Below are 57,671 nucleotides of genomic sequence, written 5' to 3' on the forward strand. Positions count from 1 at the left end.
AGATTACGTGTACAATTACAACTACCGACGCTTTCAAGCCAAACTCAAACAGCGCGCACCGATTGAATATCGATGCGCGCTGGCAGCATAGCTTTTTTCATCTGTCTACTTGACAGGGGTATGACCAGTGGGCAGGAGGTTTTTGTTGTGTGCTCCGTTATGTAAAATATATCAGGGATTTGGGCAAGTGTATAAATGCTTAATAACATTCATGTCGTGATTTTATACATTTATTGTCGCGAGTTTCTATTAAAAATAGATTAAGTCTGTGATAACTTATAGATAAATGTCAGAATATTATATAGCATGGAGGTAAGACAACAGTGACCATTCGAATTGGAAAAATTAGCTTGTGGCATGTTCACGCATGGGATTACATCAAGCAGGCACAGGAACATGAGGATACAGTCATCGCCGCTGTGTGGGATGACGATGCCAAGCGGGGGCAGGAAGTGGCTGAACGCTTAAACGTACCATTCTATGCTTCACTCGAAGATATGCTGGCCAAGGATGACATCGATGCCGTTATTGTAGATGCGCCAACTCGCATCCATGAAGATGTGATCACCGCTGCTGCAAAAGCAGGTAAACACATTTTCACGGAGAAAGTTATTGCCTCGACACAGGCGGAATCCAATAGAATCCTTAATGAGGTAAAGGCAAACAACGTCAAGATGACAGTATCCTTACCTCGACTGAATGCAGGGTATACGTTAACGATTCAGGATGTCCTTAACCAGGGATTACTTGGTAAAGTGACTTATGTTAGAGCGCGTTTATCACATGATGGAGCAATTTCAAACTGGTTACCTGAACACTTCTATGATCTGAAGGATTGTCAGGGCGGTGCACTCATTGATCTGGGTTGTCATCCAATGTATCTCGCCAAATTGTTTCTGGGTCAGGAAGTAACAGGGGTTAATGCGAACTTTGGATATATTACAGGCAAAGAAGTGGAAGATAATGCAGTCGCAACCTTGTTTACAGATTCTGGAGCAGTCGGCGTTGTTGAAGCCGGTTTTGTGAACAGCCATTCTCCATTTACGATTGAGGTTCATGGTACGGAAGGTACACTTCTGTATGGAACACCTGATGAAAAGTTATTGATTCGCACGAAAGCAGTACAGGGACAGTATCAAGAGTGGACTGAACTTCCTTTGGCAGACCAAAGAGAAAGCGCATTCAATCAATGGGTTGCACATATACAGAATGATACGGATGCAACTGAAAACGTGCAGATCGCTATGGAACTGACCCGTTTGATGGAAGCAGCGAATCTCTCTGCCAAAGAAGGGCGCAGAATTACTCTGAAAGAGTTGAAGGGTTAGTTTTTATTAAGGAGGTGTGCAATCTTGAGCCTGTATCCTTATGAGAAAATGCTTGAACGGCAGGATCTCTTGGAGAGACTGGATATTCTAATGGTTTGGGGACATTATGAGATTCGCGTGATGCGATTTCATCTGACTTCTTTTCCAGCGGGCCGAGTTGTGGATTTCCATAATCATGCGGAGTTTGAGTTTCATTTTATCCCGAGAGGTAAAGGTAAAGTTATTCTGGATGATCAGACACATGCACTCTCGGAAGGTATGCTGTATTTGACTGGACCGGGTGTCGTTCATTATCAGGAGGCTGATGCCAAAGAGGACATGGATGAACTATGTCTTCATGTAGATATCGTTCACAAGCCAAGGGAACATGTCGATCCCTGGGAAGCAGCAGAATCCGAGGAAACGATTGAAAAGCTGAGAACGCTTCCGCTTACTCCGGTGAATGATTATCATCGTGCAATGCATTGTTTTTTGGAAGCCTACGAGGCATGTGATCTAAAATTGTTAGGTTATTATACGTCGATCAAGCAACTGGTTATCAGCATATTACTCAAAACCGTGCGAGCATACGACACCGGGGGGAATCGACCGGAAGCCCCTGTACGGGATATGTCGGTATATCGCTATGAGTATGCACTACAGTATATGGAGGCGAATCACCCTTCGGTGGTCACGCTGGAGCATGTAGCTGAGAAACTTCATATTAGCAGCAGACAATTGCAGCGAATCTTCTACCAAGTACAGCCGGAGATGCCGTTCAGCCGTGTACTGGAGGATATTCGTCTGCGCGCCGTGTGCCGCAATCTGGAGGAAAGTAACGTATCCATTGAACAGATCGCACTTGCTTCAGGATTCAATAATGCCAACTATTTGCATGCTGTATTTCGCAAACGTCTGGGGATGACCCCGTCGGCTTTTCGTAAAATGAAACAACCAATACTTAAGTGAGGGTGAATATATATATGAGTAAAGTATATCGTATCGGAATTATTGGCTGTGGTGGAATCGCGAATGGTAAACATCTGCCGAGTCTGAGTAAACTGGATAATGTTGAACTGGTGGCTTTCTGTGATATCGTTCAGGAACGTGCGGATGAAGCCAAACAGAAATATGGCGCTACTGAAGCCAAAGTCTACACGGATTATCAGGAATTGCTCAAGGATGAGTCTTTGGATATTGTGCATGTGCTTACACCGAATATTTCTCATGCCGAGATTTCAATTGCTGCTCTGGAGGCAGGCAAACACGTGATGTGTGAAAAGCCAATGGCGAAGACATCTGCTGAAGCACAGCTCATGCTGGAAGCGGCAGAACGTACCGGCAAGAAACTGACCATCGGATACAACAACCGTTTCAGAGAAGACAGTCAGTATTTGAAGAAGGTGTGCGAAGCGGGTGACCTGGGTAATATTTATTTTGCCAAAGCACATGCAATTAGACGTAGAGCAGTACCAACATGGGGTGTTTTCCTGGATGAGGAGAAGCAAGGTGGCGGTCCATTGATTGACATTGGTACGCACGCACTTGATCTGACGCTCTGGATGATGGATAACTATCAACCAAAAGTTGTGCTGGGTACGACTTATCATGAGCTTTCGCAACGTGAAGATGCAGCCAATGCCTGGGGCCCGTGGGACCCAAAACAATTCTCCGTAGAAGACTCGGCCTTTGGCATGATTGTGATGGAGAATGGGGCAACGATCATGCTGGAATCCAGTTGGGCACTGAACTCACTGGATGTGGATGAGGCGAAATGTAGCTTAAGCGGTAGCGAAGCGGGTGCGGATATGAAGAACGGACTGCGCATCAATGGTGAGAAATTTAGCCGTTTATACACTAATGAGATTGAACTGAGTGCAGGCGGGGTAGCTTTCTACGATGGTAAGAGCGAGAGCGCACCGGATGTTGAGATGAGAAAGTGGATTGAAGCGATTGAGAACGATCAGGAGCCAGTAGTTACACCGAAACAAGCACTCGTTGTATCTCAAATCCTGGAAGCACTCTATGAATCAGCTCGCACAGGCAAGGCAGTGTACTTGAATAATGGTAGCGAAGCATAGAAAAGGCTTAAAACAATAGATTACAAAACCCTTTGTCCTGTTATTTGGGGCAGAGGGTTTTTGGTGTTTTGGATGCTAGGGCGTATCTGAAAACTCCGAAGGAAGCAGATTTTGCCGAATTTTCGTTCCAAGCCAGGAAGTTTTCCGCAGGCGTGCCGGGGCACGTCAAGGGAAAGTGACGCAGCAGGGGGCGAAAAGGCGGTAAAAGATGCACTTCAGCGAGTTTTGAGACACGCCCTAGCTATTGGTCCATACCAGACTCTATTTCGGCACATATGATGAGAGAAAAATGAGCTGAAAAGAGGGTATGTCTTGACTAAACACAAAACGGGTCATGGTGTTTCCATTGTTGTATGTACCAATCGGCCGCAATTTTTTGATAACATCCTGCAAAATTACAATCGGCAGCGTTATAAAAGCAAAGAGCTGATCATTGTCCTGAATCATGACAGTATGAATCTGGCATTATACCAAAGCCGGGTTCGGAATCTTGCCAATGTTCATGTATATCAAGTTCCGGAGAGTATTTCCCTAGGACAAAGCCTGAACGCTGGCATGACAAGGGCACGCTTTTCGTTAATTGCCAAATTTGATGATGATGACTACTATTCGCCGTATTATTTAACAGAGCAGGTGAGAGAACTTAGACGGACCAAAAGTGATATTGTGGGTAAACATTCGTGCCTGGTCTATTTGGGCGCATCCAAGACATTGTTGGTCAGATCTCCTGCTGAAAAAAATAAACCGGTTGAATTTGTTCAAGGGGGCACTATTTTATTCAAAAGAGAGATCTTGAAAAAAGTCCGCTTCACGGACCGTTCAATAGGGGAAGATGTGACCTTCCTGAGACAATGCAGGAAAAGAGGATTCAAAGCGTACGCGACCTCTCCTTACAATTATGTCTATCACCGCAGACAGAACAAAAAGAGTCATACCTGGAGAGCGGATGACAGCTTTTACCTGAGGGGAAGCAAAAAACTTGCGGTTACGGAGGATTTCAGACCCTATGCTAATAAAAAGTTATAGTCTGTAATCGTAGTGCCCATGGATGTCGTCAAATAACGAAAGCGAAGATGCATCTGCTGCGTGTAGATGCGTCTTTTTTGTGCCAAAATGCTTCAATTTGGAGGTGGTTACAAAAAAAATATGAATTTACTTGAAAAAAAGTATTGCATATAAGTTTAGTCGGAATTATATTAATGGTATAAGGTCTAGACCATATACAGATCGGAGTGTTTAGATGTCCAGTACGTTTTCATTTCGTTTTGAGAAAGTATCTACCAAAAAGGTTAGTGAATTCATTAGGGAACAACTGGAAGAAGCCATTATTTTGAAAGAATTAATGAGTGAAGAACAGCTTCCAGCCGAGCGAGATCTGGCAGAGATTTTTAACGTAAGCCGGATTACCGTTCGCGAGGCACTCTCTTCACTGGAAGAGAAAGGCTTGATTGAGAAAAGGGTGGGTGCCAAAGGCGGAACATTTGTACTGCCTCTGACAGCCAATTCGCATAAACGGACCAGAGAAGAAATTAAACGGGATTGGTCACAGATGCTGAAGGTGTTCGAATATCGAACCATCATCGAGCCGGAGGGAGCTTTTCTCGCTGCTGAGCGGATCACCGCAGGCGAACTGGAGCTGCTTGAGGGTTACATGGAGCAAAGTATAGAGCCAGACTGCACAAGGGAATGGTTCAGGGCGCTGGATGTGAAATTTCATCTGACCATCGCCAAGGCTTCGGGGAATCCATACTGTGAGAGAGCCGTCAGACAGATTCGGACGAAAATTAATCCGGCTCTCGACCTGATGCCTTATGATGACCGGATACGTACCGTCAACCACGGTGTACATATGGAGATTCTTGAAGCATTGAAAGCCCATGATAGCATCAAGTCTAAGGAGACGATGAAAAGGCATATCGAATTCTCAGCGGATGCAATCTATGCCCGTTTGGTTTCTGAATCGGACAAAAATGAAGGGAATGACAGCAAATGAATCGTTCAGAACTAATACAGCTGGCTCAGCCACTACAAGCCCAGTTAAGTGCTTGGCGCAGAGATTTACATCAGCATCCGGAAATCGGCTATGAGGAGCATCGCACATCCGCTATCGTAGCTGAGCATCTGGAAAGCCTGGGGTTGGAAGTTAAACGCAATGTCGGACAGACCGGGGTTACAGGCCTGCTTCGCGGAGAGACAGATGGACCAACCTTTGCCTTGCGCGCGGACATGGATGCCCTGCCAATCCAGGATCAAAAAGCGGTGGAATACCGCTCGCAAGTTGAAGGCAAAGCGCATCTGTGTGGACACGACGCTCATACCTCCATCCTGATGGGTGCAGCCCAGCTACTTACTGGCCTTGGAAGACCGAAATCAGGCAACATCAAATTCATTTTCCAGCCAGCGGAAGAAGGACTTGCTGGGGCAAGAGCCATGATCCAGGACGGTGTTCTGGAGAATCCAAAGGTTGATGCCATTGCTGGATTACACATGACCCCTGGACAGAACACGGGAACCTTGGGCGTAAGTCAGGGCGTTGCATTTGCATCTGCTGATCCCTTGATTATCAAGGTCTTCGGCAAGGGTGGGCACGCAGCTCGTCCGCATGAGGGCATTGATGCAATTGCGGTATCTGCTCAGGTTATCACCGCATTGCAAAATATCGTCAGTCGGATGGTCGATCCGCTTGAACCCGCTGTAGTCACCATTGGCAAAATCACCGGAGGTTATATGGGAACAGCCATCGCCCCGGAAGTGGAGATGATCGGTACGGTTCGTACACTCTCACCTGCCATTCGTGAGCGGATGCCAGCTTTGATCGAACAGGTTGTTAAAGGGGTCTGTGATTCTTTCGGAGCAGGATGCGAAGTTGTTTACGGCGATGGATACCCTGTTGTCGTGAATGATCTCGGTATGGTTGACCTGCTAACAGAGACCTGTAATCAGGTTAATGCGGAGAAGGGATGGAATTATATCAAACCCTCCACAGGGGGCGAGGATTTCGCTTTTTATTGTGAGCAGGTTCCGGGTGTGTTTTTCAGACTAGGATCTGGGAATGATGAGGAACGTACTCGTTATCCACTCCACCATCCCATGTTTGATCTTGATGAGACAGCAATGCCTTATGGTGTGGGCATGTTGTCTGCAGTAGCACTTGAATTTTTGGCAAGGAATACAACTTCTGAGGGGGAGCAATCACAATGAAAAAAAGACAATGGACAGGCTTGTGGATCACGTTACTGGCAGTCGTAATGGTACTCAGCGCTTGCGGAGGAAAATCGACAAGCACAAATGATGGTTCCGCAACAGAAGGAACGGGCAGTGGAAGCGCAAGTACAACACTGACCGTTGCTGCAGCAACAGATATTGAGAGTTTCGATCCGCACAACAACAACAACACTTCCAGTGAGGCGGTTCTGGTCAACGTTTTTGATTATCTGATCAAAAATGACAGTGAACAGAAAAAAGTTGCGGGACTTGCGACATCATGGGATCAAGTCGATGATACAACGTGGAGATTTAAGCTGCGTGAAGGTGTTACCTTCCACAATGGCGATCCATTCACTTCAGCAGATGTAAAATACACGCTGGAGCGCGTAGCCAAGGACGAGACACTGAAACAAAACAGTTATTTCAAAAATATCGTAGAAGTTAAAGTGGTGGATGACTATACCGTAGACATCATCACGGATGGTCCAGATCCGTTGCTCCTGAATCGTCTGTCCAAAATGGGAGCAGGCATTCTGCCAGCAAAATATATTGCAGATAAAGGATTCGATGCTTTCCTGAAACAACCGGTAGGCACAGGCCCTTATAAGTTCAGTAAATGGACCAAAGATGATCGTGTGGAACTGGTGAAAAACGAGAACTACTTTGACGGTGAACCAAAATGGAATGAAGTGGTATTCCGCGTTATTCCTGAAGCCTCCACACGTGTATCCGAATTGCTTGCTGGTGGTGTAGATGTGGCGTCTTCCATTCCGTCCACTGACATTGCCCGGATCGAAGGCGAAGCAGACAAAAAGATTGTCAAAGCGCCAATCCAGCGTGTACTTCAACTGATCTTCCGTCAGACAGAAGGCAGCATCACGGCTGATCCGAAAGTACGTGAAGCCATTGACCTGGCTATCGACAAACAAGGAATCGTGGACAGCATTGCCGGCGGAGCAGGTATCGTAACCCGCACATCCGTAACACCAGGCAACTTCGGTGCTGATCCTTCATTGTACAAAACGTCACTTTATGATCAAGAAAAAGCCAAACAGTTGCTGCAAGAAGCTGGCTATGCGGAAGGTGAAGCCGAGATGACCATCTCCGTTTCCGCACAGTACAAAGAACAGGCTGAAGTTGTTGCAGCGATGCTGGAACAAGCCGGATTCAAAATCAACCTGGATGTCCTGGAAGCAAGTGCGTTCAGTGAACGTTACAGCTCCAAATCATTCAAAGAAATCTTCATGATTGGTATTGGTAACTCCTTGTTCGATGCTTCGAATAACTACAATCGTTATATGTTGGAAGAAGCAAAAGGCGAGTCGGATTACAACAATCCTGAAGTAGAGAAACTGCTTCAATCGGCATTGGTGAACATGGACCCTGCGTCTCGTGAGAAAGAGTATCAGCAAGTACAACAGATCTTCTCTGAAGAACGCCCAGCCGTATATCTGTACCAAATGGAAGGTGTCTACGGAACAAATGCTAAAGTGAACTTCGCGCCACGCAGTGACGAGATGTTCTATGCTGACGAGATTACACCTGTTGCACAGTAACATCGGGTATAACAACCGGTCATTGAAAAGATAGGCCGTGAACGGCAGGGACTGGATAACCATGTTCCTGCCGTTCTTTTTTAAAAGGGAGGTGAACAAGGAATGGGCAAATACGTACTTAAGTCATTACTGCAGATCATTCCGGTGCTGTTCATTGTTTCATTAATTGTATTCATTTTGGTTCGAGTCACTGGTGATCCGGTTGCGCTAATGTTGCCTGAAACGGCTACCGCTGAAGATCGTGCTGTCTTGACGCAGGCACTTGGTTTGGATCAGCCTTTATATACGCAATACGTGAAGTTTCTGGGCAGTGCGATACAGGGAGACTTTGGTCAGTCTTTTCGCTACAATCAGCCTGCGTTAGAGCTTGTGCTGGAGAGATTGCCAGCCAGCTTTGAACTGGCTGTAGCCGCCATGATTTTTGCTGTACTTATGGCTGTGCCACTTGGCGTCATTTCAGCTGTCAAACGCAATACGTTTACCGATCTCATTATTTCAGGAATATCCGTCATTGGTAAGGCGATGCCAAACTTCTGGATGGGGATTATGCTTATCCTCTTGTTCTCCGTCATGCTGGGCGTATTGCCGGTATCTGGTCGCGGAGGATTGTCACATCTGATCTTGCCGGCATTTACACTTGGCGTTGGACTGGCTGCGCAGATGACCCGACTGATTCGCTCCAGCATGCTGGAGATTCTCAACCAGGACTATATTCGAACAGCTCGCAGCAAGGGGCTTGGCCGGATGGTTGTCATTGTAAAACATGCATTTCGGAACGGATTGATTCCGGTCGTGACAATTATGAGTTTGCAGTTTACAAGTCTGATCGGGGGCACTTTGATTACGGAAACGGTATTCTCCTGGCCTGGACTGGGTCAGTTGCTGGTCGTTGCAGTCAACACACATGATATGGCGATTGTACAGGCAGCGGTGTTTGTCATTGCCTTTATCGTTGTAGTAATCAACATCTTGACGGATGTAGCTTACAGGCTACTCGATCCGCGCATCAAATACGACTAGAAGGAGGTGCAATCATATGACAGGCAGCAATGAAATGCCAATTCCGGGTACAGAACAGGAACAAGACAATGGGCGTGCACCAACGGGATTTCGTTATATCTGGCAACAACTGATCATCAGCAAGACCGGAATGTTTGGTGCTGTGCTTGTATTGTTGGTTGTGTTAATTGCCATAGGTGCACCTCTATTGACGAGTCATGATCCGGCGGCGGTTAATCCGCTCAACCGACTTAAACCACCAGCGTGGCTTGAGGGCGGAACGGCCGAATACTGGCTGGGTACCGATAATCTCGGCAGAGACATGTGGAGTCGAATTGTATATGGTGCCCGAGTTTCCTTAATCGTGGGGATGGGTGCCGTGATTGTGTCAGGAATTATTGGCGCGATTCTGGGGCTGGTATCCGGATTCTACGGGAAATGGCTGGATGCTGTCATCATGCGTGTAGGTGATGCATTCATGGCGATTCCAACCATTCTGTTCATGCTTGTTGTGATGGCAATTGTTGGCCCGGGTATTACAACGTTGATCTTTGTCATCGGGGTGACGAACTGGGTTCCATTCACCCGTGTGGTAAGAAGTGAGGTTCTTAGTATCAAAGAGCGTGATTTTGTTCATGCGGCCAGATCGATTGGCGCGAAGAATGGAAGATTGATTCTGAAACACATTCTGCCGAATATCCTTTCATCCTTTATCGTCATCTGCGGTATGAATGTCGGCACAACGATTATTATGGAAGCTTCACTCAGTTTCCTGGGTCTAGGTATCAAACCACCTGATGTATCCTGGGGAGGGATGCTCAGTGATGGCAGACAATACGTTGCTACAAGCTGGTGGGTCGCTACATTCCCGGGACTAGCGATCACATTTACCGTACTCGGTGTTATTTTCCTTGGAGATTGGCTGCGTGATGTGCTTGATCCACGTACGGAGACAACCCATAAATAAACGGAGAAGGGAGCCATCATTATGAATCAAAGACCAATTATGCCGGAGGATCTGCGTCATTATCGTTGGATAAGTCAGCCGGTGATCAGTCCTAACGGACAAGTGGCTTATGTGGAACAGACCATAGATCAGGATAAAAACGAATATAACACGCAAATTCGAGGGATTTCGCTCGATGGTGATGAAGATATTGCACTTTCGGATGGAACAAAGGATTCCTCACCTGCTTGGTCGCCGGATGGCACACAGCTCACATTCATTCGCTCAGTGGATGGTGGCAAAGGACTATGGACGCTCCATTCAGATCAAAAAGAGCCTGTCATGCTGATATCTCCCGCACGTAAAATTTCAAGTTATATCTGGTCACCGAACGGGCAGTACATTGCGTTTACCAGCAAAGTACAACCGGAGGACCAACAGAAGAAAGCAGACGTCCAACAGGAGTCTGTACCTGAGCTGCGAGGTAAAGTCTTCGAGCGTACAACGCCGAAGGCGGAAGGGGCTGGCTGGTGGGATGGTCAATACAGCCAGTTGTTTGTATATGAGATCAAAAGCGGGGAGATCACGCAGGTGACTTCCGGGCTATGGAATATCAGTGCTCCAGCATGGTCGCCAGATAGCAAGCAGCTTTCTTTCATTTCGAAACAAGTAGAGGACGAGGAACTTGATGCGGATCTGCTTTACTTTACCGATGTATACAGCATTCGATTGGGAGAAAGTGATCTGTTCAAAGTGACGGATTCCAGTCTGGCGATAAGCCAATTCTCCTATTCGTCCGACGGGCAGCGGCTGATCCTGATCGCCAGTGATCGTGAGTATGGAAGCGGGAGCCACAACAGCTTATACGCTGTTCCCGTTCATCGAGGTATACCCAGGCCAATCGCACCTCAATTAGATATGCAGATTGGTAACGCGGCGCTTGGAGATATGAAGTCGGCAGGTGCGTCACCTTCTCCTATCTCGGATGCCCATCATCCAGAACGTGGTGTATATGTACTCGGAACACATAACGGGAATGTGGACGTGTATCGCATTCAAGAAGATGGGAATTATCAAGCTGTGACGGGCGCTGGTGAAAAGGATGTGTATCAGTATACCTTAACGCCAGATGGTACCTCGCTGATTATCGCTGCGTTAACGGATGAACGCCCTGGAGAGTTATATCGCGTGGATATCGACAGTGGTGAAATGTTCAGACTCACCCGGCGTAATGATGAATTCATGGCTGAATTGGCTGTAAATGTGCCAGCCCGTGTAGAGTTTAAGTCCTCCGATGGATGGCCGCTTCAAGGTTGGTTAGCCACACCGGCAATACGTGACACCAATGGGAAACTGCCACTGATTTTGCAGATTCATGGTGGACCTCACGCAATGTATACGGGAACATATAGTCATGAGATGCAGACACTCGTTGCGCAAGGTTATGCTGTGCTGTGGATCAATCCACGCGGAAGTATGGGATACGGTCAGGAGTTTGCCAGAGCTTGCCGTGGTGACTTTGCCGGAGGGGATTACCGGGATCTGATGGAAGCTGTTGATTATGCCCTGGCTACATATGATTTCCTTGATGCATCACGTCTGGGTGTAGCGGGTGGCAGTTATGGCGGAGTGATGACCAACTGGATTGTAGCGCATACCCACCGTTTCAAGGCGGCTGTAACCCAGCGATGCATCTCCAACTGGTTGTCCATGTATGGAACGAGTGATATCGGAATTTCCTATGTTGAGGGAGTCATCGGTGGTAATCCGGCGGAAAACGCTGAATTCCTGTGGTCCCGTTCACCTCTTGCCCATGCACATCACATTGAGACGCCACTTCTAATCATGCACGGAGAGCAGGACTATCGGACACCGATTGCGCAAGCGGAGGAATTATATACTACGCTAAAACGATACGGCAAAAAGACCAAACTGATTCGTTATCCGGGCTCCAACCACAGTTTGCTGAAAAGCGGTAAACCTTCATTACGTATCGATAGCTTCGAACAGGTGAATGCCTGGTTCAATCAGTACCTCGGGAATGAGGAGGGCGAGCAATGAGTCGAACTCAGCTGTCCATTCCTGTAGGGCTTCTTGTAGAGAATGTTCTGACAAGTGGGGAATCAAAAGAAGTGATTATTGAATGTTTACAACGTCGAGACTATTCCCGTTTGTTGCCTCTGGTTAAGGAATCCGCGATGGATTTTGATGAAAGACTACAGACAGCAGCTGATATCGGAGACGATTGGGAAAAGGCGATACGTCAAGGTTATGAGTTCAAGTTTTTGCATATTAACGGGTTGAAACGATTGCTCGATTTCCGGTTTGACCGTAAGGTGGATCGGGATTACGTTCAAGATGAGTTGTCTCTGAAGCATATTCAACTGACCGTAGAAGAGATTGAACTGCTACAATCGTTAATTGGCAGGCAGTGGATCGTGCAAGCAGAAGAAACAGAGGCAGCAGAAGAAGGCAGAACAGAGGACGAGTCATCTTCCCATTTTCCTGTCTGTATTCAATTGAAATTCCCATAGTATGACTAGAAGAAACCGCGATGATCGCGGTTTTTTTTGCTATGTACAGGTAGAAATGAAGACGGCTGAATTCAAAAGTTGAAATCGGACTCTGAATAATTTATATTTATATTAAATGATATTATTACCTATCAAAAATGCGGATATAAAGAGGGGGACCTAGGATGTCCATTCAAACTGTTTTGGGAAAAATTCAAATATCGGATGATGTTATCTCCAAAATTGTCGGCAAGATTACGAATACCACCAGTGAAATTTCCTCCATGTCGACAGGACTTATAGAAGGGGTCACCAAAAAGTGGAGCGGGAAAAGTCTGCAAAATGGCATACATATCCGCAAGGTAGAATCAAGACTGGAGATAAACTTAAAGGTTGTCGTTAGTTATGGAACGAAAGTGCATGAAGTCTGCAGGGATTTGCAAAACAATGTGAGATTGCATGTGGAACAGCTGACCGGATTAACCATTGATACGGTGAATGTGATCGTTGAGGGGTTATCATTCAACCAACCTGCTGCCAAGCTTTAATCCAATTTCAGCTACCTAGAGGAGTGACAGCGATGAATAAGATTTCCATAACAAAAGCCAGTCCACAATCATTAGTCGGCGGGCAACTAAATCAGATGGCACTTGAATATATGGCCTATTCGCTTGCAGGTACCAAGGATAAAGGCATTATAGAGAAAACATTTAACAAGTTATGGCGTTCGAATCAGAACCGATTCAGTCACCAATATGCTTATGAAGCTAAAATGGGTAACCAAACGCTGGGCATGATCATGTGTTATCCGACCACTATAATGAACAAACTTGCTTTACCAACGTTCTCCAAACTGTTTGAACTTCGTAAATGGAGCCTGATTAAGTATAATCTCCAACACTGGAAAGAGTTCTACTCCATGGTGACATTGAAAGAAGCGGAGAACGACGAGTACCATATCGGAACATTGGCTACCTTGCCTGAAAGCAGGTGTCTTGGTGTAGGGACACAGCTCATTCATTTTGCTGAGGAGCAAGCTATAACACAAGGTCTGTCCAAATCTTCACTTACGGTTAAAAAGGAAAATCTACTAGCAATTAAACTCTACGAGCGTTTGGGATACCAGAGAGTAGGGGAAATCAATAAACCTTCGCTATCCTTGTACCGAATGTCCAAAATACTGGTGTAGTGCTTTCTAAGAAGATTAGAATAAGCAACTGGAAGGTTCACATATATAAGCCCACATTGGAACAGTTAAAAGTGTGAGCTGGAGGGGCGCTTTATGCGTCCCTTTTTTAGTTCTTCAGATTTTTCTCATAAAAAAAGTAACTTGACTTTTGTGGGTGTTTAAGCAGGTACTTGACAGGGGTGTGGTATAGTATAAAAAGTTCTTTTAATGAAAAAAGACGGAGAAATATACAGTGTGGGGTGTAACCAGTGTATCAATATAAGGATCAGGAATATGAAGCAGTACATTTTGAGGGACGTGACCTGCGCTATGGAGAACTCATAAGTTGTGTTTTCAAGCAGTGTACATTTATGAACGCTACTATGGAAGAAATCGAAACGAGTAACTGTCGTTTTATCGAGTGTGACTTCAAAGGGGCTTCCATGAATGGTTCGATTCATACGGAATCGGCTTTTGAAAATTGCACCTTCGGTGGTGCAAATCTCTTTGCTTCCAAATTCAGCTCCTGCAAGATGACAGGCTCAGACTTTTCAGGTGCGCAAATGGATGGCATCACACTAAGTCACGGCGATTGGTCCTACACAAATCTGAGACATACACGTTTGGGGAAACAGGATCTGCGAGGAATTCGTTTCTTCGAGGCTGACTTTACGGACACGGATTTCACTAAAGCGGATTTGAGAGACAGTGATCTTACCCGAGTTGTATTAAGCAGAGCCAAGTTGCAAGGAGCCGATCTTAGAGGGGCTAACCTGGAAGGCATCGATCTGAAATCACTGGATATCAAAGGTGTACGTTTGGATCGCGAACAAGCCGTTCTGTTTGTACGCTCGTATGGTGCGAAAGTAGACTAAGTTGAGTTGAACATACACAGCATGAAGCCGCCCTTAAGGCGGCTTTTTTGACTTTGAGGTTTTCCGATTCAAAGAGAATAGGCAGGAAAAAGAGATCTAAACAAGAAGTAGTTAACATAAGTTTCAACTAAAAGGAGGTTATCATGACCGTCACATTAATTATTATTGTTGCTATTATTGTCTTTGGGCTTATAACAGGCACGATCACTACGATTATGGCATTTAAACTGTTACGTAACAATAAAGAGAAATATCACCTTCGCAAGAGCATTCTGATGGACGGAATTCCAACAGAAGCAATAATTCATGATATTGTACAGACATCATCCAGTATGGATGGAAGGCCTGGCGTGCGATTGGATCTGACTGTAACCCAAGTTGACGGCCGCACCTTCCCAACAATTGTAGAGACTTATATTCCAATCACACATATTCCCCATTTTCAGAAAGGAAATGTCATTAACGTAAGATACATTGCGATGGGGAATGAACGAAAAGTTGAGGTAGAGGATGCCTACCTTCCGTGAGGTGCCGCATGGTGGTAAGCTTCGGTTATCAGGCATATCAAAAACCATTACCTGAAACAACTCAGGTAATGGCTTTTGACGTTAATTTAATTGAGTTAATCCTCTTCTTTTGACATATTTCGTATATACCTCGCTTTGTTTCATGAAGTGAATTTCATTACGTTTTAACGCTGTGCTTTTGGGCTCGTTTCAAGCGCACAGCAACCCAACTCATAATCAGAGCAGCAATGAACAGAAATACGGTCACACCTGCAATGACAACAAAGAAGGATTGGTCAAATGCAGCAAAGGCGGCATTTTTGAGCGATTCAGCAGACGCAGCGGGCAAGCTTTCGGCAGCGATAAGCGCTTCATCCAGACTGTCTTTCGCATTGGCTGGCACACTAATCCCCGCAGGAATCTTCATAGCGAGTGTGTAGAAAAGGGTCGACATGCTGCCGATGATCGCAATACCGGATGCTCCGCCCAGCTCATAACCCACTTCCTCAATGGAAGCGGCCATGCCCGCTTTGTGTGGTGGGGCATAACTCATAATGGAATGTGATGCAGCGGTCATCCCTGATCCAAGACCTGCACCAAGCAGTGCCAAGCCGATAATCTGCCCAGTGAACCCAGCATTGAAACACATCAGATACGTCCCCATGCCAAGGGCAGCGATGAAGAGAGTGAAGCTTTTGATATATACAACATCCACACGGTGCATAATGGCCCCCGTAACAGGTCCGGCAATGAGTGCTGCAACAGGTATGGATACGGTGAATAGTCCAGCCTGAAGCGGTGACATGCCTTCCACCAGCTGAAGCCGCTGAGTGACCATATATTGCACACCCATTTGTGCAAACAAGCCAACCAGTGCGGTAATAAAGCCGGTGCTGAATCTTGGGATTTTGAATAAGGACAGATCCAGCAGCGGATTGGGACTGTTATTCTGACGGCGAATAAAGATGATCAGGGACAGAACACCGATCACAGCAGCAATGATAGCGAGTGTGAGAGATCCTTCGCGTCTTGTGAATTCCTTAATAGAATAGATAATTCCGACCATGGCAATCATGATCTGAATGGAACTGGTGAAGTCCCACTTTTTCGAGGTATCCCCTTGATGTTTAGGGATCATTTTCAAGGCGAATACAAACGCGATAATGGCTATGGGCAGGTTAATCAGAAACACAGAACCCCACCAGAAATGTTGAAGAAGCAGTCCACCAACAATCGGTCCCAATCCAGCACCACCTGATGCAATGGAACCCCAGATGCCGATTGCCAGTGCGAGTTCTCGCTCATTCGTAAACGTAACTCTGATAATCGACAATGTTGCTGGCATCATCATGGAGGCACCTACGGCGAGAAGAATTCTGCTCATGACCAGCATAGCCGGTACTGGAGAAAAGGCAGCAGCAAGAGAAGCAGCAGAAAAGACGACCAAGCCCAGGGTAAATATTTTTTTATGACCAAGACGGTCCCCGAGTGTTCCCATTGCAGGAAGAAGACCCGCCATGACAAGGGAGTAACCGTTCAGAATCCATAATTTCTCCGAAGCAGATGCACCGAGATCATGGGTCAAGCTGGGTAGGGCTGTGTACAGGATGGTCATATCCATCACAATGAGTAATAGTGCACTTGAGACAATAACAAGAATCATCCAACGTTTGAATTTTGACATGTTTCCCTCCGACGATATGAATAACTTACAATTTTAGACTAAACTATCGGGTAACCCTATAGTCAAACTTTTCTTTACACACTATAATGCATGTATATTGATAAAACTTAGACTACATATGTACATGGAGGGCCCATAGATGGCTGGACATCACGCACAACACTTTACCACCAGTGAATTTGCCAAGATCTGCGGAGTGACCAAACATACCTTGTTTCATTATGACGAGATTGGGCTGTTAAAGCCTGAATATACCAATGCCAAGGGCTACCGCTATTATGGTATGCAACAAACGTATGTGCTGGATGTCATACATGTGCTGAAGAAGGCAGGAAGCTCACTCCAAGAGATTAAGTCGTTTATTCAAAATCAGAATACACCATTGTTAATTGAGCTGTTTGAACAGAAATTAAAGGCACTTGAGTTGGAGCAGCAACGAATCAAACGTATGCAAAAGCTGCTAAGTGGTGCAATAGAAATGACGAAACAAGCCACGGATGCTTCTCCTGAAGGGCTGCATATCGAACAATGTGAGCTGGAGTATTTTATTACTGTTCAACTGGAGCAAGGGGATGGGGATAAGGAATTCTTCCGTAAATTCATTGAATACAGGACCCATTGTGATGAACAGATGATCGACTATGAGTTTCCGGTATGGACGATCTTAACTCAGGAGCACTATGAGGCAGGAGAATACTATCCGGATTACTTTGGCAACAAAATAAAAGCTCCCATTCCAGGGGAAACGATATGGATTAAGCCAAAAGGGATGTATGCCGTCATGAATCATCGAGGTTCATACGAAAGCATGCCGGAGACGTATTCCCTCATGAAAGAGGAGATAGAAAAAGAGGGACTGCAAGTCTGTGGACATGTGTATGCACTGGACCTGCTCACTTATTTTGCAGAAAGTAATCCCGATGAGTACATCATCAAAATTTACATAGAGGTGTGTAAGCCAGAAAACACAATGGTTTAACGGTACGGGGATGGAAGATGAGATCGAGGCTACACTGTCTTGACCCATATCGTATTCCATGTTAAGTTTTCTGTATTAAATTTTGAACTTTCAAAGGGGGGATAGAGTCATGACTGAATTAGAGGTTGTGGATGTTTATGTGGACCTGTCAACAAACATGAACAGTGGCATGGTTCACAATATGACTAATCAGAATCCGACACTTTGTCCTCCTATGCATAGATCTACTTGGCGCTGAGTGGTTTATCGCCAGGTTTCTTTATTGTATAAGCGAATCTAAATTCTGATTATGTTCAAATATTAAAGTGAGGGAATCCATGCCATGTTCTATGGTGAAATCCCGTCAGTTTACTTTTATATTTCACATAAAAAGGATGATATGCATGTCTTTAATCAACGTTACCAACCTGACCTTTGCTTATGAAGGCAGTTACGATAATATATTTGAAAATGTTAGTTTTCAGTTGGACTCCGATTGGAAATTGGGTTTTACCGGAAGGAACGGCAGAGGCAAAACGACATTCCTCAATCTTTTGCTTGGCAAATATGAATACAGCGGACATATCTCTGCGAATGTTAGCTTTGAATACTTTCCTTTCCAGGTAGAAAATAAGGGAGCCATGACCGTTGATGTCATCGGCGAGATTCATCCTGAATATCTACACTGGCAAGTTGTGCGCGAGCTTAACCTGTTAAAAGTGTCAGAAGATGTGTTGTATCGGCCTTTTGATACGTTATCCAACGGAGAACAAACAAAGGTGATGCTGGCTGCTTTGTTCCTGAAGGATAATCGGTTTCTGCTCATAGATGAACCTACCAATCATCTTGATCTCCATGCAAGACAAATCGTCAGTAATTATCTTGGTAGCAAGAGTGGATTTATTTTGGTATCTCACGATCGATCCTTTCTGGATCACAGCGTGGACCATATCCTTTCCATCAATAAAAGTAACATCGAGATTCAGAAAGGCAATTTCTCCGCTTGGTGGGAAAATAAAAGAAGGCAAGATCAGTTTGAACTTGCGAGTAATGAGAAATTAATAAAGGATATCAAGCGTTTATCCGATTCAGCCAAACGGACCGGTGGATGGTCGCATGAAGTTGAAAAGACCAAAAATGGTACGAGAAATTCCGGCTCCAAGGTGGATAAAGGATATATTGGGCACAAGGCTGCCAAAATGATGAAACGTTCCAAAAATATCGAACAAAGGCAGCAATCTGCGATTCAAGAGAAATCCAAACTTCTCAAAAATATCGAGAGTGCAGAACGTTTACAGATTCATCAGCTGGATTTTCACAAGCAGGAACTTGTTGAATTGGAACATGTGTCGATATCATATGGCTCCAATACGGTGTGTAAGGATGTCAGTATCACGGTTGAACAAGGGGATCGTATTAACCTGTACGGTAAAAATGGATCTGGCAAATCAAGCATTCTTAAACTGATCTGTGGTGAAGATATCCCTTATACAGGTCTTTTCAGAAAGGATCATCAGCTTAAAATCTCGTATGTGTCGCAGGACACGTCCGATCTCGGAGGACATTTATCTGAGTATGCGGCCACACAGGGGATTGATGAAAGCCTGTTTAAATCGATACTTCGAAAGTTGGATTTTTCCAGACTGCAATTGGAGAAAAATATCTCAACGTTTAGCGCAGGTCAAAAAAAGAAAGTGCTCATTGCCAAAAGTCTTAGTGAGAAAGCTCATCTGCATATTTGGGATGAACCACTCAACTTTGTAGATGTCATTTCACGTATGCAGATCGAAGACTTACTCTTGGAATACTCGCCAACCCTGCTTTTTGTAGAGCATGATCGTGAATTTTGTACAAATATTGCAACGAGAATCATCGAACTGTAAGTAACGTGAAAGATAACCATGCTAAGAGCCGCCAAATGGCGGCTTTTAGTATTACTCGTGAGGAAGTATGCTATAATTTTATAATCTCATCCAATCATTTGATGGATGACTAGATCAATTGTAGACTAATTCGCCAAGAGGTGTAATACCAATGAAAAAGGAAATGACAACAATCAAACAAACCAGGCTTCATTCCATTTTGGACGAGGCCACCAAATTGCTGATTGAAAAACCGAATGCTTCTATGAATGAGATTGCAGAATCTGCAAAAATCGGGATCGCTACGTTACATCGATATGTGGAAAGCCGTGAACAGCTCATGGTATATCTCGGATTACGCGCAATCGAGGTGGTCAGTGAGACCATGAAAGAAATCCAACTGGATGAGGAGCACTGTGAAAAGTACATACCTGAGCTGATCGAGGCGCTGATTCCATTAGGCGACAAAATTTATTTTCTGGCTCATGACACCACCATTAACTATAATCCCGAGATTGAGGGAGCAGATCTGAAACTGAGAGAACCTGTATTACACGCGGTCGGTCTGTTACAACAGAAAGGTTATTTCCGCTCCGATCTCGATAAAACCTGGATTGTCGATGTGTTGTATTCCATCATGTTCCTGACGTGGCAGCAGGTTGTAAGTGGTCATATCGCGAGAAAAGCAGCCCCTGCGCTTGTGGTAGATACGTTTTATCATGGATTTAAGCAACGATAGCTAAAGGTTAATTCAGCGAGAATCAATAGATTTCCATCAAGCGAACACCCCAAAAAAAGTCGAATGTATCGTTAGATACACAGACTCTTTGAGGGTGTTTTTTTGCGTTCACAACAGCGTTTCTCAGTGCGCAAGCTGCAAAAACTTGATTTTCTCACATATTCAAATATTAACAGAGTTCAGAATTTAAGATTTTCAGTTTACAAAAAATGATATAAATTTCTAGTAGATTCAAATCATTACCAAATAAAGACAAAATATTCAAACGAGGGGGCCGGGCAGAAATACCTTCAATTGTGCAGTTCAAAATCAGCTTATGTACTCATTCCATCAACCCAAATCAGGAGGGATTCCATGCTTTACACCATTATTGTGCCAGTCAACCAGGACTATAACATTTTGAACCTGTTCACAGATTCGCTACTCCGGACGGTTAGCCCATCCACTCAGATTATTTTCATCAACGATGGTTCCGGCTCAGCAGTCTTTCAACATCTGGATAAACTGAAGCAAGAAGTAAGAGAAGGTGTGACCATCGAGATTCTTCAGCATGATTTTCCACTCGGTTGCGCCGTGTCGATTAATAGCGCACTGAGTCTTGCCAAGGGAGAGTACATTTTCTTCCTGGATTCTGACACCATTCTTCAACCGAACTGGCAACCGATGATGAAAGAGACACTGGATAGCGATATTACGATTGGCATGATTGGAGGGGTTCTGTTGTATCCACAAACAGGAGGCGTGCAGCATTGCGGCATTGCTTTTGCGGACACCATCGGCCGACACCTGTTCCTGAACGCATCTCCTGATGATATCCCAAAAGAAACCTTCTCTGTTCAACTGGTGGTCTTTGCCATGTTTGGCATGAAGCGGGAGGTGTATGAGACCATCGGCAACCTCGATGAGAAGTTCTTTAACGGATACGAGGACTTTGATTATCAGATGCGGGCACGAGCTGCCGGATACGATACGGTCATTAACCCGAATATTCAAGCGTATCACTGGGAACGCAGCAGCGGGATTCACCGCAACTTCAACCGCAAGAACAATCTGGCACGCTTCTGGAAAAAGTGGGGCGGTCAAATCGAGGCTGATGTATGGCCATTCGTTTTCAGTCATCTGAAAGCACAGCTGGAAAGCCAAGAGGAATACCAGCATCTGCCGATTGTCGGGATTGACCTTGCCGAGGTTCGAAGTGATGCCGATACATTCTGGACCAAGCTGGAGGAAGCCGAATTTGCAAATGTAGCCGAAGTACGGGACTATTCAAACCGCTTTAATTCCAATGGGGCCATCTGGCTGCCACAGGTACTGGGCAAGGAACTGATTCATAGTGAGAACCGGTTACTGTTTTTGGTGGACAATTTCGCCCGTTTGCTGGAGAACCGCTACTGGATTGAGATGAGACATGCTCATCGAGCCAAGGATCTGATCATTGATCTGTATGGCAATGTGATCACGATGGATCGCATATACGATGGATGCTGGCCTGGAACCAAAGTTCGGTAATACACTCACAACGAAAATAAACAGGGAGGTACTTAAGGTGAAAGAAAAAGAGAGCACGCTCGATCGTGCCGTACGGTTTACCCGTAATCTGGAGTGGTTGGAACAAGTCGAGAAGGTAATTCCGAGCGGATGCAGCACTTTAGCCAAAGCACCTGAACGTTTATTTCCGGGCCATACACCCGTATGTTGTGCAGAGGCTTATAACTCCCGATTTACAGATATCGACGGGAATGAATGGCTGGATTGCGAAATGGCCATGGGTACGGCGCCATGGGGCCATGCCAGACATGAAGTCCAATTAACCGTCATTCACCAGTTGAAAAAAGGGACAAGCTTTTCTTTACCTGCCGACATCGAGCTTGAATGTGCCGAGTTGATTCTGGAGCGGTTCGAGGGGCGTTATCCATCGCTGCGCTTCACCAAGAGTGGTGCCGATGCAGTGAGTGGGGCCGTGCGTCTGGCCCGTGCCGCTAGTGGCAAAAGCAAGGTTATTGCGACAGCTTATCATGGGTGGCACGACTGGTCTGCCTACGGTTATTATGGTGGCCAGACAAAAGAACGTGGCATACCCGTGGATATCGAGCGTTCAACGATCTGGGTTAACAAGCCTACTACGGAGCGAATTGAGGCTCAGATTACCGCGTCTCCCGAGGATATCGCATGTATTGTTCTATGCCCCAACGAGTGGAAAAAGGACGCGCTGGAGCAAGCCGTAAACCTATGTCGGTCTCTGGACATCATTATCATATTCGATGAGGTAACTTCCGGTATTCGAATGGGCAAGCAGGCTACAGCAGGAGAATATGACATCTGGCCTGATCTGCTCTGTATCTCTAAAGGTATGGCCAACGGTTTACCGCTCGCAGCGGTTATGGGGCCTGAGCACTTGATGTCTTTGTCAGGACAGGTCAGATTCAGTAATGCCCATTCCAGTGAAACGACAGCGCTCGCAGCAGCCATTGCCTGTGAACGATTAATGAAAAATGCGAAAGTATGGCCGACTTGGCGTGATCCGGCAACCCGGATCATGGATCGTCTGGAATCTGAACTTGTATTACTCGGATTGACGGATCAATTGGAAGTGAGAGGGACGTATGCAAGCTTCTGCATTCAATCCCTGGCTGAAGATAACTTCCAGACAGACCCTTTCCGCGAGTTCATGGTGAAGAGAATGGCTCACTTCGGCATTTTCACCAAGGGTTACTTTATTTTCTCTGATGCCCATACACGGGAAGAATTGCTGTGGGTCGAGGAAGCGCTGTTACAGATCCTGTCAGACTGGAAAGAGATTCAGAAGCAGGAACATCTTCATGCGATGCAACTTTCGAAAACGTTTGAAGCTTAATCCATAGATCATAATCGACAATCGACTAGGAGGAATTATTCAATGAAAGCACTCGTATATCAGGATCTCAAACAGGTGACATACCAGGAGATTGAGGAGCCAACCATTCAAAAGCCAAACCAGGTAAAAATTAAAATCTATGGTTCCGGCATCTGCGGGACAGATCTGAATATTGTCAAAGGCAAAGTGCCAGCAAATAAAGGAACGATCATTGGTCATGAAGGTGTAGGCACAGTGGTTGAGGTGGGCGACGACGTTCGTGGTTTCAAGATCGGTGATCGGGTATTGGTTGATCCCACGCAATCTTGCGGTACCTGCTCATACTGCCGTGAGGGTCTGTTCATCTACTGCGAGAATTTTGATGACTATCAAGTAGGGATGACGACGCACGGAACCTTTGCTGAATATTTTGTTGGGGACGAAAAGTATATCTATGCCATTCCGGATTCCATGAGTTGGGAAACGGCCATGATGATCGAACCACTGGGATGTGTACTTCAGACGTTCATGAAAGCAGGAACTAAGCCAAGTGACTCTGTACTGGTCCTTGGTTCTGGAGCAATCGGTTCCCTGTGTCAGCTTGTTAGCAAACGATTGGCAAGGCTTACCGTAGGCACGGAAGTTGATCCATACCGCAAAGAGTTTGCTTCAGGGATCGCGGATCATGTGTTCTATCCTCAGGATCTGACACTGGATAAAGTATACGAGATCAATAATAACAAAAAGTTTGATATTGTAGTGGACGCGGTTGGTAACCAGCTTCATGTAGGATTTGAGCTGATTGCCAAAGGCGGAAAAATTATTCCTATGGGATATGACGACAGTTATGAGGTGACGTTCAAATCAACAGCCGTCATTAATGATGGCATTAGTATCATCGGTGCAGTTGCTAATCACTCGATGATCAGTACGGCACTGAAATTTGCCCAAAGCATCCCGGAACTGGAACAGATGGTGACAGCCAAGGAATTGCTGAGTGATTATGAACAGGCCTTTAATGGAACGATTGGTTATGACATGCATACTGGAGAGAAGTTGCCGATGAATTCGGTCAAAACAGCTCTTATCCTATAAGAGGTACGATAAGCATGTAGACATTGGCGGGTTTGCCGCTGCGAGAAGTTGGAATTCGCAGCGGTGAAAACCGCAGAAGGAAGGGATATCGATTGAAATTGCTTCAAGATTTGCCGAAGAATCCACGCTACTCCATTTTACTCGAACCGGTATGGGCCATTCCAGGCACGATCGTTCTCTTTTACGCTCCTTTATATATGAAGGAAGCCGGACTTTCGGACATAGAAATCGGTTTAATCAATTCGGTGAATCTTTATTTTGCCTTTATCTTTCAATTGTTTGCGGGTTCCATTACGAATAAGCTGGGACGAAAACGAACAACACTGATCTTTGATCTGCTTGCCTGGAGTGTTCCCATGTTCATCTGGGCCTTCTCCCAGAACTTCTGGCTGTTCCTGATCGCTTATTTACTGAATGCAACATCCAAGTTTGTAACGGTCGCCTTTAACTGTCTGATCATAGAGGATGTGGAGGAACACAAACGATCCAAGGTATTTGCCATTCTCAACATGATTATTACAGGGGCTGGGGTACTCACGCCAATTGCTGGGGTGGTCATTGCTGATTATGGTATTGTGCCTACACTCGCCAGCATTTACTTTGTCGGAGGCATCCTCATGACCGCCATGTTTTTCATTCGTAACCGATACACGGATGAGACCGAGGTCGGCAAGGAACTTATGGGATTGCATAGTAAAACCCGCGTGCTTCAGAGCTTGGGTTCCAGTCTGCGCCTGTTTGGAAAATCGTTCTACAAACGGAGACTTTTTCCGATTATTCTGATCACGGTGTTATCCAATCTGATTTTACAGCTGAATTTCTTCCAGGTCATATTCTTCAAGGAACAGTTGAAGTTTGATGACCGTGTCATTTCTTTTATTCCGGTCGTGACCGCGGTGACCGTCATGCTGCTCTATCTGGTCATCATTCCGCGACTGAAACGGCGTTCGGAAGAAAAGTATGTTGGTTTTTCCATCGTGCTTAGCACGGCCGGAGCCATTCTGTTTCTGTTGATCCCTGTGGGGAATATAGGCATGTTGTTTCTCACGCTAATCGTGCTCGCTGCGGGGAACTTCATTTTGCAGACGTACCGGGATTCCCTGTTGATGAACCGATTGGGTACGCATGAGAAAGCCGATATGTTCTCGGCCGTGCAGACCGTCATGACGCTTACAGCCATTCCATCCGGTTACCTGACGGGCCTGCTCTACCATCACAATCCAACACTGTTATTCAGCGTCATTCTTGGTCTATATGTTGTACTAATGGTCATCATGTTCTTCCTGCCAGATCCGCAAAAGCACTCCCAAGTGCTGGAACCTTACAAAAATATGTAGAAAAAGGGGTTTACTGTATCTGGAGCGAATATGTAGTACAGAAAAAAACTAGTAAATGCATGTTCAAAAAGAGCGGTTTTCAGTACCGAGAAGATGGGATGAAGCTAGAAATGGAGTAGCGGAGCGTAGATAGAGCTACGTGAGCAACGGACATTTCGGCTGAATGCCATATTCGATGCTGATGATGCCACTAGGCATCCTTCGTAATCAAAAGCGGACTTTTTGAACTACCTCTAGAACATATTTTAACTTGGGAGGCTGCTAAAAATGACTAACGTAATGACAACAGAAGCACGGAAGCAATGGAGTTGGATGAACGAGCCCGAAAGCTGGTCCTACACGGATCAGGGAGGTGTGCTGGTGGAAGCGAAGGCGGACACCGACTTTTTCCAGGACCCTGCGGGCAAGCATATTCGTGCAACTGCTCCTTTCTTGTCCATGCCTGTGCCTGGCGATTTCGAAATCACAACCCAATTAACCGTTGATATGAAAAATCAATATGATTCCGGATGCCTGATGGTGATGGCGGATGATCTTAACTGGTGCAAAATTTGTTTTGAGTATGATGGCAAAGTGCCTACCATCGTGTCGGTGGTGACACGTGATGGTTCATCGGATGATTGTAATTCGGTGGAAGTCTCCGTACCTAATCCCTATCTGCGTATACGCAAAGTAGAGGGCTGCATATCATTCTTTTATTCACCCGATGGGGATGAGTGGAAACTAATTCGTTATTTCGGCATGCCGATACAAGGGGAACTTCGAGCTGGATTAGTTGTTCAGTCGCCGACTGGAACGGGCTGTACGTGTCACTTTTTATCGGTGAACGTTACTCATCCGGACTTGACCGCACGTTTCTAATCCGCTCCCCTGGCCGATCACTGGAGGGAGAACAGGTTCATGGTAAAAGCATTTATATTTGATTTTGATGGACTCATTGTTGATACAGAGACACCTTGGTATTATGCGTTTCGCGATATTTATGAAGAGCACGGAGTGGAACTTGGTCTGGAGCTTTGGTCGAAAAATGTGGGGACATCCTTTGAGGAATTTCATCCATTTCTGTATCTGGAGCAAGCGCTCCAAAAAAAGATAGATCATGATCATATCAAACTGCTCTCTGAACAGAAATACGAAGTCTATTTAGGACAGGCCGCCATTCTTCCAGGGGTGTATGAATTGCTTCAGTCTGCGAGGGAAAAGGGGATTCAGCTTGCGGTTGCTTCCAGCTCCACACGGGACTGGGTGCATGGTTACTTGCAGAAATTAGGCATTTTTGATTATTTCACAGTCGTTCATACATCCGAGGATGTGAAGCGAGTGAAACCGGACCCTGAACTGTACCTTCTTGCTCTCCAGAGTCTTGGGATCGAGGCTTCCGAAGCGATTGTGTTCGAAGACTCACCTAATGGCTTGAAGGCAGCCAATGCAGCAGGTATTCGGTGTATCATCGTACCTAACGAGGTAACGCGTGGTCTGGAATTCGCCATGCATGAACTGCGGTTATCCTCGCTGGCCGAGATTGATGTGGAGGCGCTCTAATCCAGATACTGCTTGCGTAGCTCGATAGGGGAGATCCCTTCGTATTTTTTGAACACTGATCCAAAGTAACTGGCACTGTTGAAACCAACGGCTTTGGCTATTTCATGAGCGGTCGTAGCGTTATTTTCGATGAGCATTTCCTTGGCTTTCAACAACCGATATCGCATCAGATATTCCAATGGAGTCATTTGAAATTCTTTTTTGAATATCCGATTGAGGTGCTGCTCGGTAACGTCCATCTGCTCAGCCAACAAGGGGAGAGAAATATCCTGATGATAATTTTGTTTGATAAAAGTAATGAGTTCATCCAATCTTAATCGGGCATCAGAACGTTCGTAAGCACTATAGCGTTCACCTTCAATGGTTAATCTGACCAAAAGCATGTACAGTAATGCGGATACGTGCCAGATCTGATCCTTGTGCCGGGACTGCAGCGCCAACGTAATTTCACGCAACAGGATATGAAGCATTCCATCCGGCTTGAAGGCGCGCAGCTCCCCGATCTGCAAGGTATGCAAGAACCGTGGCAACAAATAGCCATTGAAAGACAGACAATCAAATCGTAATGAATCACTCAGATTGTGGTAACGGTAGGTTACCTCCGGGAACAAAATGAGAGCGGTCCCTTTTTTGATCGAAAATTCATGATTTTTTGCTGCGATTCGCCCTGTTCCTCCGATGCACTGTACAATGCTGTAATCCCGTGAATGGTCGCTCCAATTCATCAATTCATCAACGGTCAACTGGTTTTGCCCTGTAATCATGAGCGGCATATCGGTATCCAGCGGATTCCCCATACTAGGTTTCGGCATCGTCGTGTTATTCCTCTTTTCGTTAAAGGATCATGTGCGTAAGTGGCGTGGTTACAGCGTTAAAAGAAACCTAGAAAGAATTATATTACATAAATGGAATAATTTTAATTGAATGACGGGCAATATATAAAACGTTTTCATATAAATGCTTCAACGATTATTAATTGGATGAATGAGTATGAACTGTAGTCTGATCAGCCTCTATTTATGGATCTAAAAGTACGCCCGCCTTGCCAACAGAATGCGAAACGGTATACGCTATAACGAATGAGTGATTAAGGGAAGGGATGCAAACATGAAGAAAGTCATCGTAGTCGGATCGGGTATTCTGGGGGCATCAACAGCCTATCAATTAGCCAAACATGGCGCAGAGGTCATCATCGTAGATCGAAAAGATATAGGACAGGCAACGGATGCAGCTGCCGGTATCATCTGTCCATGGCTGTCACAGCGTCGCAATCAGGACTGGTATCAGCTCGCCAAGGCTGGTGCGCGGTTCTATCCGGGCATCATAGCGGAGCTTAAAGCCGAAGGAGAAACGGAAACCGGTTATGCTCAAGTGGGCGCGCTTAGTATTCATACGGATGTGGACAAAATCAATAAGATGGAAGAGCGGGCCCATCTTCGCAAAGCAGCTGCGCCGGAGATTGGCGACATTACACCTCTTGATGACAAAGAAACCCGTGAACGTTTTCCATTGCTGGATGAACGTTATCAATCGGTACATATCAGCGGTGCTGCACGTATAGATGGAAGAGCGCTGCGCGATGCCTTGATCCGGTCTGCACAGCGAAATGGAGCGGAAGTGATCCATGGAGACGCCACGCTTCAATTCGAAGCGGATCGGGTCACTGGTGTGAGTGTTAATGATCAGAGTTTCCTGGCAGATGAAGTTATTGTCTGTGCAGGTGCTTGGGCCAACGAACTGCTGAAGCCACTCGGCATACACTTTAAAGTGCATTATCAAAAGGCACAAATTATGCATCTACATGTCACGGATGGGGAGGATACAGGCCGCTGGCCTGTGATCATGCCTCCTTCTGATCAATATCTGCTGGCCTTTGATCAACAGAAGATTGTGATTGGTGCCACTCATGAAAATGATGTGGAGGGTTATGATACAAGAGTAACTGCAGGGGGCATGCAGGAAGTTTTGAATAAAGGTCTGGAACTGGCGCCGGGGCTAGCCAATAGCACATTCCAGGAGGTAAGAGTTGGGTTCCGTCCGTTCACACCTGGCTTTCTGCCAGTAATGGGGGCTGTTCCAGGCTGGCAAGGTCTGATTACCGCGAATGGACTTGGAGCCTCTGGACTGACCATGGGTCCTTTTATCGGGAGTCAACTGGCGAAACTAGCTCTAGGCATGGAACTGGATATCGATATTGAGCCCTACACTGTTGGCAAAGCAATGGATGAAATTGAAAGAGGTGAGTCATGACTTATTCACAACGTGTATCCGATGGAGCGAACTCGTCCGACATCGTATATCTGGAGCATCAGATTGGTACGACGAAAGAAAAACTGCGCATAGCTTTGGAGAAACAAGAAACATACAAAAGCGAATTGTCGGAATTGAAGTCATCACCAATCAGGAATGTATCCGAAGACAGTTCTGAAGAGCAAATCTTAATGGAGAAGGCAAGCCAAACGAAGAACTTGATTGAAACCCTGTCTGAACAACTGGAGCAACTACAGGAAGCATTAGCGAAACTAGGCGATTGATCGGCTCTATGGCTTATCTCTTTGAGACATCAACAGAAATAATATACGATACGTATAAAACGAAAACCCCTTATATTAAGGGGTTTTTCTGATTTAGTTCAAATTGTTTATATCAATAAATGAACGTATGGTATAAAATGGAATCAGGTGCTGAACTGTCAATTCAGGTACCCATGTAACCAATCACGAAACTATGCTGAGAGGTGGATTCCAAATGTATAAAGAAGTGATACGTGTTGAGGACATCACGGGGTTTCAGTCGAGATCTGAAGAGTTTTTCCCACTTCACTGGTTTCGAAAAATGCTGTCCGAGCATCCTGTGTACTATCACGAAGATACAGACACCTGGAATGTGTTCAGATACGATGATGTGAAGCAGGTCCTCAGTAATCATGAGTATTTTTCAGCCGAAGGAACCCGGACAACGATTGCCGTTGGAGCAAAGAACAATGAAGGCACACCTCCAGACAAATTAAACATATCAAGTATCGATCCTCCCCGTCATCAAAAAAGTCGTTCGTTGTTATCGGCTGCTTTTACACCTCGTAGTCTGAAAAACTGGGAGCCACGAATTCGCAACATTGCAGAGCAGCTGGTAGCCGATATTGAGCCAAATACGACGATTGATATTGTTCAAGCGTTGGCCGCTCCACTACCTTCGATGGTTATGGCCGATCTGCTCGGCATCCCTCTTACAGACAGCCATCGCTTCAAGAACTGGGTAGATATTTTGTTTCAACCCATCAATCCAAAGACGGCTGAAGAGAGTGAACTGAAAAAACAAACTGCCGCGCAAGAGTATTATCAATTCCTGTATCCTATTGTGGTTCATAAACGGACTCATCCTGGTGAGGATATCATTACGGATCTGTTAAATGTTGATGTTGAAGGTGAGAAGTTCACGGAGGATGAGGTTGTTCGCACGACCATGCTTCTGCTTGGAGCCGGTATAGAGACAACGAGTCATATGGTTTCAAATACGTTCTATTCCTTCCTCTACGATGACCCGAGCTTGTATGGCCAACTCAGGCAGAACCCCGAATGGGTTCCGCTCGCAGTGGAAGAAATGCTTCGTTATAGGTTCCATAATGCCAAGCGGCATCGGACGGTAAAGCAGGATAATCAACTGCTCGGAGTGGATTTGAAAAAAGGAGATGTTGTCATCTCCTGGATGAGTGCAGCCAATATGGATGAGCAGATGTTTGAAGACCCCTTTGAGCTGAATATTCATCGTCGGAATAACAAAAGACATCTTACCTTTGGTAATGGCCCACACTTTTGTCTAGGGGCCCCGCTGGCAAGAATGGAACTAAGCATTGCCTTGACAGCATTTGTGGAGAAGATTGCTCGGATTGAACCGGTGGAGTCCTTTGATCTGGAGAATAATCTGGCCACTTCAGCTCCGGGACAGTCATTGACCCATCTGCCAGTGAAGATCGTTGCGGAGTGAGAAGGAATCATACGGGACACAACCTAAAAAGCGGCAGATCAGACGTAAACGTCTTGATCTGCCGCTTTGTTATGCAAGCAAGTATGAGGCTGGACACCTTAATTTGAATTCATAGAAACTTTTTGTCTTACCACCTGTTTGATTTCTTCCTCTTTGGCTTGTTTGGTGCGTTTGATAAAGAAGGAAAGGACCAATCCCACAACAGCGATACCGATGATAACAACATAAGCATCATTGATACCCTGGATCATGGATTCTGTAGCAAGCTGTTGTTGACTGAGACCATTGGCTGCACCAGTCGCCATCATATCCTGTACGTGTGCCGTTGTACGGGAGGTCATGACACTTACGAGCAATGAAGTACCTACAGCACCAGCCACTTGTCTGACGGTGTTGGAGATAGCTGTACCGTGTGCACCAAGTCTTGGTGGCAGTTGGTTAAGTCCCGCAGTCTGAATCGGCATCATGAGCAGAGCCATACCAATTCGGCGGCCGGTAGACATTAATACCAGGTAACCATAACTGGTTGAATCCGTTAAGTCGATGAAACCAATTGTCGTCACGATGGTGATCACCATCCCGATAACAGCGAGCCATTTCGCTCCAAATCGGTCAAACAATTTTCCGGCTACTGGCATTAGGAAGCCCATGACAAGCGCACCCGGAAGGAGTAATAATCCGGACTCCAGTGCAGTGTAACCACGTGCGTTCTGGAGATACAAGGGAAGCAACATCATGTCAGCATACATGATCATTGTAATCGCGATACTAATGACCGTGGTCAAGGAGAACATGTTGTATTTGAATGCCCGCAGATCAAGCAGCGGAGTTTCAGACACGAGCTGACGCCATGTAAACAGGGCAAGCGAAACGATTCCAGCCGCAATGCAGATAAGAACTTCTGCACTTGACCATCCCAGACTTCCTGCTCTGCTGAAACCATAGAGCAATGCGCCAAATCCGATCGTGGAGAGCACCACACTGATTGTGTCGAACTTTGTGTTGACCCGTTCGGATACATTCTTCAGGTATACAAACGCAAAAGCAATGACAATAAGAGTTAATGGAATCATGCCATAGAACATCGTTTGCCAAGAGTAGTTCTCGAGGATATAACCGGCAAGGGTAGGCCCGATTGCAGGGGCAAAAATGATGGCAAAACCAACCATACCCATTGCAGATCCTCGTTTTTCAGGAGCAAACAAGGTCAAAATAACGTGCATCAAGAGCGGCATGATAATACCGGCACCCGCTGCTTGAATCATACGTCCTGTCAGTAATGTGCCAAAGTTATCTGCAAGAGCGGATACGATGGTACCAATCAGGAAAATAAACATGGAAGCTTGGAATAATTGCTTGGTTGAAAAGCGTTGCATAAAGTAGGCCGTGATTGGGATAAGCACCCCGTTCACCAGCATGTAACCTGTCGTTAACCATTGTGCTGTTGCGGCGGAGATGTTAAAATCACCCATCAGTTCCGGTGTAGCGACACTCATGATCGTTTGATTCAACGTTGCAAGGAAGGCTCCCAAAATCATGATAAACAGGATGGGGCCTTTCTTTACGGATAATTCTTCTTGTACTCTAGCCTGACTCAATCCTTTTCATCCTTTCAATCCACACGTGACTAAATTTACAACGTGTTGTATAGTTTACATTGTATTTATTGAATTATATACATATTCGGACAGATTACAATTTACGTTATGACGTGTTTTCGTCGTTTATTTTACAAATAAAATGAATTTGTTGTGTAAATCAAAAATAAACGACTGTTTGTTTAAAATTGTAATGTTTAAAATTTGATGGGAGGGATACACGTGAAAGACGAGAAGAAATCAGCCGTGGACCCAAGAATATTGCGAACACGTCAGTTAATTCGAGGTGCATTTGTTGAATTGCTGCAGGAAATGGATATTGAGAAGTTGTCAGTCAACAAAATTGCCGAACGAGCGACGATCAATCGGGTAACCTTCTACCTGCACTATCGTGATATTACGGATATGATGGAGAAGATGGCGGATGAGATGATTGAGAATATTGAACGGATCGTGGATGAATATGCCCCTCATTTTGAGAAACAAAGAACGGAAGAGGCTTGGCCTGTTCTAGTCAAGTTACTGGAGCATTTTGCAGAGAACGCCTCGTTCTATCAGGTGGTTCTTGCTACAAAGCGCACACCGATTTTTACCGAACGACTGCTCAAATTGTTGAGTACGCTGGTCAAAGCCAAGATTGATCGGGTAGAGATGGAAGATGAACTCGAAGAATCCGGCATTCACAAAGAAATCGCAATATGGTACGGTTCTTCGGCTCTGATTGGAACCATCGTTGCCTGGTTGCGTAATGATATGCCATATTCACCTCATTTCCTGGCGAAACAATTCTCGTTGATTCGCTCGTACTCTTATAATGACCTGATATAATCATGCTACAGTTGCATCTAACGTTAATAGAGGAGGAATAATGTGATGAAATATAGTGCAGAGCGTATCTATGTGAGATTTTGGAATGTGGATGATGCCTCATTGCTTCTGGATCTACAGGTTCGCAATCGTGCGGAAATCGAGAACATATCAGCAAGTGATCGGGACGAGTCTTTCTACAGCTTGGAAGGGCAAAGGTCACTCATTGAGAGCTGGAACAAGAAGAGAGAAGAAGGAAATCGCTATTCTTTTGGTATTTTTCTACATACAACGGATGAACTCGTCGGTGAAATTTCTTTGTTCGAGATCATACTGGATTCTACCCCAAAATGGATCCTTGGTTATGTGACGGATACTCTGCATCAAGGAAAAGGATATATGAGCGAAGCCCTGCAATGTGTAATGGAATTTGCCAAACACGAAACTGAAATTACTCGAATCGAAGCTGGCGCTGTGCCCGATAATACAGGTTCCATCCGTGTCCTTCAAAAAGCAGGATTCAAGGAGAATGGGTCACAGCCTGTGCCAATCCAGGGAACGTTGAAAGAACATACGATGTTTGCTGTGGATATACTATAAGCAAGATGTTTTAATATTTACTATACAAGTTGGACTATATATTTAAACGTAACGGAGAGGACAGAAAAAACATATGGCTACTATACTCGTTGCAGACGACGATGCGAACATTCGTGAACTCGTCTGTCTATTTCTCAAAAACGATGGATTCACAACAGTGGAAGCTGCGGACGGTAAGGAAGCTCTCACTATATATGGCGAAACTCCAGTAGATCTGGTCGTCCTTGATATTATGATGCCTGTCATGGATGGTTGGGCACTGTGTAAAGAACTCCGAAGAGCCAATCCCGACCTCCCGTTACTCATGCTGACGGCGAGAGGAGAGACTTGGGAGAAGGTGAAAGGATTCGAACTGGGTACGGATGATTATTTGACCAAACCGTTTGATCCATTAGAGCTGACCGCTCGTGTCCGAGCATTACTGAAACGATACAAAATCGGCTCCACACACACAATCCAGTTTGGCAACGTCATTCTGGACCGTCAGACGTATAAGGTGATGAGAGGTACAGAGTCGCTTACGTTACCACTTAAGGAGTTCGAATTGCTGTATAAGCTTGCTGGAACACCAGGACAAGTCTATACACGTGAGCAATTAATCGATCAGATATGGGGTATTGATTACGCGGGAGATGATCGAACAATAGACGTACATATTAAACGCCTGCGCGAACGATTCGCGACAACACCTGATTTTCGGATTGAAACGGTGCGTGGGCTAGGGTACAGACTTGAGGTCTATGAATGATCAGATCCTTATATATTCGTGTTGTTCTGACCTTTCTGGTGTCAGTCATCACAGGCACGATTATTTCATTTTTTATGTCAACCTGGATGTTCGAAGATCAATTGAATGAAAATGCTCAAATTAACATACGCAATTTTGGCCAGGACGTTGTGCAGATTTATAAGACGCTGCCTGCTGATGAAGCAGAATCATTCGTTAGTAGAATGAAACAACTTGATTCGTATCATATTCGAATTTATGATGCAACGGGCAATTTCAAGTCTTATGGGAAGCTCAACGAACATAAATCATCCCCCGTATCGACGGATCAACTCAAGAAGGTTTTAAACGGAGGGGTTGTGCAGGACACACCTAAAGGTATCGCTACCGTTCTTTTGGGGCTACCGATCAAGACGGAAACGGGTATAAGAGCGATGTTTCTAGAAACACTCTCACCGCCCTCAGCCTCTTTTGTGGTCCAGTTTGGCTTGATTTTTGCAAGCTGTTCCTTGATTGTAGGAAGTTTGTTGATTGTGGTTGCTTCTGTATATCTGGTTAGACCGATCAAAAAATTGACCAAAGCGACCAAACGGATTGCAGCTGGAGACTTCAACGTCAAGCTGAACATTAAACAAACGACGGAGATTGGTACATTGGCCCGCAGCTTTGAAGAAATGATGCATGATCTTCAGCAGTTGGAGCAGATGCGCAGGGAATTCGTTACCAATGTTTCGCATGAGGTTCAGTCTCCGCTCACCTCGATATCCGGTTACGCTTCGGCACTGAAGCAAGTAAATCTCTCAGAACAAGAACGAAACCGTTACCTGGATATTATCATCTCAGAAGCAAAAAGAATGTCCAAAATGAGTGATAGCCTGCTGAAGCTGAGTATGCTTGAATCGCAGTCACAGCAACTACGGCTCACCACCTTAAGCCTTGATGAACAGATCAGGCGGGTCATCGTGGCGCTTCAGCCGCAATGGTCTGGGCGCAACATTCATTTCGAGCTTGATTTGGAGAACGTGAAGGTAACGGCTGATCACGATCAGTTAAATCAGGTATGGACAAACATCATCGGAAATAGCATCAAGTTTTCCGAGGATGGCGGTATGATTAAAGTCAGTATCGAAGAGGACTTCAAAAATGTGACTGTTCGAATATCCGACACGGGCATTGGAATTCCCCTGGAAGATCAGAAGCGTATATTCGACCGTTTTTTCAAGGCAGATCGTTCCCACAGTCGTAAATACGATGGGAGTGGTATGGGACTTGCTATCGTTAAACAGATCGTGTCCCTTCATCAGGGTGACATCCGAGTGGAAAGCGAACCTGGTCAAGGCACGACCTTTATTGTCACGTTGCCCATCCATCCACCAACGGATAGTTAGGCTCACAGGATAGGGTCAATGAATAGAATATCCATCGGATTATCTAAACCGAATGTTCATGTCCTATGTAACATGCAAGCTTCCTTGTATGTTACATAGGACATTTTTTTTGCTTGTTCATACTCCGTTCATATTCCGGTCATGGGGAGTACATCTTTCTTGATTAGGATTTCTTAAGCAGCCTGCCAGGCCAATATACAGATGAGGATAGGAGCAGATGAATGTGAAACTACAAGCAGACAGAGAAGTCCAGAGTAAAAGCAAAACCAAGAAAGTGTTAAACATTTTGTTTAAAGTACTTTGCGCAATCATTATAGCAATCTTACTTTTTGTAGCTATCGTATATACCGTCAATAAAATCAGCAGTTATTCGGAGCAAAAAAGAATGGAGCCGTATGGTCAACATGTATCCGTAGACGGAAAAAATATGAATGTGTTCATACAAGGCGAAGGCGAGGAAACGATTGTGCTTCTGCCTGGTTTTGGAACAGCTGCACCAGCGCTTGATTTTAAACCTCTTATCTCCGAGTTATCACCATATTATAAAGTTGTCGTTGTTGAGCCCTTTGGTTACGGATTGAGTGATCAGACCAAAAAGGAACGCAGCACAGCAAATATCGTCAGTGAAATTCATGAAGCGTTACAGCGTCTACATATTGATCGTTATATTCTCATGGGTCATTCCATTTCGGGGATCTATAGCCTGGATTACGTGAACAAATATGCAGATGAAGTAAGTGCATATGTTGGGCTGGATAGCAGTGTTCCCGCGATAAGTGAACAGAAGATTGAATCATCAGATACACAACCGATTAAATGGTTCCGCAACTTGGGTTTCGCCCGAGTGCAACTGAAATTGAGTGCTGACCCTTATGATGGACTGCCTTATGATGAGCAAACGAAAGAACAATTGAACATTCTGATACGCAAAAATATGTATAATACCACGCAATTAAATGAGGCAGAAAGTATGTATTCCAACTTTAAAGCATCTGAACAACTAACTTTCCCTGTTAATCTTCCGGTTCTTTTCTTTGTTCAAAAGAATCATCCGGCAGCAGACAATTGGGTTCCGGAACACGAGAAGTTAATAGAGAACTCTGTGCGTGGTGAAGTGGTGTTGCTGGAATCAAATCATTATTTGTATCGTTCCCATGCCAAAGAAATTGCTGAAAAATTCAGGGGATTTATGACGCAGCAGTAAATATAAATGAATTGGCTTGTTCATATTCAGTTCATATTGACGTCACGGGGAGTACATTTTCATTGGATAAGATTTCATTAGCAGCAAAAAAGACAATCGAACTATCAGTTCAAGACAGGAGAAGATAACACTGACGACGCAGCCTGCGGAAAAGAAAACAAAGAATAGATCAAAGGCCAAAAAAGTGAGAAACATGATACTGAAAATAGTAGGAGCAATCGTAATCGCCATTATTCTATTTCTAGGTATTGTTTATATCACCAATGTGATCAGTAGTAATTCAGAGGCCAAGAAAATCGATTCCTATGGTCAGCATGTATCTGTAGACGGGAAAAATATGAATGTGCTCATTCAAGGCGAAGGCAAGGAAACGATTGTACTTCTGCCTGGTTTTGGAACAGCTGCACCAGCGCTTGATTTTAAGTTGCTCATTGACGAACTATCACCATATTACAAAGTTGTGGCGGTTGAGCCATTCGGTTATGGATTAAGTGATGCTACTGAAAAAGAACGAACCACAGAGAATATCGTAAGTGAAGTTCATGAAGCTCTGCAGCAACTCGATATTCATCAGTACATGCTCATGGGTCACTCCATTGCAGGCATTTATGGCATTGATTATGTGAACAAATATCCGGATGAGGTCACGGCATTTGTCGGAGTTGATAGCAGTGTTTCAACACAACCGGGTATGGATGCCAAATTACCTACTAAAACGTTCGCATTTCTTAAAAAATCAGGTCTCCAAAGATTGGTGGTCAAATTTAGTAGTGACCCCTATGCTGGACTCGCATTTGATGAACATACCGTAGAGCAGATGAACATGCTGTCGAATAAAAACTCGAACAGTTCCACGACTTTGAATGAGATGGACCATATTGCTTCCAATTTTAAAGGAGCCCAAGGTTTAACCTTTCCTAAAGACCTGCCACTTCTTCTCTTTGTACAAGCGAATAATGAAGGTGTAGAAGGATGGATACCGCTGCATGAAGGGCAGATCAAAGATTCAGTACATGGGAAAGTAATCACCATGGATGGCGAACATTACTTGCACCATACGTTATTCAAAGAAATAGCAAAAGATGTTAGAGCATTCATGAACGAAGCGAAATAATAATTCTGTAAAAGTCCGTGATGAGAGAGAGGAATTCAATTGAGATTATTTGAGATACTGTTAGTTCTATCCTGTTTCGCGTTACTCATAGACCTACTATTTATTAAAAGAAGTGCAAAGAAAATAGGTTTGGGTTTGGGTATAGGAAGTAGCGTTATATTATTAGTGCAATTGTTTGTTGAGGGATACAGATGGCAGTTGCTTTTGGTATATATCATGACGGCTCTATTCATAATCATCGTTTTATTCAGACATTCCGATAAGATGGCGAATCTTAAAATAGGAAAGTTCTTGAAATATAGTTTATCTTCCTTAATCGTTATTTTGCTTGTTGGTTCTACCGTCTTGTCTGTATACTTACCTGTTTTTAATCTGCCGAAGCTTGATGGTCCAGAGAAGGTGGGTACTCAAACATTTCATTTAACAGACCAGAACAGAGACGAAATCTTCACTGAAGATCAAAGCGATAAGAGAGAACTAATGGTTCAAGTTTGGTACCCAACTGAAAACAGCAATAATAACAAGCGTGACACGCTGTTTCCAAAAGATAAAGAAATGTTCAAAAAGTATATTCAGAGCTTCTCTAATTCTTTAAAACTGCCCGAATTTTTGCTCGACTACTTGAAGTATAGTCAAACCAACTCTTATGAAAATGTAGAAATATTACCTTCTACAAGTCCTTATCCCGTGGTACTACTATCTCATGGTATGGGAACCAGTAGAGTTCTACATGTATCACAGGCCGAGAATCTGGCCAGTCATGGGTATATCGTGGTCACCATCGATCATACGTATAGCACCTTTGCTACTCTTTTTCCAGATGGCAGTGTAACGGATTATAAAAAAAGCACGACTACACTAGATGAACGTACAAAAACAGGGAGTATATGGACGAAAGATGTGGAGTTTGTAATCGATCAAATCGAAAAGCTGAATTCAGGTGCAATCGAAAGTCAGTTTAAAGGGAAAATCGATCTAGATCACATCGGCGCGATGGGGCATTCTTTTGGGGGTGCAACCGCGTTTAATGCAACGTATTTAGATCAGAGAATCAAGGCCGGGGTTAATATGGATGGGTCACTATATGAAGTGGAAAATAGAGATGATATAAACAAGCCGTTTATGTTCATCCGATCGGGAAGTTTTGAAGACTGGTTTGCCAACTTTGAAATGGATAGAAATTCGGATGATGAAGTAACTAAATCTCTTTCAGATGAGCTGCACATTATGAAAAATGTTATGAATCATGGGGGAAAAGTGATCTATGTAGAAGGAACCCAGCACTTCAATTTCACGGACCTTCAGTTCTATTCAGAGCTGGTTAAACTGTCCGGTATCACAGGAGATATCAATGGTAAAAGAGGATCAAACATCGTAAATCAATATGTACTCGATTTCTTTAACAAGCAACTGAAAGGAACGGGTGGAGATCTGATTCAGGGACCAAACGACTTGTATCCGGAGGTGAAATTTGTAGACCCAGAAGAAATCAAATAACCAAAACACTTAAAATTCAGGAGATGATGTGAATGGGACGACAAAAGGGAAAACGCACTTCAATCGCCGTGTTAACGCTGGCATTAACCATGTTAGCTCCAATGTCTGCAATGGCTGCGCCTAGCAGTGATCATACGTATGAACCAACCAAGAAAACGGTGATGGAGAAAGCCAAGTTACTCACTGAGAAGCATGGAATCACAAGCCTGCAATATGCCCTTATCGATGGTGGCGAGATTGTGGTGTCCGGTCAGACGGGCAAAAACGATAAAAACAACAAGGTGCCTCTTACGCCGGATACGATCTATGGCATAGGATCAACGAGTAAAATGTTCCTCACCGCTTCTGTTATGAAGTTAGTTGACGAAGGCAAGGTGGATTTGGATCTGCCTGTTGTGAACTATATACCTGATTTTCAGATGAAAGATCATCGCTACAAACAAATCACACCACGCATGCTGTTGAATCATTCTTCCGGTCTGCTGGGAGGCACGGGCAGTAATGCCACATTGTACGGGGATAATGATACGTACTCACATGATACGTTTCTGGACCAATTGGCAAGTCAAAACCTGAAGGCAGATCCCGGCGAGTTCTCGGTGTATAGTAACGATGGGTTTACGTTATCCGAGATTATGGTTGAACGTGTTAGCGGCATGAGTTTTACAGCTTTTATACACCAATATTTTACGGAACCTTTGGACATGAAACATACCAAAACACCACAGGATGTGGTTGACACGGCAGCAATGGCGGGAATCTATTCTCCTATGTATGAGGGTCAGCTTCCACAAGAGAATTATAATGTTATCGCTACTGGAGGCATTTATTCCACCGCTGAAGATCTTGCGAAGTTTTCACAAATCTTCACGGGAGAGGTCCAAGGCATTCTTACCGATAAGTCTGTAGAAGCCATGGCGCAAGAAGAGTACAAAAAAGGCATGTGGCCAGAGGGTGGCGATACGTCTATATCTTACGGTTTAGGGTGGGATAGTGTAAATCTGTACCCATTCAGTGAATACGGTATCAAGGCAGTAACAAAAGGTGGAGATACCATATCGTATCACTCATCATTAGTCGTACTGCCGGAATATAATCTGGCTGCAGCCGTTACCTCATCAGGTGGGACAAGTGCCAAAGATCAGTTCATTGCGAGTGAATTATTACTCAGCGCACTTGAGGAAAAGGGCATTATTACAGAACGGAAGCCGGAAAAATCGTTTGGTGTTCCAGTGAAGGCAGATATACCTAAAGAAATAGCCACGAATGCAGGTATATATGGCGGCAATAATTCAGTTAAGAAGATCGAAATGAATACTGCTGGACAAATGACTGTATCCACACCCGCAGCTCCAAGTGATCCGGCTCAAAAATACACCTATACAGCGGATGGTACTTTTGTTAACGATGAAGGCACGGAAAAGTTGAAATTTGTTAAGGAGAAGAATGGAAGGACTTATCTGTGGTATCGATCTTATATATCCTTGCCAGGACTTGGACAATTGGCTTTCTCCGAATATAAAATGGAGAAGCTGGAAGCCAATGAGTTATCCCAGGATATTACGGCCTCATGGGAGCAGCGTGAAGGTAAAAAATATTACCTGCTGAATGAGAAATATACATCAACGGTTTATCTCAATTCGGCACCAATTCTCCCGATTCATTTGGACAAAGAGACCCCGGGATATGTATCCAATACTAAGATTATTGGAGCAAACGAAGCAGTCACGGAGCTGCAAATCCCTGGCCTGGCTGGACGTGATACAAAGGAGATTTATTTTGCTAAAAAGAACGGAGTAGAGTACATTACAGCCGTTGGTAGCATATACGCCAGTGAGGAAATGGTACAACCACTCTATTCGGGTAAACAATCTCTAGCAACGATTCAAGCAGACGGATATGCCAGATGGTTTTCGATACCAGCAACGGTGAAAGGAAAAGTCATGACGGTTAAAATGCCTGCAACTGGCGCCTTTGCCGTATATGATCAGAAGGGGATTTGTATTAATCACACCGTAGTCAGCGGTGTGAACGAGGTTGTTTTACCAGAGAACGGCCGCATTGTATTTGCAGGTGACGTGGATTCCACATTTGAAATTTCATTAAAATAGATGTTGTGCCGTAGTTAGTTTTATGAAAGAAACTAAGAAAGCAGCCGATCAAAGTAATCGGCTGCTTTTGTTCAATTTAACTATAATTAGTTTGTCACTTCAGTTAGAATTCTTCGCTATTGCTCAACTGAAGAATTATTCTTTTTTAGGAGAGTGGAAACGTTGCCTACGATATTGGTTGCTGACGACGATGCGAACATTCGCAAACTCGTCTGTTTATTTTTGCGCAACGACGGATTTACAACCATCAACGCCGTAGACGGAAAGGAAGCCCTGGCTATCTATACCTCCACGCCAGTCGATTTGGTTATTCTTGATATTATGATGCCAGTCATGGACGGTTGGGCATTATGCGAGGAACTTCGAAGAGCCAATCCGGATCTTCCGTTACTAATGTTGACGGCAAGAAACGAGACCTGGGAGAAAGTACAAGCATTTCAGCTCGGGACAGATGACTATATGACGAAGCCATTCGATCCGCTTGAGTTGATGGCTCGCGTCAAGGCACTGTTGAAACGATACCGTATAGGATTAACGCAGACCATCCAATTAGGAAACGTTATTCTGAACCGGCAGACTTATAAGGTCCTGAGGGGTACAGAGTCGTTCACCTTGCCGCTTAAAGAGTTCGAATTATTGTATAAACTTGCTGGATTACCGGGACAAGTCTATACGCGGGAGCAATTAATCGATCAAGTTTGGGGAATTAATTATACTGGCGATGATCGAACGATAGACGTGCATATTAAACGTCTACGCGAACGTTTCGCAGCTATCTCCGATTTTCGCATCGAAACGGTGCGCGGGCTTGGCTACCGGCTTGAGGTGCAAGAGTGATCGGTTCCTTGTATACACGCGTAGTCCTGACCTTTCTGGTCTCCGTGATCGGGGGCATAATCCTTTCTTTTCTTGCTACAACCTGGATATTTCAAGATAAATTAAACGAAAACTTACAAGGCTCCTTGCTTGACTTTGGCCAGGATATCGTCCGCATCTACGAGACATTGCCGTTACATGAAGCAGAAATGTTTATAAGTGAAATGAAACAACTCAATTCCTATCACATTCGAATCTATAAAGCAACGGATCAATTCCAATCCTATGGAGAACTTAAAGGACAACATCCTTTCCTAGTGACGACAGAACAAGTGAAGAAAGTGCTGGATGGGGAAAGGGTCCAAGTCAATGGAATCGATACGATCTTCTTGGGATTGCCGATAAAAACTGAAATGGGAAGCAAAGCAATGTTTGTAGAGCCCCTCACTTCCTCTTCCACCTCATTTCTCCTCAAGTTTGTTTTAACTTTTATGATTTGTTCGTTAATAGCAGGAAGCCTATTGATACTAATTGCGGCTATGTTTCTGGTGAGACCGATCAAAAAGCTGACAGAAGCGACCCGGCTTATAGCTGCCGGAGATTTCAATGTCAAGCTTAATATTAAACAAAAGGGTGAGATAGGTACTCTGGCTCGTAGTTTCGAAGAAATGATGCACGATCTAAAGCAGCTTGAGCAGATGCGCAGGGAATTCGTAGCAAACGTGTCCCATGAAGTTCAGTCTCCGCTCACTTCCATTTCCGGTTTTGCTATAGCGCTCAAGCAGGTAGACCTCCCGGATGACGAAAGAAGCGATTATCTCGATATTATCATCACTGAAACTGCACGAATGTCCAAAATAAGTGATAGTCTGCTAAAGCTGAGTTTGCTTGAATCTCAATCATTGCAAATGCGGCTCGCCACGCTCAGTCTGGATGAACAGATCAGACAAGTAATCGTCGCTATTCAACCCCAATGGTCGGCCCGTAACATTCAGTTTGATCTTGATTTGCAGCCCACCAAAATCACGGCCGATCATGACCAGTTAAATCAGGTGTGGATCAATATCTTCGGCAATACCATCAAATTTTCCGAAGATGGTGCCCGAATTAACGTCACGATCAAACAGAATATCAAGAACGTGACGATCCGCATATCGGATTCGGGTATTGGTATTCTCCCGGAAGACCAAAAGCGTATATTTGACCGCTTCTTTAAAGCTGATCGTTCCCACAGTCAGAAATATGAAGGAAGCGGTATGGGACTAGCTATTGTAAAGCAGATCGTCTCGCTTCATCAAGGGGACATCCGGGTGGAGAGCGAATATGGACGAGGAACGACCTTCATAGTCATCTTGCCAATCACAACACCCACAGAGTGATTGGATTTCATGCCTTCTCAAAGCTATGACGCCCTGTATAAACCTCCTTGCGTATGATGATGCAAACTTTTTTTGCCTGTTCATCCTCCGTTCATGCTGCAGTCATTAGGGGGACATCTTGGTTTGTTATATTGTCTTTAGCGCCCACGTTAAGGTGGCTTAACACAATGATGAAGACAGGAGTAGATGCAAGAATGAAACCAAGAGAGGTAACAAAACTGAAGATAAGTGTGAGGGCAGCAAAAAAGAGAAATACTATAGCTGCTGTGACTCTCATGCTGACGATACTTGCCCCAATGTCTGCAATGGCCGCACCGGCTCCCATGAACAACAGCAACCTTACGTATGAGACAACAAAGAAAGCCGTGATCGAAAAAGCCAAATTGCTGACCGAGACATATGGTACGACGAGTCTGCAATATGCGCTCATCGATGGTGGAGAGATTGTGGTGTCCGGTCAAACGGGCAAGAACGATATAAACGACAAGGTACCTCTTACTTCGAACACCGTCTATGGCATTGGTTCAACCAGTAAAATGATGCTTACAGCCGCTGTAATGAAGCTGGTTGACGAAGGCAAGATTGATTTGGATGCGCCTGTTGTGAACTATATGCCTGACTTTAAAATGAAAGATACCCGATACAAACAGATCACACCCCGTATGTTGCTGAATCATTCCTCCGGTCTTCTGGGCACCTCAACCAGCAATGCCACATTGTACGGAGATAATGACACGTATACACATGATACGTTTCTGGTGCAATTGGCGAATCAAAACCTGAAAGCAGATCCCGGCGAATACTCAGTCTACAGCAACGATGGCTTTACGTTAGCCGAGATTCTGGTCGAAAGAGTGAGCGGCATCGGTTATACCGCATTTATACACAAGTATTTCACGGAGCCTTTGGATATGAAACATACCAAATCACCACAGGATGTGCTTAATCCGTCAGACATGGCGGCAATCTATTCCCCTTTTTATGAGGGACCACTTCCCAAAGAGAATTATAATATCATCGGTACTGGAGGTCTGTATTCCACCGCTGAAGATCTGGTCAAATTTTCAAGAATCTTCACGGGAGAAGTTGATGGTATTCTTTCCAGTAAGTCTGTAAAAGCTATGGCGCAAGAAGAGTATAGAAGAGGTATGTGGCCAGAGGATAGCGATACGCTGATGTCTTACGGGTTGGGGTGGGATAGTGTGAACTTGTTCCCATTCAACGAATACGGCATTAAGGCCGTTATGAAAGGTGGAGATACTTTATCTTATCAGTCCTCATTAGTGGTACTTCCGGAATACAATATGGCTGCAGCCGTTATCTCTTCAGGCGGGTCAAGCTTAACCAATCATTTTATTGCCAATGAATTATTACTCAGCGCACTTGAGGAAAAGGGCGTTATTAAAGAACGGAAGCCGGAAAAATCATTTGGCGTACCTGTGAAGGCAAATATGCCTAAAGGAATATCCAAATATGCAGGTATATATGGCGGCAATAATTCGGTTATGAAGATCAAAATAAATAAGGCTGGACAAATGACTGTATCTTCACTTACAGCTCCGAGTAATCCGGCTCAAGAATACACCTATACAGCAGATGGTACTTTTGTTAATAACGAAGGTACAGACAAGTTGAAATTCGTTGTGGAGAAAAATGGGAAAACCTACTTGTGGTCACGATCTTATATATCCGTTCCAGGACTCGGACAGCTGGCTTTCTCAGAATATAATGGGGAGAAGCTTGGAGCCAATAAATTATCCAAGGAGATTAACGCCGCATGGGCAAAGCGTGATGGTAAAAAATATTATCTGGTGAATGAGAAATACACATCCATGGTTTATCTCAATGCTTCATCGATCCTGCCAATTCATATGAATAAAGAGAATCCAGGGTATATGTCCAATAATAAGATTATGGGAGCCAACGAAGCAGCCAATCAATTGCAGATTCCGGGTACTGCCGGACGTGATACGATGGACATTCATTTCTCCAAAAAGAACGGAGGAGAGTATCTTACATTTTCAGGTTATGTATACGCTAGTGAGGAAATGGTGAAACCAATCTATTCGGGTAAACAATCCGCAAAAACCATTCAAGCAGATGGATATGCCAAATGGTTTTCGGTACCAGCTACTGCGAAAGGAAAAGTCATGACAGTGAAGTTGCCTGCAAAGGGAGCCTTTGCTGTCTATGACCAGACCGGAATTTGTATTAATCACAGCGTGGTCAGCGGTAAGAATAATGTTGTTTTACCAGAAAACGGCCGTATTGTATTTGCAGGTGAGGTTGGTTCCAAATTCGAAATTTCATTAAAAAAATAAAATGAATGGATTTCCAAACGGCTGAACACCAAACGAACTCAACAGGAGAGAACCATCATGATGAAAAAAATATTAATCATTTTGCTCAAAATATTCGGAGCCATCGTTATCGCTTTTGCATTATTTATTGCCACTGTTTTTATTGTTAATGTATTTAGCAACAAATCGGAAGAAGGGAAAATAAAACCCTATGGTCAGTTTGTAGCAGTTGACGGGAAAAACATGAATGTGTTGATTCAAGGAAAAGGCAAAGAAACGGTGGTATTGCTTCCTGGATACGGAACACCTGCCCCAGCCCTTGATTTCAAACCGCTCATCGATGAGTTATCTCCATTTTACAAAGTTGTTGTCATTGAGCCTTTTGGTTATGGATTAAGTGGCATTACTGAAAAAGAGCGTACCACTGAAAATATGGTTAGTGAAATTCATGAAGCGTTACAGCAACTTGGTATTCATAATTACACGCTCATGGCTCACTCCATTTCAGGGATATACGGCCTGGATTATGTGAACAAATATCCAAACGAAGTAAGTTCATTTGTCGGAATTGAGAGCAGTGTCCCAACGCAGGGAGGTAATGATGATCCATTTCCAACCGAAACGTACAAACTGCTTAAAAAATCAGGATTCTACCGATTGTTAATGAGACTGGCCCCTGATCAACTGATTGCACCCGATGTTGATGATGAGACCAGAGAACAAATTAGAATACTTTCACTCAAAAATACGTTTAATCCGAACAACCTGAATGAAGGTGAAAACTTTGGTCCTAATTTCAAAGCAGCTGAGAACCTGTCCTTCCCCAAAGATCTTCCTGTGATTTTCTTCTTACAAGCGAATGATACGGAAACAGAAGGCTGGATACCCTTGCATGAAGAGCAAGTCAAAGATTCTGTGCATGGAAAAGTGATGACATTTGAGGGAGAACATTATTTGCATCACACCCGATCCAAAGAAATGGTTCAAGAATATAGAAAGTTTATGAGTGAGATAAAATAGTGTCGCCAACAAAAAAAAGTCGCGAAATCGCGGCTTTTTTCTGTTAAGGAGAGGGTGAATATACATACTTCGTTATCTATTGGAAAATTTAGGTTGACACTTCCTTTTGTCGCGTATACAATCGTATACATGAATATGTTGTATACATATGTATACACTTAATGGGGGTGGCACAAATGAGAGATCGTCCTATCGAAGAGATGGATGGAAGTGTACGTCAAGGTGAGCGTCCGAGACGCGATATGAGTGACAATGAGCAACGTGGTGAACGTTCCAGACGTGGAAGAGGTCATGGTGAACATGAGGGAAAACGGGGCCGTGGTGCGCAGACATTCCGTCGCGGCCGGATTCTTGTATTTCTGGAACAAATGCAGAATCGAAGAACAACGCTCGCCAGACAACTTGGTCAGGAGGAGTATGAACATATTCGCCCGATAATCAGTGGGGAGTTGAAAGCCATTGATCAGGTCATCGATGAGTATGTCCATCTTTTCGAGCTGCAAAATGAAGATGTAAACCCCAATAAGGATCTGGAGAGTGAGAGTGAATAAGTATGATTCGTCGTTTTTTTTCGTATTATCGTCCCTATAAAAAACTGTTTTTGATTGATTTTGGATGCGCTGTACTCGCAGGTCTTCTGGAGTTGGCTTTCCCCCTTGCCGTCAGCAAATTCATTAATGAATTGTTGCCAGGTCAGGATTGGCCTCTCATTATGCTTGCCTGTGTTGTGCTGTTATCCATCTATGCACTTAATACCGTATTGAACTATGTAGTTACATATTGGGGACATATGCTGGGCATTAACATTGAGACCAACATGCGTGAGAAGATGTTCGCTCACTTGCAGAAGCTGTCCTTCCGGTTCTTTGATAATCGTAAAACAGGCCACTTAATTGGTCATCTTACGAATGATCTGAATGATATCGGCGAGGTTGCTCACCATGGGCCTGAAGATGTATTCATCGCAGTAATGACATTAATCGGATCGTTCTGGCTGATGGCTAACATTAATCTGGAGCTTGCGCTGCTTACCTTTATCATTATCCCAATAATGGCTTGGGTGATTATCGTATTTGGTGGTCGGATGACAAAGACGTATCGGCGACTTTTCGGAGATGTCGGCAATTTCAATGCGCGTATTGAAGACAACGTCGGCGGTATGCGTGTTGTGCAATCGTTCGCCAACGAAGAACATGAGAAAGAACTTTTTGCAGTGGACAATCAGAATTTCCGTAAAACCAAACTGCTTGCCTATAAAACGATGGCGAAAAGTATCTCGGTCAGTTATATGATGATGCGACTGGTTACGGTGTTTGTCATGATCAGCGGGGCTTGGTTTTATATCGATGGCAGAATCAATATGGGTGACTTTATGGCCTTCCTGCTTCTGTCTAATATCTTCTTCCGCCCGATTGAGAAAATCAATGCCGTCATAGAAAGTTATCCAAAGGGCATTGCTGGTTTCAAGCGTTATCTGGAGATCATTGATACAGAACCTGAGATTGCGGATAGCAAAAACGCCGTTGAATTCGAAAGTGTGAAAGGTGATATTCGCTTCGAGAACGTCTCGTTCGGATATGAATCCAGTCGGCGAATTCTAAGTGATATCAGTCTGTCTGTTCGACCAGGCGAAACGGTTGCTTTTGTTGGACCTTCGGGTGCAGGTAAAACGACGATCTGTAGCCTGTTGCCCCGATTCTATGAGGTAGAAGAGGGACGTATCACTGTAGATGGTGTGGACATTCGCGACGTTAAGCTTCAATCCTTGCGCAAACATATCGGAATCGTTCAGCAGGATGTATTTTTGTTCTCGGGTACCATTAAGGAGAATATTGCTTATGGTGATCTGAGTGCAACGGATGAACAAATCTGGGATGCCGCCCGTCGTGCCTCATTGGAGGAATTGATTCTTACGTTGCCGGATGGTATGGATACTGTCATTGGCGAGCGTGGAGTCAAGCTGTCCGGAGGACAGAAGCAACGGTTATCTATTGCTCGTATGTTCTTGAAAAATCCACCCATTCTTATTCTGGATGAGGCAACCTCAGCGCTGGATACGGAAACGGAAGCACTGATCCAGCAATCACTCGCTGAATTGTCGGTGGGCAGAACTACACTTGTGATTGCACACAGACTGACAACTATCAAGAATGCAGATCGAATCATCGTAGTAAACACAGATGGTATCGCTGAGCAGGGCAACCATGAGGAATTGGTCGCCGCTGGAGGGATATACAGCCGTCTTCATCAGGTGCAATATAGTCACTCTTAATCCATGTAAATTGAATTTACACTAGCCACTCCGATGACAGAACAACCTTCCGATCGCTGTTATCCCCAGATTTTTTTATTCCTCTTATCTAAAGGGGAAATCCGGGGATAAAGGCGAACGCTCCGCTTCTTCAGGTTCTTTCTGTCCTCTCCGTTTTGTGTAAATGTTTAGTCAATTTATATAGAAACTTAAGCAGCTGACTAAGTATCTGGATAAAGTACTAAAACAAGTAAACCTTGCCGCGCATATGCGCGGCTTTCTTTATTGATTGGATATTAAAAATGAAGTTATCAAATGCTATGTAAAATATAATGTTGACAACGTCCACTAACGTGATTATTATAATGTTGACAATGTCCACTAAAAAGGAGGGTTTGACATCGACTCTCAGTACATAGATCCAGATATACTGGCTGACATGCGACGTTTTAACCGTTTTTATACCAACATACTCGGTGTACTCGATAAGCATATTCTCGGAACAGGGTATTCGTTTGCAGAAGTACGAGTCATTATTGAGATTGGAATTCGGGGAGAGAGCATTGCGAATAATCTGGTAGATACACTGACCATTGATCGCAGTTACATGAGCCGAATTGTGAACAAGCTGTCCAAGGAAGGACTGCTGGTGAAAGTGGATTCTGCGGCCGACAGCCGGGTCAGTCTGATTCGTCTGACAGCCAAGGGTGAGGAACTGTATGCCCAATTGAATGACCGATCCGATCAACAGATCCTGAAGCTGATGCAAGAATTGAATGAAGAAGAGATTCAAGAGGTATACACCTCCATGATGAACATACAAGAGAAATTGAACAAGAAGGCAGGAGAGACAACACGATGATACGATTTGAATGTGATTATAACGAAGGTGCGCATGAACGCATTTTACAAAGACTGATGGAAACCAATATGGAACAGACGAGCGGGTATGGCACGGATGGACACTGCGAACGGGCGAGAATGCTTATTCGCCAGGCTTGTGACAATGAGCAAGCTGATGTTCATTTCCTGGTTGGTGGTACACAGACAAATACAACGGTGATTGCCTCTATTTTGCGTCCATATCAAGGTGTGATTGCTGCGTCCTCGGGACACATTGCGGTTCATGAAACCGGAGCTATTGAAGCTACGGGACATAAGGTACTCACAGTTCCAAGCGAGGACGGAAAGATCACGCCTGAGCAGGTTAGAGCCGTCTACGATGCGCACATGAATGAGTCGTCACCGGAACACTGTGTTCAACCAGGAATGGTCTACATATCTCAGCCAACCGAGAACGGAACGATGTACAGCAAGGCAGAACTGCAAGCATTGCATACAGTGAGCAGAGCATGTGGTCTTCCTTTTTTCGTGGATGGAGCACGTCTTGGATATGCACTCGCTTCACGCGATTGCGATATGACACTTGCTGACCTTGCACGCTTGTGTGATGTGTTTTACATCGGGGGAACCAAGATTGGCGCATTGATGGGAGAAGCGGTTGTTATCCTGAATGATGCACTGAAACCTGATTTTCGTTATATGATCAAACAAAAAGGTGGCCTGCTTGCCAAAGGCAGATTGCTAGGTATCCAATTCGAAACGTTGTTCGAAGACGGTCTGTACCTCGATATTTCTCGCCATGCCGTAGATATGGCCTTGAGAATTCATGACTCACTCGGACAGCAGGGGGTACGCTTCCTGTACAATTCACCAACCAACCAGCAGTTTCCGATTCTGCCTGATCGTTTGCTTGAGAAATTACGCAACGGTTATACGTTCACCTTCTGGGAAAAGGTTGACGGTACACACAGTGCGGTGCGGTTCTGCACCAGCTGGGCAACTCGTCAGGAGAATGTGGATGCACTGACTCGTGACATCATTCAATTATTGCACGGAGAGATCCACGTGCCAGAACGGGTCGAAGCATTGGTCTAATCTTGTTCAAAAATTAAGGAGAACAGCTCCGATTTCCTTTCATAAATACGAGTATTTTGAAAATTCCAAAAGATATTACGCAGAATTCTGATACTGAACAAAGGACAACTCATTGTGGTTGTCCTTTTTTGGTATGCCTTTTGTGTGATAGTTGTGAGATAGAGAGTGAATACTCGGTTACTCACTCAAGGCCATGTCATATTTCTCTTTCAGCCGTCGGATATCGGCTCTTGGCGGCGCACCGAACATGCGTGCATATTCGCGGCTAAATTGAGAAGCACTCTCGTAACCAACCCGAAACGCTACATCTGCCGCGTCAGCAGATTCGGCCATCAGAAGTCGCCGGGCTTCCTGTAATCTTAATTGTTTCTGGAATTGTAATGGGCTCATAGCTGTGATCTCTTTGAAGTGACGATGGAATGAAGAGACGCTCATACTCGCGGTCTCAGCCAGATCTTCAATGCGAAATGGCTGTTCCCAATGATGAACGATGTACTCAATCGCTTCTCTGATCCGATAAGTGCTGCTACCTTCAACCGCAATCTGCGCCAGTTCTCCTCCGTAAGGCCCTTGAAGGAGACGGAACAGGATCTCTTTAATGTACAACGGAGCCAGAAACGGAAGCTCTCCCGGCGTATCCAGCAATCGAACAAGTCGGAGTACAGCATCCTGAATGGACGATTCCATCTGACCTACAAACATGGCTCGTCTGGCGTTTTCGTTGAATGTTACCTTGATATTGCATTCGTTAAGTACTTCGAGAATTTGGTTCGGTGTGAATTCGAGCTTAAGACTTAAGTAGGGTGCATCTGCGGATGCCTTGATAATCTGCCCGATGACCGGAAGATTCATGGAAGCAATCAGGTAATTGGAAGGTCCGTATTCATAACGCTCCTGTGCGAGCAATACTTCTTTCAACCCTTGAACAATTACACAAAATGAAGGTTTATATACTCTGTACGCGGGTTCACTAATCTTGGAATGGTGATAGACAAACAGGGAAGGAATCGCCGTTTCCATTGCACCGTTATGATTGGAATGGCGTTTGATCAGGTCACTCAATTCCTGTTTTGGTTGAAATATTTCTTCGGTCATATGTATCCTCCTCATGGATTTAACCTACTTACATTATAAAGCTTACCGTACAGAACCAAAAGAGGGCCTGAGAGGATCAGGCAATCAATTAAGACGATTGATATACCGCTTGCAGCCCATGACTCGGCATACTAAGAGTATGTTAACAGAGCCAAGCGATTAAAGTTTATTTGAAAAGTTGGGTGAACAAGGTGATGAAGTGGTTATCAAACCATGTGAGGCAAATTTTGATTGACAGGCTCGAATCACAGATCAAGTTCGAAGAAAATTCCGTACATCGAGAGATATACTTCACATGCTGGTTAGAGCTAGTTACCGAAGAGGTCGAGACAACATCTATTCACAGAACAAATTCAAGGAGAGTGTGAAATATGGAATATGTGGGCTAACAAAATCTCAGTTGATTCGAATTCTTAATGTTAAAGTCGCCATTCGGCGGCTTTTTTTATAGTGATCTGATGAGTGAAATTGACAGTTCTCTTATATTGAAGTTATTATGGATACATTAGATCCTTAATTGAGAAGGAGATTATAATCTATGAATAACAGACATTCATCCGGTCAAGCGAACGAATCATCGAGTGGTCATTCCGCTCCTTTTGCTACGTTACAGGGCACACCTATCTTATCATTGCTCCAGCCATCCCAAGGTGAACGTATTCTTGATGTGGGTTGTGGCAATGGGGAGATGACAGCCAAAATTGCAGCCGCAGGAGCGCTGCCAACAGGTATAGATTTTTCAGAAGAGACGATTAGGCAAGCTAAACAGAAATACCCTGATATGAATATTCAAGTAGCAAATGCTTGTCATTATCGGACAGAAGAACCGTATGATGCGGTCTTCTCTCATGCCGTTCTGCATTGGATAAAGGATGCTCCAGCTGTAGTACAATCAATACAGTTAGCGCTCAAGAGGGGCGGGCGATTCGTGGCTGAGTTTGCTGCAAATGGTAACACGGCTATATTAATTACAGCGGTACAGGAAGAACTGGATGCCCGTGGATACAAATGGGAAGGACGGAATCCGTGGTATCACCCGACCATTGGCGAATATGCTAATCTTCTGGAGCAACACGGATTTCGAGTTAGTCTGGCTCAGCATGTTGATCAATTGACCCCGTTCAAGCCAGGTGCCAGAAAGTGGTTGACCAGCTTCGCGGAGTATTTATTCAGTGGTATCACAGCTGCGGAACAGGATGTTATTATGGAAGCAGTTGAGAAAAAAGTACAGCCACAACTGATGCGGGATGGACAGTGGTATCTGGACAGAAGCCGACTGCGAGTTGTAGCTATTAAGGAATAGGGGAATACAGGATGAAAATGGACAAACCCAAGATTCAGGAGCAGTTGCTCGAACCGGAAACGATTGCATTCCTGGAATCCAAAGTGGAGTACAAACACAAACTGATCGAGAACATTACATTGGATCAACAGGAAGCGAGTAAGGTTTCCTTTGAAAATGTTGTATTTAGACATGTGACCATCTCGGAGTCTACCTTGGAACAATTTGAATTCACCGATGTCAGGTTCGAACACTGCGACTTCTCCAATGTCAATCTCTCTGGTGCCTTCATGCACCGGATCGAATGGCATAACTGCAAGTTTGTCGGAACTGATTTTTCCAATAGCCGATTGCAAAATGTCAGTTTCCTTCATGGTCTAGGCGACTACAGCAATTTCCGTTTTGCCCATCTGAAACAGGTCTCCTTCTCGGAATGTACATTGATTGGTGCGGACTTTGCCTATCTGGCACTGCAAAAAATGGAGTTCAGTCAATGTAACATCGACCAAGCTTCCTTAACGGGGACCAAAATGAAGGATTTGGATCTTAGCGATTGCGAATTTGACTCCTTGGTGTTGACCATGGAAGATCTCAACGGTTGTGTGATTTCACCACATCAAGCCGCCACATTTGTAGGATTAATGGGTTTGATTATCAAATAAATGGCGTGATCAAATTTACGGGGTTGCCAAGATAGTGGAAGTGTGTATAATTGGAGACACATTAGAATAAAAACAGGTTTTCTAGGGTTCCGCGATGGATGTGTCGGTCTGGTCCGAGAGAAAACCCGCAACCTGTTGGTTGTGCCACGGAGGGATAAAAGCCTGGGAGATGAACTGCTACATGCAGTTTGTTTCCCGGGCTTTTTTTGTTTTTACGCTAATGCACCTTACGGGTTGTACAAAAAATGTAGTAGAGAAGGAGTGTTACAAGAATGAATAAAACATGGATGTCGGTTGTGATTGCTGCTTTGTTTGAAGTAGGTTGGGTCATTGGATTGAAACATGCCAGTGGTCTGCTGGAATGGGGGTTTACGTTGGTTGCAATTATCATTAGTTTCTCCTTGATGATTGCAGCTTCGCGGACACTGCCTGTGGGAACCGTATATGCCGTATTCGTTGGCCTGGGTACCGCTGGTACGGTACTTGCAGAGATTGTTCTGTTTAATGCGACTGTTCAAAGCGGAAAAATGGTGCTGATTGGTGTACTTTTACTCGGCGTAATTGGTCTTAAAATGCTGAGTAAAGAGAAGAATAAGGAGGTGCAGCTATAATGAACTGGGTATTTCTTATCTTGGCAGGTATATTTGAGATGATCGGAGTGCTGATGATAAACAAGTTGCACAAAGACCGTAATCTCATTTCACTGGTTCTATTGGTAGTCGGGTTTGGTTTAAGCTTCATGTTCCTGTCCATTGCAATGGAAACTCTTCCGATGGGGACAGCATATGCCGTATGGACGGGAATCGGAGCCTCCGGTGGTGCCATTCTGGGCATGGTGTTTTATGGAGAACCTCGAAATGCCCTACGAATTCTGTTTATCGCTATGGTGCTCGGATCGGCAGTTGGTCTTAAATTGGTCAGTTAAACAAAGTGATTTTAAAAAGATAATGTACAAATTGCGTTTTTAATGGTATCCTTATACGTTACGTGTGAAATAAAAGATGCGTCTTATTGATAGATGTGCGTAAATGAAGGAGACAACATGACATTTAAGGACTTGAATATTATCCCCTCTATTATGGAAGGGTTAAGCAAAGCAAACTATACTAATCCTACCCCTATACAGGAACAGGCCATACCAGCTGTATTAGCTGGCAGAGATCTGCTGGGATGTGCACAGACAGGAACAGGCAAGACGGCAGCATTTTCAGTGCCGATCATTCAATTATTAAGCGAAAGATCCAAAGGGCAAGGATCGAAGTCCGCACGACATATTCGCTCATTAATTTTGACACCAACACGAGAACTGGCTATTCAGATCGCGGATAACATCAAGGTATATAGCCGGTATACGGACATTCGTTGTACGGCAATCGTTGGCGGCGTTTCGCAAAAAGTACAAGAGCGTGCGTTGAATCAAGGTGCAGATATTATTATCGCAACGCCTGGCAGATTGAACGATCTGATTAACCAGAAACGTATTGATCTGAAGATGGTTGAGATTCTCGTTCTGGATGAAGCAGACCGGATGTTGGACATGGGCTTCATTCATGATGTGAAAAGAATCATTGCCAAAATGCCTAACAAAAAGCAGACGCTGTTCTTCTCAGCTACGATGCCTCCTGAAATCACCAAAATGGTTAAAACCCTGCTGGTTGATCCAGTCAAAGTAGAAATCACACCGGTTTCTTCAACGGTAGACCGCATTGAGCAGTCTATTTATTTGTTGGAGAACGGCAAGAAGCAACATATGTTGAACCAAATTTTGGAGGATAAATCCATCGTCACGGCATTGGTGTTCACACGCACGAAGCGCGGCGCTGACCGGGTTACACGTGATTTGGCCAAAGCGAATGTTACGGCACAGGCTATTCATGGCAACAAGTCTCAGAACGAGAGACAACGGGCACTGAACAACTTCAAGAGTGGTGCAACACGTGTATTAGTTGCGACGGACATCGCGGCAAGAGGAATTGACGTAGAGGAACTTTCACATGTCATTAACTTTAACCTGCCTAACATTCCGGAAACGTATGTTCACCGTATTGGACGTACAGGGCGAGCTGGCAAAAGCGGGATGGCCATATCGTTCTGCGAGAAGGATGAACTTCCATTCCTGAAGGATATCGAGAAAGTAATCAAAAAGACGATTCCTGAAGTGAAAGGTCATCCGTATCCAATGACAGGTGTACCTGTGTTTGATAAAACCAGCAAAGCATCAGGCAGTAAACCTTCGTTCAACAAATCGGCTGCAGGCAAACCGGCGAAGTCCAAAGCTAACCCGGCACGCAAGCCCAAATCCGAATGGTTTGCCAAGAGTGGTAAATCAAACAGTAGTCGTTCAAACGACGGTAGACCCAATAGCAGTAGATCAAACAGCAGTAGCAGTAAATCTAACCATGGCTCATTCAGCCGCAGCAGCAAAACTAGGAATGATAGAGCCAATTAAGATCTAAATAAATCCAGATAAAACCTTCTCCATTCATTTGGAGGAGGTTTTATTATGTGCTTTTATGTGCAACGAGCTTATTTACATACGAACTTACATTCGGTATCATTATATCGTCCACTGGTGAAAGGGAGGTACTGACTTGAAGGATGCGATGATTGAATACAGTTTGAAGAAGAAAGGTGCGACCAAGGATTATCCATTTGGACCTGATCCAGTCGCGATTAAAGTTGCGGGTAAG

General features: G+C 44.6%; 53 protein-coding genes and 1 riboswitch (1 of these 54 running past the window's edge). Of the genes, 49 read left to right on the forward strand and 4 right to left on the reverse strand.

Features of this window, described 5'->3' with window-relative positions; all coding sequences use genetic code 11:
• Nucleotides 1–323: 323 nt before the first annotated feature.
• The 15 genes from PAEAM_RS14370 (at nucleotide 324) to PAEAM_RS14440 (ending at nucleotide 15,179) form a co-directional block, all read left to right on the forward strand.
• The gene (locus PAEAM_RS14370; protein WP_100528028.1) at nucleotides 324–1,328 is read left to right on the forward strand and encodes a Gfo/Idh/MocA family protein; all 1,005 of its coding nucleotides are present in this window, start codon (nucleotides 324–326) and stop codon (nucleotides 1,326–1,328) included.
• Between the two features lie 24 nt (nucleotides 1,329–1,352).
• Complete coding sequence (locus tag PAEAM_RS14375; RefSeq protein ID WP_235193807.1) at nucleotides 1,353–2,276, forward strand: helix-turn-helix domain-containing protein; 924 nt, start codon at nucleotides 1,353–1,355, stop codon at nucleotides 2,274–2,276.
• 14 nt (nucleotides 2,277–2,290) lie between these two features.
• Nucleotides 2,291–3,388, forward strand: coding sequence for a Gfo/Idh/MocA family protein (locus PAEAM_RS14380; RefSeq protein WP_100528029.1), 1,098 nt, complete (start codon nucleotides 2,291–2,293; stop codon nucleotides 3,386–3,388).
• 312 nt (nucleotides 3,389–3,700) lie between these two features.
• Nucleotides 3,701–4,414 carry a glycosyltransferase family 2 protein gene (locus PAEAM_RS14385; protein ID WP_047842830.1) on the forward strand — a complete coding sequence of 238 codons (714 nt, stop codon included), beginning with the start codon at nucleotides 3,701–3,703 and terminating at the stop codon, nucleotides 4,412–4,414.
• 214 nt (nucleotides 4,415–4,628) lie between these two features.
• On the forward strand, nucleotides 4,629–5,381 hold the full coding sequence (locus PAEAM_RS14390) for a FadR/GntR family transcriptional regulator (RefSeq protein ID WP_047842831.1): 753 nt from the start codon (nucleotides 4,629–4,631) through the stop codon (nucleotides 5,379–5,381).
• A complete protein-coding gene (locus PAEAM_RS14395; RefSeq protein WP_100528030.1) occupies nucleotides 5,378–6,589 on the forward strand; it encodes a M20 metallopeptidase family protein in 1,212 nt (403 codons plus the stop codon). The genes PAEAM_RS14390 and PAEAM_RS14395 overlap by 4 nt, the downstream gene beginning before the upstream one ends.
• Entirely contained in the window at nucleotides 6,586–8,151 is a 1,566-nt protein-coding gene (locus PAEAM_RS14400) for an ABC transporter substrate-binding protein (RefSeq protein ID WP_036608267.1), read from the forward strand. Before PAEAM_RS14395 ends, PAEAM_RS14400 begins: the two co-directional genes overlap by 4 nt.
• Nucleotides 8,152–8,253: 102 nt before the next feature.
• Nucleotides 8,254–9,171, forward strand: a complete 918-nt coding sequence (locus PAEAM_RS14405) for an ABC transporter permease (RefSeq protein WP_100528031.1) — start codon at nucleotides 8,254–8,256, stop codon at nucleotides 9,169–9,171.
• 16 nt (nucleotides 9,172–9,187) lie between these two features.
• Nucleotides 9,188–10,117 carry an ABC transporter permease gene (locus PAEAM_RS14410; protein WP_091030896.1) on the forward strand — a complete coding sequence of 310 codons (930 nt, stop codon included), beginning with the start codon at nucleotides 9,188–9,190 and terminating at the stop codon, nucleotides 10,115–10,117.
• A 21-nt stretch (nucleotides 10,118–10,138) separates the two neighbouring features.
• A complete protein-coding gene (locus tag PAEAM_RS14415; protein WP_100528032.1) occupies nucleotides 10,139–12,157 on the forward strand; it encodes a S9 family peptidase in 2,019 nt (672 codons plus the stop codon).
• Nucleotides 12,154–12,630, forward strand: a complete 477-nt coding sequence (locus tag PAEAM_RS14420; protein WP_100528033.1) for a hypothetical protein — start codon at nucleotides 12,154–12,156, stop codon at nucleotides 12,628–12,630. The genes PAEAM_RS14415 and PAEAM_RS14420 overlap by 4 nt, the downstream gene beginning before the upstream one ends.
• A 164-nt stretch (nucleotides 12,631–12,794) precedes the next feature.
• Nucleotides 12,795–13,157 carry an Asp23/Gls24 family envelope stress response protein gene (locus tag PAEAM_RS14425; protein WP_100528034.1) on the forward strand — a complete coding sequence of 121 codons (363 nt, stop codon included), beginning with the start codon at nucleotides 12,795–12,797 and terminating at the stop codon, nucleotides 13,155–13,157.
• Between the two features lie 32 nt (nucleotides 13,158–13,189).
• The gene (locus PAEAM_RS14430) at nucleotides 13,190–13,798 is read left to right on the forward strand and encodes a GNAT family N-acetyltransferase (RefSeq protein WP_100528035.1); all 609 of its coding nucleotides are present in this window, start codon (nucleotides 13,190–13,192) and stop codon (nucleotides 13,796–13,798) included.
• 248 nt (nucleotides 13,799–14,046) lie between these two features.
• A complete protein-coding gene (locus tag PAEAM_RS14435; protein ID WP_100528036.1) occupies nucleotides 14,047–14,652 on the forward strand; it encodes a pentapeptide repeat-containing protein in 606 nt (201 codons plus the stop codon).
• A gap of 143 nt (nucleotides 14,653–14,795) precedes the next feature.
• A complete protein-coding gene (locus PAEAM_RS14440; protein WP_100528037.1) occupies nucleotides 14,796–15,179 on the forward strand; it encodes a hypothetical protein in 384 nt (127 codons plus the stop codon).
• A 157-nt stretch (nucleotides 15,180–15,336) separates the two neighbouring features.
• Here PAEAM_RS14440 and PAEAM_RS14445 read toward each other — a convergent pair whose 3' ends face one another.
• Nucleotides 15,337–16,842 carry an MFS transporter gene (locus PAEAM_RS14445; protein ID WP_100528038.1) on the reverse strand — a complete coding sequence of 502 codons (1,506 nt, stop codon included), beginning with the start codon at nucleotides 16,840–16,842 and terminating at the stop codon, nucleotides 15,337–15,339.
• A 139-nt stretch (nucleotides 16,843–16,981) separates the two neighbouring features.
• Between PAEAM_RS14445 and PAEAM_RS14450 the strand changes: the two genes are divergently transcribed.
• The 9 genes from PAEAM_RS14450 (at nucleotide 16,982) to PAEAM_RS14490 (ending at nucleotide 27,208) form a co-directional block, all read left to right on the forward strand.
• Nucleotides 16,982–17,821, forward strand: a complete 840-nt coding sequence (locus PAEAM_RS14450) for a MerR family transcriptional regulator (protein ID WP_100528039.1) — start codon at nucleotides 16,982–16,984, stop codon at nucleotides 17,819–17,821.
• A gap of 383 nt (nucleotides 17,822–18,204) precedes the next feature.
• Nucleotides 18,205–19,683 carry an Lsa family ABC-F type ribosomal protection protein gene (locus PAEAM_RS14455; protein WP_100528040.1) on the forward strand — a complete coding sequence of 493 codons (1,479 nt, stop codon included), beginning with the start codon at nucleotides 18,205–18,207 and terminating at the stop codon, nucleotides 19,681–19,683.
• Nucleotides 19,684–19,834: 151 nt separating this feature from the next.
• A complete protein-coding gene (locus tag PAEAM_RS14460) occupies nucleotides 19,835–20,401 on the forward strand; it encodes a TetR/AcrR family transcriptional regulator (RefSeq protein WP_036608234.1) in 567 nt (188 codons plus the stop codon).
• A 354-nt stretch (nucleotides 20,402–20,755) separates the two neighbouring features.
• Nucleotides 20,756–21,910 carry a glycosyltransferase family 2 protein gene (locus tag PAEAM_RS14465; protein ID WP_017688647.1) on the forward strand — a complete coding sequence of 385 codons (1,155 nt, stop codon included), beginning with the start codon at nucleotides 20,756–20,758 and terminating at the stop codon, nucleotides 21,908–21,910.
• A 37-nt stretch (nucleotides 21,911–21,947) separates the two neighbouring features.
• Nucleotides 21,948–23,255: an aminotransferase class III-fold pyridoxal phosphate-dependent enzyme gene (locus PAEAM_RS14470; protein ID WP_036670800.1), complete on the forward strand. Its 1,308-nt coding sequence runs from the start codon at nucleotides 21,948–21,950 to the stop codon at nucleotides 23,253–23,255.
• Between the two features lie 42 nt (nucleotides 23,256–23,297).
• Nucleotides 23,298–24,329, forward strand: a complete 1,032-nt coding sequence (locus PAEAM_RS14475; RefSeq protein ID WP_036608226.1) for a zinc-dependent alcohol dehydrogenase — start codon at nucleotides 23,298–23,300, stop codon at nucleotides 24,327–24,329.
• Nucleotides 24,330–24,421: 92 nt separating this feature from the next.
• Nucleotides 24,422–25,666: an MFS transporter gene (locus tag PAEAM_RS14480; RefSeq protein ID WP_051449724.1), complete on the forward strand. Its 1,245-nt coding sequence runs from the start codon at nucleotides 24,422–24,424 to the stop codon at nucleotides 25,664–25,666.
• Nucleotides 25,667–25,933: 267 nt separating this feature from the next.
• Complete coding sequence (locus PAEAM_RS14485) at nucleotides 25,934–26,527, forward strand: DUF1349 domain-containing protein (protein WP_100528042.1); 594 nt, start codon at nucleotides 25,934–25,936, stop codon at nucleotides 26,525–26,527.
• 39 nt (nucleotides 26,528–26,566) lie between these two features.
• Complete coding sequence (locus PAEAM_RS14490; protein WP_047842847.1) at nucleotides 26,567–27,208, forward strand: HAD family hydrolase; 642 nt, start codon at nucleotides 26,567–26,569, stop codon at nucleotides 27,206–27,208.
• On the opposite strand, the gene PAEAM_RS14495 is transcribed toward PAEAM_RS14490, so the two are convergent.
• Nucleotides 27,205–28,020 carry an AraC family transcriptional regulator gene (locus PAEAM_RS14495; RefSeq protein WP_051447072.1) on the reverse strand — a complete coding sequence of 272 codons (816 nt, stop codon included), beginning with the start codon at nucleotides 28,018–28,020 and terminating at the stop codon, nucleotides 27,205–27,207. The two genes, PAEAM_RS14490 and PAEAM_RS14495, sit on opposite strands and share 4 nt — an antisense overlap.
• Nucleotides 28,021–28,315: 295 nt before the next feature.
• Between PAEAM_RS14495 and PAEAM_RS14500 the strand changes: the two genes are divergently transcribed.
• From PAEAM_RS14500 to PAEAM_RS14510, 3 genes are all read left to right on the forward strand, one after another.
• Nucleotides 28,316–29,458 (forward strand): NAD(P)/FAD-dependent oxidoreductase, encoded by a 1,143-nt coding sequence (locus PAEAM_RS14500; protein WP_100528043.1) that lies wholly within the window; start codon nucleotides 28,316–28,318, stop codon nucleotides 29,456–29,458.
• Nucleotides 29,455–29,742, forward strand: coding sequence for a hypothetical protein (locus PAEAM_RS14505; protein WP_076249416.1), 288 nt, complete (start codon nucleotides 29,455–29,457; stop codon nucleotides 29,740–29,742). Before PAEAM_RS14500 ends, PAEAM_RS14505 begins: the two co-directional genes overlap by 4 nt.
• Before the next feature lie 214 nt (nucleotides 29,743–29,956).
• Nucleotides 29,957–31,192: a cytochrome P450 gene (locus PAEAM_RS14510; protein WP_047842850.1), complete on the forward strand. Its 1,236-nt coding sequence runs from the start codon at nucleotides 29,957–29,959 to the stop codon at nucleotides 31,190–31,192.
• Nucleotides 31,193–31,290: 98 nt separating this feature from the next.
• On the opposite strand, the gene PAEAM_RS14515 is transcribed toward PAEAM_RS14510, so the two are convergent.
• Entirely contained in the window at nucleotides 31,291–32,730 is a 1,440-nt protein-coding gene (locus PAEAM_RS14515) for a DHA2 family efflux MFS transporter permease subunit (RefSeq protein ID WP_076327924.1), read from the reverse strand.
• Between the two features lie 282 nt (nucleotides 32,731–33,012).
• On the opposite strand from PAEAM_RS14515, the gene PAEAM_RS14520 reads away from it, so the two are divergent.
• The 16 genes from PAEAM_RS14520 to PAEAM_RS14595 all read left to right on the forward strand — a co-directional run bounded on the left by PAEAM_RS14520 (nucleotide 33,013) and on the right by PAEAM_RS14595 (nucleotide 51,942).
• A complete protein-coding gene (locus tag PAEAM_RS14520; RefSeq protein WP_047842851.1) occupies nucleotides 33,013–33,618 on the forward strand; it encodes a TetR/AcrR family transcriptional regulator in 606 nt (201 codons plus the stop codon).
• A gap of 45 nt (nucleotides 33,619–33,663) precedes the next feature.
• Nucleotides 33,664–34,197, forward strand: coding sequence for a GNAT family N-acetyltransferase (locus PAEAM_RS14525; protein WP_076249414.1), 534 nt, complete (start codon nucleotides 33,664–33,666; stop codon nucleotides 34,195–34,197).
• 73 nt (nucleotides 34,198–34,270) lie between these two features.
• Entirely contained in the window at nucleotides 34,271–34,945 is a 675-nt protein-coding gene (locus PAEAM_RS14530) for a response regulator transcription factor (protein ID WP_017688634.1), read from the forward strand.
• A complete protein-coding gene (locus PAEAM_RS14535) occupies nucleotides 34,942–36,312 on the forward strand; it encodes a sensor histidine kinase (RefSeq protein WP_100528044.1) in 1,371 nt (456 codons plus the stop codon). The genes PAEAM_RS14530 and PAEAM_RS14535 overlap by 4 nt, the downstream gene beginning before the upstream one ends.
• A 217-nt stretch (nucleotides 36,313–36,529) precedes the next feature.
• On the forward strand, nucleotides 36,530–37,516 hold the full coding sequence (locus PAEAM_RS14540; RefSeq protein WP_100528045.1) for an alpha/beta hydrolase: 987 nt from the start codon (nucleotides 36,530–36,532) through the stop codon (nucleotides 37,514–37,516).
• Between the two features lie 193 nt (nucleotides 37,517–37,709).
• A complete protein-coding gene (locus tag PAEAM_RS14545) occupies nucleotides 37,710–38,630 on the forward strand; it encodes an alpha/beta fold hydrolase (RefSeq protein WP_100528046.1) in 921 nt (306 codons plus the stop codon).
• A 264-nt stretch (nucleotides 38,631–38,894) separates the two neighbouring features.
• Nucleotides 38,895–40,127 carry an alpha/beta hydrolase family protein gene (locus PAEAM_RS14550; RefSeq protein ID WP_243391367.1) on the forward strand — a complete coding sequence of 411 codons (1,233 nt, stop codon included), beginning with the start codon at nucleotides 38,895–38,897 and terminating at the stop codon, nucleotides 40,125–40,127.
• Between the two features lie 32 nt (nucleotides 40,128–40,159).
• Nucleotides 40,160–42,238 carry a serine hydrolase domain-containing protein gene (locus tag PAEAM_RS14555; RefSeq protein WP_100528048.1) on the forward strand — a complete coding sequence of 693 codons (2,079 nt, stop codon included), beginning with the start codon at nucleotides 40,160–40,162 and terminating at the stop codon, nucleotides 42,236–42,238.
• Between the two features lie 162 nt (nucleotides 42,239–42,400).
• A complete protein-coding gene (locus tag PAEAM_RS14560) occupies nucleotides 42,401–43,075 on the forward strand; it encodes a response regulator transcription factor (RefSeq protein WP_036608200.1) in 675 nt (224 codons plus the stop codon).
• Nucleotides 43,072–44,433, forward strand: a complete 1,362-nt coding sequence (locus PAEAM_RS14565; RefSeq protein ID WP_100528049.1) for a sensor histidine kinase — start codon at nucleotides 43,072–43,074, stop codon at nucleotides 44,431–44,433. The genes PAEAM_RS14560 and PAEAM_RS14565 overlap by 4 nt, the downstream gene beginning before the upstream one ends.
• Before the next feature lie 194 nt (nucleotides 44,434–44,627).
• A complete protein-coding gene (locus PAEAM_RS14570; protein ID WP_100528071.1) occupies nucleotides 44,628–46,754 on the forward strand; it encodes a serine hydrolase domain-containing protein in 2,127 nt (708 codons plus the stop codon).
• A 57-nt stretch (nucleotides 46,755–46,811) separates the two neighbouring features.
• The gene (locus PAEAM_RS14575; RefSeq protein WP_100528050.1) at nucleotides 46,812–47,753 is read left to right on the forward strand and encodes an alpha/beta hydrolase; all 942 of its coding nucleotides are present in this window, start codon (nucleotides 46,812–46,814) and stop codon (nucleotides 47,751–47,753) included.
• A 176-nt stretch (nucleotides 47,754–47,929) separates the two neighbouring features.
• Nucleotides 47,930–48,304 (forward strand): hypothetical protein, encoded by a 375-nt coding sequence (locus PAEAM_RS14580; protein WP_243391368.1) that lies wholly within the window; start codon nucleotides 47,930–47,932, stop codon nucleotides 48,302–48,304.
• A 2-nt stretch (nucleotides 48,305–48,306) separates the two neighbouring features.
• On the forward strand, nucleotides 48,307–50,025 hold the full coding sequence (locus PAEAM_RS14585) for an ABC transporter ATP-binding protein (protein ID WP_100528051.1): 1,719 nt from the start codon (nucleotides 48,307–48,309) through the stop codon (nucleotides 50,023–50,025).
• Nucleotides 50,026–50,443: 418 nt separating this feature from the next.
• A complete protein-coding gene (locus tag PAEAM_RS14590; RefSeq protein ID WP_036670809.1) occupies nucleotides 50,444–50,866 on the forward strand; it encodes a MarR family winged helix-turn-helix transcriptional regulator in 423 nt (140 codons plus the stop codon).
• Nucleotides 50,863–51,942 carry a threonine aldolase family protein gene (locus PAEAM_RS14595; RefSeq protein WP_100528052.1) on the forward strand — a complete coding sequence of 360 codons (1,080 nt, stop codon included), beginning with the start codon at nucleotides 50,863–50,865 and terminating at the stop codon, nucleotides 51,940–51,942. Before PAEAM_RS14590 ends, PAEAM_RS14595 begins: the two co-directional genes overlap by 4 nt.
• A gap of 177 nt (nucleotides 51,943–52,119) precedes the next feature.
• On the opposite strand, the gene PAEAM_RS14600 is transcribed toward PAEAM_RS14595, so the two are convergent.
• On the reverse strand, nucleotides 52,120–53,037 hold the full coding sequence (locus PAEAM_RS14600) for an AraC family transcriptional regulator (RefSeq protein WP_100528053.1): 918 nt from the start codon (nucleotides 53,035–53,037) through the stop codon (nucleotides 52,120–52,122).
• 538 nt (nucleotides 53,038–53,575) lie between these two features.
• Between PAEAM_RS14600 and PAEAM_RS14605 the strand changes: the two genes are divergently transcribed.
• The 6 genes from PAEAM_RS14605 to PAEAM_RS14630 all read left to right on the forward strand — a co-directional run.
• Entirely contained in the window at nucleotides 53,576–54,340 is a 765-nt protein-coding gene (locus tag PAEAM_RS14605) for a class I SAM-dependent methyltransferase (protein ID WP_100528054.1), read from the forward strand.
• Between the two features lie 11 nt (nucleotides 54,341–54,351).
• Nucleotides 54,352–54,981 carry a pentapeptide repeat-containing protein gene (locus tag PAEAM_RS14610; RefSeq protein ID WP_076249406.1) on the forward strand — a complete coding sequence of 210 codons (630 nt, stop codon included), beginning with the start codon at nucleotides 54,352–54,354 and terminating at the stop codon, nucleotides 54,979–54,981.
• Nucleotides 54,982–55,051: 70 nt separating this feature from the next.
• Nucleotides 55,052–55,152, forward strand: a riboswitch (guanidine-I (ykkC/yxkD leader).
• A 101-nt stretch (nucleotides 55,153–55,253) separates the two neighbouring features.
• Nucleotides 55,254–55,592 carry a DMT family transporter gene (locus tag PAEAM_RS14615; protein WP_100528055.1) on the forward strand — a complete coding sequence of 113 codons (339 nt, stop codon included), beginning with the start codon at nucleotides 55,254–55,256 and terminating at the stop codon, nucleotides 55,590–55,592.
• Nucleotides 55,592–55,906 carry a DMT family transporter gene (locus tag PAEAM_RS14620; RefSeq protein ID WP_100528056.1) on the forward strand — a complete coding sequence of 105 codons (315 nt, stop codon included), beginning with the start codon at nucleotides 55,592–55,594 and terminating at the stop codon, nucleotides 55,904–55,906. Before PAEAM_RS14615 ends, PAEAM_RS14620 begins: the two co-directional genes overlap by 1 nt.
• A gap of 117 nt (nucleotides 55,907–56,023) precedes the next feature.
• The gene (locus PAEAM_RS14625; RefSeq protein ID WP_036608186.1) at nucleotides 56,024–57,430 is read left to right on the forward strand and encodes a DEAD/DEAH box helicase; all 1,407 of its coding nucleotides are present in this window, start codon (nucleotides 56,024–56,026) and stop codon (nucleotides 57,428–57,430) included.
• Between the two features lie 142 nt (nucleotides 57,431–57,572).
• On the forward strand, nucleotides 57,573–57,671 hold the 5' portion of the coding sequence (locus PAEAM_RS14630) for an MmcQ/YjbR family DNA-binding protein (RefSeq protein ID WP_100528057.1). 255 nt of this gene lie beyond the right edge of the window; 99 of the gene's 354 nt are visible here — the first part of the coding sequence; its start codon is at nucleotides 57,573–57,575; its stop codon lies off the right edge, out of view.

Source organism: Paenibacillus sp. GM1FR, assembly GCF_002803315.1.
In the GTDB taxonomy this organism is placed as follows: Bacteria; Bacillota; Bacilli; order Paenibacillales; family Paenibacillaceae; genus Paenibacillus; species Paenibacillus amylolyticus.

Bases quoted from the DNA above. Each gene is read 5' to 3' on its own strand.
- PAEAM_RS14380 (WP_100528029.1), top strand. From the start codon at position 2,291: ATGAGTAAAGTATATCGTATCGGAATTATTGGCTGTGGTGGAATCGCG.
- PAEAM_RS14390 (WP_047842831.1), top strand. From the start codon at position 4,629: ATGTCCAGTACGTTTTCATTTCGTTTTGAGAAAGTATCTACCAAAAAG.
- PAEAM_RS14395 (WP_100528030.1), top strand. From the start codon at position 5,378: ATGAATCGTTCAGAACTAATACAGCTGGCTCAGCCACTACAAGCCCAG.
- PAEAM_RS14400 (WP_036608267.1), top strand. From the start codon at position 6,586: ATGAAAAAAAGACAATGGACAGGCTTGTGGATCACGTTACTGGCAGTC.
- PAEAM_RS14405 (WP_100528031.1), top strand. From the start codon at position 8,254: ATGGGCAAATACGTACTTAAGTCATTACTGCAGATCATTCCGGTGCTG.
- PAEAM_RS14410 (WP_091030896.1), top strand. From the start codon at position 9,188: ATGACAGGCAGCAATGAAATGCCAATTCCGGGTACAGAACAGGAACAA.
- PAEAM_RS14415 (WP_100528032.1), top strand. From the start codon at position 10,139: ATGAATCAAAGACCAATTATGCCGGAGGATCTGCGTCATTATCGTTGG.
- PAEAM_RS14420 (WP_100528033.1), top strand. From the start codon at position 12,154: ATGAGTCGAACTCAGCTGTCCATTCCTGTAGGGCTTCTTGTAGAGAAT.
- PAEAM_RS14425 (WP_100528034.1), top strand. From the start codon at position 12,795: ATGTCCATTCAAACTGTTTTGGGAAAAATTCAAATATCGGATGATGTT.
- PAEAM_RS14430 (WP_100528035.1), top strand. From the start codon at position 13,190: ATGAATAAGATTTCCATAACAAAAGCCAGTCCACAATCATTAGTCGGC.
- PAEAM_RS14440 (WP_100528037.1), top strand. From the start codon at position 14,796: ATGACCGTCACATTAATTATTATTGTTGCTATTATTGTCTTTGGGCTT.
- PAEAM_RS14445 (WP_100528038.1), bottom strand. From the start codon at position 16,842: ATGTCAAAATTCAAACGTTGGATGATTCTTGTTATTGTCTCAAGTGCA.
- PAEAM_RS14450 (WP_100528039.1), top strand. From the start codon at position 16,982: ATGGCTGGACATCACGCACAACACTTTACCACCAGTGAATTTGCCAAG.
- PAEAM_RS14455 (WP_100528040.1), top strand. From the start codon at position 18,205: ATGTCTTTAATCAACGTTACCAACCTGACCTTTGCTTATGAAGGCAGT.
- PAEAM_RS14460 (WP_036608234.1), top strand. From the start codon at position 19,835: ATGAAAAAGGAAATGACAACAATCAAACAAACCAGGCTTCATTCCATT.
- PAEAM_RS14465 (WP_017688647.1), top strand. From the start codon at position 20,756: ATGCTTTACACCATTATTGTGCCAGTCAACCAGGACTATAACATTTTG.
- PAEAM_RS14475 (WP_036608226.1), top strand. From the start codon at position 23,298: ATGAAAGCACTCGTATATCAGGATCTCAAACAGGTGACATACCAGGAG.
- PAEAM_RS14485 (WP_100528042.1), top strand. From the start codon at position 25,934: ATGACTAACGTAATGACAACAGAAGCACGGAAGCAATGGAGTTGGATG.
- PAEAM_RS14490 (WP_047842847.1), top strand. From the start codon at position 26,567: ATGGTAAAAGCATTTATATTTGATTTTGATGGACTCATTGTTGATACA.
- PAEAM_RS14495 (WP_051447072.1), bottom strand. From the start codon at position 28,020: ATGCCGAAACCTAGTATGGGGAATCCGCTGGATACCGATATGCCGCTC.
- PAEAM_RS14500 (WP_100528043.1), top strand. From the start codon at position 28,316: ATGAAGAAAGTCATCGTAGTCGGATCGGGTATTCTGGGGGCATCAACA.
- PAEAM_RS14505 (WP_076249416.1), top strand. From the start codon at position 29,455: ATGACTTATTCACAACGTGTATCCGATGGAGCGAACTCGTCCGACATC.
- PAEAM_RS14510 (WP_047842850.1), top strand. From the start codon at position 29,957: ATGTATAAAGAAGTGATACGTGTTGAGGACATCACGGGGTTTCAGTCG.
- PAEAM_RS14515 (WP_076327924.1), bottom strand. From the start codon at position 32,730: ATGATTTTGGGAGCCTTCCTTGCAACGTTGAATCAAACGATCATGAGT.
- PAEAM_RS14525 (WP_076249414.1), top strand. From the start codon at position 33,664: ATGAAATATAGTGCAGAGCGTATCTATGTGAGATTTTGGAATGTGGAT.
- PAEAM_RS14530 (WP_017688634.1), top strand. From the start codon at position 34,271: ATGGCTACTATACTCGTTGCAGACGACGATGCGAACATTCGTGAACTC.
- PAEAM_RS14535 (WP_100528044.1), top strand. From the start codon at position 34,942: ATGATCAGATCCTTATATATTCGTGTTGTTCTGACCTTTCTGGTGTCA.
- PAEAM_RS14540 (WP_100528045.1), top strand. From the start codon at position 36,530: ATGAATGTGAAACTACAAGCAGACAGAGAAGTCCAGAGTAAAAGCAAA.
- PAEAM_RS14545 (WP_100528046.1), top strand. From the start codon at position 37,710: ATGATACTGAAAATAGTAGGAGCAATCGTAATCGCCATTATTCTATTT.
- PAEAM_RS14550 (WP_243391367.1), top strand. From the start codon at position 38,895: ATGGCGAATCTTAAAATAGGAAAGTTCTTGAAATATAGTTTATCTTCC.
- PAEAM_RS14555 (WP_100528048.1), top strand. From the start codon at position 40,160: ATGGGACGACAAAAGGGAAAACGCACTTCAATCGCCGTGTTAACGCTG.
- PAEAM_RS14570 (WP_100528071.1), top strand. From the start codon at position 44,628: ATGAAACCAAGAGAGGTAACAAAACTGAAGATAAGTGTGAGGGCAGCA.
- PAEAM_RS14575 (WP_100528050.1), top strand. From the start codon at position 46,812: ATGATGAAAAAAATATTAATCATTTTGCTCAAAATATTCGGAGCCATC.
- PAEAM_RS14580 (WP_243391368.1), top strand. From the start codon at position 47,930: ATGAGAGATCGTCCTATCGAAGAGATGGATGGAAGTGTACGTCAAGGT.
- PAEAM_RS14585 (WP_100528051.1), top strand. From the start codon at position 48,307: ATGATTCGTCGTTTTTTTTCGTATTATCGTCCCTATAAAAAACTGTTT.
- PAEAM_RS14590 (WP_036670809.1), top strand. From the start codon at position 50,444: ATGCGACGTTTTAACCGTTTTTATACCAACATACTCGGTGTACTCGAT.
- PAEAM_RS14595 (WP_100528052.1), top strand. From the start codon at position 50,863: ATGATACGATTTGAATGTGATTATAACGAAGGTGCGCATGAACGCATT.
- PAEAM_RS14600 (WP_100528053.1), bottom strand. From the start codon at position 53,037: ATGACCGAAGAAATATTTCAACCAAAACAGGAATTGAGTGACCTGATC.
- PAEAM_RS14605 (WP_100528054.1), top strand. From the start codon at position 53,576: ATGAATAACAGACATTCATCCGGTCAAGCGAACGAATCATCGAGTGGT.
- PAEAM_RS14610 (WP_076249406.1), top strand. From the start codon at position 54,352: ATGAAAATGGACAAACCCAAGATTCAGGAGCAGTTGCTCGAACCGGAA.
- PAEAM_RS14615 (WP_100528055.1), top strand. From the start codon at position 55,254: ATGAATAAAACATGGATGTCGGTTGTGATTGCTGCTTTGTTTGAAGTA.
- PAEAM_RS14620 (WP_100528056.1), top strand. From the start codon at position 55,592: ATGAACTGGGTATTTCTTATCTTGGCAGGTATATTTGAGATGATCGGA.
- PAEAM_RS14625 (WP_036608186.1), top strand. From the start codon at position 56,024: ATGACATTTAAGGACTTGAATATTATCCCCTCTATTATGGAAGGGTTA.